The organism is Pseudomonas sp. NFX224, assembly GCF_048565165.1.
Lineage (GTDB): Bacteria > Pseudomonadota > Gammaproteobacteria > Pseudomonadales > Pseudomonadaceae > Aquipseudomonas.
Genome location: NZ_CP183416.1, coordinates 1262183 through 1318083 on the forward strand (window position 1 = coordinate 1262183; position 55901 = coordinate 1318083).

At 59.6% G+C, this 55901-nt stretch carries 60 protein-coding genes (2 of these 60 running past the window's edge); 12 read left to right on the forward strand and 48 right to left on the reverse strand.

Features of this window, described 5'->3' with window-relative positions:
* The 4 genes from ACNYC6_RS05510 to ACNYC6_RS05525 all read left to right on the forward strand — a co-directional run.
* Window positions 1-1386, forward strand: partial view of an N-acetylglutaminylglutamine amidotransferase gene (locus tag ACNYC6_RS05510; RefSeq protein ID WP_419711433.1) — the 3' portion only. Its footprint begins 387 nt before the window's first position; 1386 of the gene's 1773 nt are visible here — the last part of the coding sequence; its start codon lies beyond the left edge, outside the window; it ends in the stop codon at window positions 1384-1386.
* Window positions 1387-1389: 3 nt separating this feature from the next.
* Complete coding sequence (ngg, locus tag ACNYC6_RS05515; RefSeq protein ID WP_419711434.1) at window positions 1390-3141, forward strand: N-acetylglutaminylglutamine synthetase; 1752 nt, start codon at window positions 1390-1392, stop codon at window positions 3139-3141.
* A gap of 90 nt (window positions 3142-3231) precedes the next feature.
* Window positions 3232-4422 carry an osmoprotectant NAGGN system M42 family peptidase gene (locus tag ACNYC6_RS05520; protein ID WP_419711435.1) on the forward strand — a complete coding sequence of 397 codons (1191 nt, stop codon included), beginning with the start codon at window positions 3232-3234 and terminating at the stop codon, window positions 4420-4422.
* Window positions 4423-4499: 77 nt separating this feature from the next.
* The gene (locus tag ACNYC6_RS05525) at window positions 4500-4727 is read left to right on the forward strand and encodes a YheU family protein (protein ID WP_003199186.1); all 228 of its coding nucleotides are present in this window, start codon (window positions 4500-4502) and stop codon (window positions 4725-4727) included.
* Here the strand turns inward: ACNYC6_RS05525 and csrA are convergent.
* From csrA to ACNYC6_RS05540, 3 genes are all read right to left on the reverse strand, one after another.
* On the reverse strand, window positions 4716-4907 hold the full coding sequence (csrA, locus tag ACNYC6_RS05530) for a carbon storage regulator CsrA (RefSeq protein ID WP_419711436.1): 192 nt from the start codon (window positions 4905-4907) through the stop codon (window positions 4716-4718). The two genes, ACNYC6_RS05525 and csrA, sit on opposite strands and share 12 nt — an antisense overlap.
* A 152-nt stretch (window positions 4908-5059) precedes the next feature.
* On the reverse strand, window positions 5060-5392 hold the full coding sequence (locus ACNYC6_RS05535; protein WP_419711437.1) for a YnfA family protein: 333 nt from the start codon (window positions 5390-5392) through the stop codon (window positions 5060-5062).
* Window positions 5393-5456: 64 nt separating this feature from the next.
* Entirely contained in the window at window positions 5457-6272 is an 816-nt protein-coding gene (locus ACNYC6_RS05540) for an SDR family oxidoreductase (protein WP_419711438.1), read from the reverse strand.
* A 286-nt stretch (window positions 6273-6558) separates the two neighbouring features.
* Between ACNYC6_RS05540 and ACNYC6_RS05545 the strand changes: the two genes are divergently transcribed.
* Window positions 6559-6711, forward strand: a complete 153-nt coding sequence (locus tag ACNYC6_RS05545) for a DUF3309 family protein (RefSeq protein WP_008060837.1) — start codon at window positions 6559-6561, stop codon at window positions 6709-6711.
* A gap of 60 nt (window positions 6712-6771) precedes the next feature.
* Here ACNYC6_RS05545 and ACNYC6_RS05550 read toward each other — a convergent pair whose 3' ends face one another.
* From ACNYC6_RS05550 to ACNYC6_RS05595, 10 genes are all read right to left on the reverse strand, one after another.
* Window positions 6772-8871, reverse strand: coding sequence for an LTA synthase family protein (locus ACNYC6_RS05550; protein ID WP_419711439.1), 2100 nt, complete (start codon window positions 8869-8871; stop codon window positions 6772-6774).
* 366 nt (window positions 8872-9237) lie between these two features.
* The gene (locus ACNYC6_RS05555; RefSeq protein WP_419711440.1) at window positions 9238-9843 is read right to left on the reverse strand and encodes an START domain-containing protein; all 606 of its coding nucleotides are present in this window, start codon (window positions 9841-9843) and stop codon (window positions 9238-9240) included.
* Between the two features lie 96 nt (window positions 9844-9939).
* On the reverse strand, window positions 9940-10194 hold the full coding sequence (locus tag ACNYC6_RS05560) for a YkgJ family cysteine cluster protein (protein ID WP_419711441.1): 255 nt from the start codon (window positions 10192-10194) through the stop codon (window positions 9940-9942).
* Between the two features lie 165 nt (window positions 10195-10359).
* Window positions 10360-10827 (reverse strand): translation initiation factor 2, encoded by a 468-nt coding sequence (locus ACNYC6_RS05565; protein ID WP_419711442.1) that lies wholly within the window; start codon window positions 10825-10827, stop codon window positions 10360-10362.
* A gap of 99 nt (window positions 10828-10926) precedes the next feature.
* Window positions 10927-12366, reverse strand: coding sequence for a PLP-dependent aminotransferase family protein (locus tag ACNYC6_RS05570; protein ID WP_419711443.1), 1440 nt, complete (start codon window positions 12364-12366; stop codon window positions 10927-10929).
* Between the two features lie 201 nt (window positions 12367-12567).
* Entirely contained in the window at window positions 12568-13380 is an 813-nt protein-coding gene (locus tag ACNYC6_RS05575) for an OmpA family protein (RefSeq protein WP_419711444.1), read from the reverse strand.
* Window positions 13377-13733, reverse strand: a complete 357-nt coding sequence (locus ACNYC6_RS05580) for a DUF4398 domain-containing protein (protein WP_419711445.1) — start codon at window positions 13731-13733, stop codon at window positions 13377-13379. The genes ACNYC6_RS05575 and ACNYC6_RS05580 overlap by 4 nt, the downstream gene beginning before the upstream one ends.
* Window positions 13734-13742: 9 nt before the next feature.
* Window positions 13743-14558 carry a substrate-binding periplasmic protein gene (locus tag ACNYC6_RS05585; protein WP_419711446.1) on the reverse strand — a complete coding sequence of 272 codons (816 nt, stop codon included), beginning with the start codon at window positions 14556-14558 and terminating at the stop codon, window positions 13743-13745.
* Window positions 14559-15347: 789 nt separating this feature from the next.
* Complete coding sequence (locus ACNYC6_RS05590; RefSeq protein WP_419711447.1) at window positions 15348-16277, reverse strand: electron transfer flavoprotein subunit alpha/FixB family protein; 930 nt, start codon at window positions 16275-16277, stop codon at window positions 15348-15350.
* A complete protein-coding gene (locus ACNYC6_RS05595) occupies window positions 16278-17027 on the reverse strand; it encodes an electron transfer flavoprotein subunit beta/FixA family protein (protein ID WP_419711448.1) in 750 nt (249 codons plus the stop codon).
* Window positions 17028-17575: 548 nt separating this feature from the next.
* Between ACNYC6_RS05595 and ACNYC6_RS05600 the strand changes: the two genes are divergently transcribed.
* The gene (locus ACNYC6_RS05600; RefSeq protein WP_419711449.1) at window positions 17576-19240 is read left to right on the forward strand and encodes an electron transfer flavoprotein-ubiquinone oxidoreductase; all 1665 of its coding nucleotides are present in this window, start codon (window positions 17576-17578) and stop codon (window positions 19238-19240) included.
* Between the two features lie 81 nt (window positions 19241-19321).
* Here ACNYC6_RS05600 and ACNYC6_RS05605 read toward each other — a convergent pair whose 3' ends face one another.
* Window positions 19322-20212: an AraC family transcriptional regulator gene (locus tag ACNYC6_RS05605; protein WP_419711450.1), complete on the reverse strand. Its 891-nt coding sequence runs from the start codon at window positions 20210-20212 to the stop codon at window positions 19322-19324.
* 191 nt (window positions 20213-20403) lie between these two features.
* On the opposite strand from ACNYC6_RS05605, the gene ACNYC6_RS05610 reads away from it, so the two are divergent.
* Entirely contained in the window at window positions 20404-21456 is a 1053-nt protein-coding gene (locus ACNYC6_RS05610; protein WP_419711451.1) for an NAD(P)-dependent alcohol dehydrogenase, read from the forward strand.
* On the opposite strand, the gene ACNYC6_RS05615 is transcribed toward ACNYC6_RS05610, so the two are convergent.
* From ACNYC6_RS05615 to ACNYC6_RS05640, 6 genes are all read right to left on the reverse strand, one after another.
* The gene (locus ACNYC6_RS05615; RefSeq protein ID WP_419711452.1) at window positions 21453-22256 is read right to left on the reverse strand and encodes an IclR family transcriptional regulator; all 804 of its coding nucleotides are present in this window, start codon (window positions 22254-22256) and stop codon (window positions 21453-21455) included. The two genes, ACNYC6_RS05610 and ACNYC6_RS05615, sit on opposite strands and share 4 nt — an antisense overlap.
* Before the next feature lie 60 nt (window positions 22257-22316).
* The gene (locus tag ACNYC6_RS05620; protein ID WP_419711453.1) at window positions 22317-23627 is read right to left on the reverse strand and encodes an MFS transporter; all 1311 of its coding nucleotides are present in this window, start codon (window positions 23625-23627) and stop codon (window positions 22317-22319) included.
* Window positions 23628-23818: 191 nt separating this feature from the next.
* Window positions 23819-24967, reverse strand: a complete 1149-nt coding sequence (gene dgoD, locus ACNYC6_RS05625) for a galactonate dehydratase (protein WP_419711454.1) — start codon at window positions 24965-24967, stop codon at window positions 23819-23821.
* A 48-nt stretch (window positions 24968-25015) separates the two neighbouring features.
* Window positions 25016-25636: a 2-dehydro-3-deoxy-6-phosphogalactonate aldolase gene (locus tag ACNYC6_RS05630; protein ID WP_419711455.1), complete on the reverse strand. Its 621-nt coding sequence runs from the start codon at window positions 25634-25636 to the stop codon at window positions 25016-25018.
* Between the two features lie 19 nt (window positions 25637-25655).
* Complete coding sequence (locus tag ACNYC6_RS05635) at window positions 25656-26648, reverse strand: 2-dehydro-3-deoxygalactonokinase (protein WP_419711456.1); 993 nt, start codon at window positions 26646-26648, stop codon at window positions 25656-25658.
* Window positions 26649-26838: 190 nt separating this feature from the next.
* Window positions 26839-27321, reverse strand: coding sequence for an N-acetyltransferase family protein (locus ACNYC6_RS05640; protein WP_419711457.1), 483 nt, complete (start codon window positions 27319-27321; stop codon window positions 26839-26841).
* 237 nt (window positions 27322-27558) lie between these two features.
* Between ACNYC6_RS05640 and ACNYC6_RS05645 the strand changes: the two genes are divergently transcribed.
* From ACNYC6_RS05645 to ACNYC6_RS05660, 4 genes are all read left to right on the forward strand, one after another.
* Complete coding sequence (locus ACNYC6_RS05645) at window positions 27559-28764, forward strand: MFS transporter (RefSeq protein WP_419711458.1); 1206 nt, start codon at window positions 27559-27561, stop codon at window positions 28762-28764.
* Between the two features lie 84 nt (window positions 28765-28848).
* A complete protein-coding gene (locus ACNYC6_RS05650; RefSeq protein WP_419711459.1) occupies window positions 28849-29187 on the forward strand; it encodes a hypothetical protein in 339 nt (112 codons plus the stop codon).
* Between the two features lie 38 nt (window positions 29188-29225).
* Complete coding sequence (locus tag ACNYC6_RS05655; protein WP_419711460.1) at window positions 29226-29480, forward strand: hypothetical protein; 255 nt, start codon at window positions 29226-29228, stop codon at window positions 29478-29480.
* Between the two features lie 25 nt (window positions 29481-29505).
* Window positions 29506-29886: a Rho termination factor N-terminal domain-containing protein gene (locus tag ACNYC6_RS05660; RefSeq protein ID WP_419711461.1), complete on the forward strand. Its 381-nt coding sequence runs from the start codon at window positions 29506-29508 to the stop codon at window positions 29884-29886.
* Between the two features lie 111 nt (window positions 29887-29997).
* Here ACNYC6_RS05660 and ACNYC6_RS05665 read toward each other — a convergent pair whose 3' ends face one another.
* The 27 genes from ACNYC6_RS05665 to ACNYC6_RS05795 form a co-directional block, all read right to left on the reverse strand.
* On the reverse strand, window positions 29998-30927 hold the full coding sequence (locus ACNYC6_RS05665) for a PfkB family carbohydrate kinase (RefSeq protein WP_419711462.1): 930 nt from the start codon (window positions 30925-30927) through the stop codon (window positions 29998-30000).
* A complete protein-coding gene (locus tag ACNYC6_RS05670; RefSeq protein WP_419711463.1) occupies window positions 30920-32386 on the reverse strand; it encodes a purine-cytosine permease family protein in 1467 nt (488 codons plus the stop codon). The genes ACNYC6_RS05665 and ACNYC6_RS05670 overlap by 8 nt, the downstream gene beginning before the upstream one ends.
* Window positions 32387-32465: 79 nt before the next feature.
* Window positions 32466-33464 carry an ADP-ribosylglycohydrolase family protein gene (locus ACNYC6_RS05675; RefSeq protein ID WP_419711464.1) on the reverse strand — a complete coding sequence of 333 codons (999 nt, stop codon included), beginning with the start codon at window positions 33462-33464 and terminating at the stop codon, window positions 32466-32468.
* Window positions 33461-34174 carry a GntR family transcriptional regulator gene (locus ACNYC6_RS05680; protein WP_419711465.1) on the reverse strand — a complete coding sequence of 238 codons (714 nt, stop codon included), beginning with the start codon at window positions 34172-34174 and terminating at the stop codon, window positions 33461-33463. The genes ACNYC6_RS05675 and ACNYC6_RS05680 overlap by 4 nt, the downstream gene beginning before the upstream one ends.
* A gap of 197 nt (window positions 34175-34371) precedes the next feature.
* Window positions 34372-35340 carry an L-arabinose ABC transporter permease AraH gene (gene araH / locus ACNYC6_RS05685; protein WP_056856300.1) on the reverse strand — a complete coding sequence of 323 codons (969 nt, stop codon included), beginning with the start codon at window positions 35338-35340 and terminating at the stop codon, window positions 34372-34374.
* A 12-nt stretch (window positions 35341-35352) separates the two neighbouring features.
* On the reverse strand, window positions 35353-36897 hold the full coding sequence (gene araG, locus ACNYC6_RS05690; protein WP_419711466.1) for an L-arabinose ABC transporter ATP-binding protein AraG: 1545 nt from the start codon (window positions 36895-36897) through the stop codon (window positions 35353-35355).
* Window positions 36898-36961: 64 nt separating this feature from the next.
* Window positions 36962-37966 (reverse strand): substrate-binding domain-containing protein, encoded by a 1005-nt coding sequence (locus ACNYC6_RS05695; RefSeq protein WP_419711467.1) that lies wholly within the window; start codon window positions 37964-37966, stop codon window positions 36962-36964.
* Between the two features lie 129 nt (window positions 37967-38095).
* Window positions 38096-38914: an SDR family oxidoreductase gene (locus ACNYC6_RS05700; protein WP_419711468.1), complete on the reverse strand. Its 819-nt coding sequence runs from the start codon at window positions 38912-38914 to the stop codon at window positions 38096-38098.
* A 125-nt stretch (window positions 38915-39039) separates the two neighbouring features.
* Complete coding sequence (locus ACNYC6_RS05705; RefSeq protein WP_419711469.1) at window positions 39040-39915, reverse strand: SMP-30/gluconolactonase/LRE family protein; 876 nt, start codon at window positions 39913-39915, stop codon at window positions 39040-39042.
* A 45-nt stretch (window positions 39916-39960) separates the two neighbouring features.
* Window positions 39961-40677, reverse strand: a complete 717-nt coding sequence (locus ACNYC6_RS05710) for a FadR/GntR family transcriptional regulator (protein ID WP_419711470.1) — start codon at window positions 40675-40677, stop codon at window positions 39961-39963.
* An 82-nt stretch (window positions 40678-40759) separates the two neighbouring features.
* Window positions 40760-41320 carry a DUF1285 domain-containing protein gene (locus ACNYC6_RS05715; protein ID WP_419711471.1) on the reverse strand — a complete coding sequence of 187 codons (561 nt, stop codon included), beginning with the start codon at window positions 41318-41320 and terminating at the stop codon, window positions 40760-40762.
* 16 nt (window positions 41321-41336) lie between these two features.
* Window positions 41337-41945 carry a DUF4823 domain-containing protein gene (locus tag ACNYC6_RS05720; protein WP_419711472.1) on the reverse strand — a complete coding sequence of 203 codons (609 nt, stop codon included), beginning with the start codon at window positions 41943-41945 and terminating at the stop codon, window positions 41337-41339.
* 174 nt (window positions 41946-42119) lie between these two features.
* Complete coding sequence (locus ACNYC6_RS05725) at window positions 42120-43088, reverse strand: GTP 3',8-cyclase MoaA (RefSeq protein WP_419711473.1); 969 nt, start codon at window positions 43086-43088, stop codon at window positions 42120-42122.
* Between the two features lie 138 nt (window positions 43089-43226).
* Window positions 43227-43865: a TetR/AcrR family transcriptional regulator gene (locus ACNYC6_RS05730; protein WP_034149949.1), complete on the reverse strand. Its 639-nt coding sequence runs from the start codon at window positions 43863-43865 to the stop codon at window positions 43227-43229.
* A gap of 342 nt (window positions 43866-44207) precedes the next feature.
* Entirely contained in the window at window positions 44208-44993 is a 786-nt protein-coding gene (locus ACNYC6_RS05735; protein ID WP_419711474.1) for a TatD family hydrolase, read from the reverse strand.
* 15 nt (window positions 44994-45008) lie between these two features.
* On the reverse strand, window positions 45009-45365 hold the full coding sequence (locus ACNYC6_RS05740; protein ID WP_419711475.1) for a PilZ domain-containing protein: 357 nt from the start codon (window positions 45363-45365) through the stop codon (window positions 45009-45011).
* Window positions 45366-45407: 42 nt separating this feature from the next.
* Window positions 45408-46394 carry a DNA polymerase III subunit delta' gene (locus ACNYC6_RS05745; RefSeq protein WP_419711476.1) on the reverse strand — a complete coding sequence of 329 codons (987 nt, stop codon included), beginning with the start codon at window positions 46392-46394 and terminating at the stop codon, window positions 45408-45410.
* Window positions 46387-47019: a dTMP kinase gene (gene tmk, locus ACNYC6_RS05750; protein ID WP_419711477.1), complete on the reverse strand. Its 633-nt coding sequence runs from the start codon at window positions 47017-47019 to the stop codon at window positions 46387-46389. The genes ACNYC6_RS05745 and tmk overlap by 8 nt, the downstream gene beginning before the upstream one ends.
* Before the next feature lie 19 nt (window positions 47020-47038).
* Window positions 47039-48268: an endolytic transglycosylase MltG gene (gene mltG / locus ACNYC6_RS05755; RefSeq protein WP_419711478.1), complete on the reverse strand. Its 1230-nt coding sequence runs from the start codon at window positions 48266-48268 to the stop codon at window positions 47039-47041.
* Window positions 48265-49086, reverse strand: coding sequence for an aminodeoxychorismate lyase (gene pabC / locus ACNYC6_RS05760; RefSeq protein WP_419711479.1), 822 nt, complete (start codon window positions 49084-49086; stop codon window positions 48265-48267). The genes mltG and pabC overlap by 4 nt, the downstream gene beginning before the upstream one ends.
* Window positions 49086-50330 (reverse strand): beta-ketoacyl-ACP synthase II, encoded by a 1245-nt coding sequence (gene fabF, locus ACNYC6_RS05765; protein ID WP_419711480.1) that lies wholly within the window; start codon window positions 50328-50330, stop codon window positions 49086-49088. The genes pabC and fabF overlap by 1 nt, the downstream gene beginning before the upstream one ends.
* Before the next feature lie 109 nt (window positions 50331-50439).
* The gene (acpP, locus tag ACNYC6_RS05770) at window positions 50440-50676 is read right to left on the reverse strand and encodes an acyl carrier protein (protein WP_003175607.1); all 237 of its coding nucleotides are present in this window, start codon (window positions 50674-50676) and stop codon (window positions 50440-50442) included.
* Between the two features lie 191 nt (window positions 50677-50867).
* Complete coding sequence (fabG, locus tag ACNYC6_RS05775; protein WP_419711481.1) at window positions 50868-51611, reverse strand: 3-oxoacyl-ACP reductase FabG; 744 nt, start codon at window positions 51609-51611, stop codon at window positions 50868-50870.
* 16 nt (window positions 51612-51627) lie between these two features.
* The gene (gene fabD / locus ACNYC6_RS05780) at window positions 51628-52566 is read right to left on the reverse strand and encodes an ACP S-malonyltransferase (protein ID WP_419711482.1); all 939 of its coding nucleotides are present in this window, start codon (window positions 52564-52566) and stop codon (window positions 51628-51630) included.
* Window positions 52567-52691: 125 nt separating this feature from the next.
* The gene (gene plsX / locus ACNYC6_RS05785; RefSeq protein WP_419711483.1) at window positions 52692-53702 is read right to left on the reverse strand and encodes a phosphate acyltransferase PlsX; all 1011 of its coding nucleotides are present in this window, start codon (window positions 53700-53702) and stop codon (window positions 52692-52694) included.
* Between the two features lie 4 nt (window positions 53703-53706).
* Complete coding sequence (gene rpmF / locus ACNYC6_RS05790; protein ID WP_003179396.1) at window positions 53707-53889, reverse strand: 50S ribosomal protein L32; 183 nt, start codon at window positions 53887-53889, stop codon at window positions 53707-53709.
* Window positions 53890-53902: 13 nt separating this feature from the next.
* Window positions 53903-54430: a YceD family protein gene (locus ACNYC6_RS05795; protein ID WP_007942001.1), complete on the reverse strand. Its 528-nt coding sequence runs from the start codon at window positions 54428-54430 to the stop codon at window positions 53903-53905.
* Window positions 54431-54535: 105 nt separating this feature from the next.
* Here ACNYC6_RS05795 and ACNYC6_RS05800 point away from each other — a divergent pair, with 105 nt between their 5' ends.
* On the forward strand, window positions 54536-55114 hold the full coding sequence (locus tag ACNYC6_RS05800) for a Maf family protein (RefSeq protein ID WP_419711484.1): 579 nt from the start codon (window positions 54536-54538) through the stop codon (window positions 55112-55114).
* 59 nt (window positions 55115-55173) lie between these two features.
* Here ACNYC6_RS05800 and ACNYC6_RS05805 read toward each other — a convergent pair whose 3' ends face one another.
* A protein-coding gene (locus ACNYC6_RS05805; RefSeq protein WP_419711485.1) for a S49 family peptidase crosses the window boundary here: on the reverse strand, window positions 55174-55901 show its 3' portion. Its footprint extends 262 nt past the window's final position; 728 of the gene's 990 nt are visible here — the last part of the coding sequence; the start codon falls outside the window, past its right edge; its stop codon occupies window positions 55174-55176.

Sequence of the window (55901 nt, forward strand, 5' to 3'; positions counted from 1 at the left end):
CGTGATGCCCAGCGCCTGTTCATCGCCCGGGATCGTCTTGGCGTGAAACCGTTGTACCTGTCGCGCACCGGCCAACGCCTGCGCTTTGCCTCGGCGTTGCCGGCGTTGCTCAAGGGTGGCGACATCAACCCGATCCTTGATCCGGTGGCGCTCAACCATTATCTGAATTTCCATGCTGTGGTCCCCGCGCCGCGTACCTTGCTGGCCGGCATCGAAAAGCTGCCGCCCGCGACCTGGATGCGCATCGAAGCGGACGGCCGCACCGAGCAAAAAACCTGGTGGACCCTGCCCTACGGCCCACACGCCGATGAGCAGAATCTGACACTCGAAGACTGGCGCGACCGCGTGCTCGACAGCACCCGCGACGCGGTCGCGATCCGCCAACGTGCAGCGGTCGATGTCGGCGTACTGCTTTCGGGCGGTGTCGATTCGAGCATGCTGGTAGGTCTGTTGCGTGAAGTCGGCGTGGAAAACCTGTCGACCTTTTCCATCGGGTTTCAAGACGCCGGTGGCGAGCGCGGCGACGAGTTTCAGTATTCGGACTTGATCGCCAAACATTACGGCACCCAACATCACCAACTGCGCATCAACGAAAAAGAGATCATCGAACAACTGCCTGCCGCGTTCCGCGCGATGAGCGAGCCGATGGTCAGCCACGACTGCATCGCCTTCTACCTGCTCTCCCGGGAAGTGGCCAAGCATTGCAAAGTGGTGCAGAGCGGCCAGGGCGCCGACGAATTGTTTGCCGGGTATCACTGGTACCCGCAGGTCGACGGTGCCAGCGATCCCTATGCGGCCTATCGCGAAGCGTTTTTCGACCGCAGCTACGACGACTATGCCGCCACCGTGCAGCCGAAATGGCTGACGGCGAATGACGCTGCCGGTGACTTCGTGAAGGCACATTTCGCACAACCTGGTGCCGATGCCGCCGTGGACAAAGCCCTGCGCCTGGACAGCACGGTGATGCTGGTGGACGACCCGGTCAAACGCGTCGACAACATGACCATGGCCTGGGGCCTGGAAGCACGCACGCCGTTTCTCGACTATCGCCTGGTGGAATTGTCGGCGCGGGTGCCGGGCAAGTTCAAACTGCCCGACGGTGGCAAACAGGTGCTCAAGGAAGCGGCGCGGCTGGTGATCCCGAGTGAAGTGATCGACCGCAAGAAAGGCTACTTCCCGGTGCCGGGCCTCAAGCATTTGCAGGGTGACACGCTGGACTGGGTGCGCGAGTTGCTGCTCGATCCGAGCCAGGATCGCGGGCTGTTCAACCCCGCCATGCTCGACCGCTTATTGACTGACCCGCAAGGTCAACTGACGCCGTTGCGCGGCTCCAAGCTGTGGCAACTGGCGGCCCTGAACCTGTGGCTCAGTGAACAAGGAATCTGATCGATGAAACCTCACGCCACGGCTTTCAGCCAACGCTTGTTGCGCGGTCAGGCGCCCTCCTACGAACGTTTGCAGGCGCGCCTGGCCGAAGACGGCAGCGCACTGGGCGGCGAGCCGATTGCCCTGCATTGCGGTTGGGGCCGGTTGCTGATTGGGCATACCTTTGCCGATCCGGCCAGCCTCGCCAAGGAGTTGCTCAACGAGCAGCCCGGCGAACGCGATATTGCGCTGTACGTCGCCGCGCCCCAGCAAGTGCTGGGGCTGGAGCCGACCCAGTTGTTCCTCGATCCGTCCGACACCTTGCGCCTGTGGTTCAGCGACTACCGCCAGGCGACGCAGGTGTTTCGCGGCTTCCGTATCCGTCGCGCCCAGAGTGAAGCCGACTGGCAGGCGATCAATCAGCTGTATCAGGCGCGCAGCATGTTGCCGATCGACGCCACATTGCTGACTCCGCGACACTTGGGCGGCCCGGTGTACTGGCTGGCCGAAGACGAGGACAGCGGCGCGGTGATTGGCAGCGTCATGGGCCTCAATCATCGCAAGGCATTCAACGATCCGGAGAACGGCAGCAGCCTGTGGTGCCTGGCGGTCGATCCGCACTGTTCGCGGCCCGGCGTCGGTGAAGTGCTGGTGCGGCATTTGATCGAGCACTTCATGAGCCGCGGGCTGAGTTACCTCGACCTGTCGGTGCTGCACGACAATCGTCAGGCGAAAAGCCTCTACGCCAAGCTCGGATTTCGCAATCTGTCGACCTTCGCCATCAAGCGCAAGAACGGGATCAACCAACCGTTGTTTCTCGGGCCTGGGCCGGAAGCGGCGTTCAATCCCTATGCACGGATCATCGTCGAGGAAGCACACCGCCGTGGCATCGATGTGCAAGTGGATGACGCCGATACCGGGATGTTTACCCTCAGCCACGGGGGGCGTCGGGTGCGTTGCCGTGAATCCCTCTGCGACTTGACCAGTGCCATCAGCATGAGCCTGTGCCAGGACAAAAGCCTGACCCACAAAGTGCTCAAGACCGCTGGCTTGCACTTGCCGGCTCAGCAACTGGCGGGCAATGCCGATGACAACTTGGCGTTCCTCGACGAACACCATCGCGTGGTGGTCAAACCGCTGGACGGTGAACAAGGCCAGGGCGTGGCGGTGGACTTGCAAAGCATTGAAGAGGTCCAGCAAGCCATCGAATCAGCCCGTCAGTTCGACAGTCGCGTATTGCTGGAAAGCTTTCACGAGGGCCTCGATCTGCGCATTTTGGTCATAGGCTTTGAAGTGGTGGCGGCGGCTATTCGCAGGCCCGCAGAGGTGGTGGGTGATGGTCAGCATTCCATCGGCGCGCTGATCGAAGCCCAGAGCCGACGACGCCAGGCTGCCACTGACGGGGAAAGCAAAATCCCCCTCGACTCGGAAACCCAGCGTACGGTGCATGCCTCGGGTTACGACTACAGCAGCATTCTGCCGGCCGGCGAGCACCTGTTCGTGCGACGCACAGCGAACCTGCATACCGGCGGCATTCTTGAGGATGTCACCGCGATTCTGCACGCGACACTGGCGGACGCCGCCGTAAGGGCCGCTCGCGCGCTGGATATTCCAGTGGTTGGCCTGGACCTGATGGTGACCGCCGCCGATCAGCCTGAGTACGTGTTTATCGAAGCCAACGAACGCGCCGGGCTGGCCAACCATGAGCCGCAACCGACGGCCGAGCGCTTTGTGGATTTGTTGTTTCCGCATAGTCAGGCGCCTGCTTGTATTTAGGCGGTGCCTGGGCTGGCGCCTTCGCCAGCCCAGGCAACAAAAAACTCTCTCATCGAAACCATCGATGCGCTCAACTCATCAGGAGTTTCCATGACCATCAAATACCCAGAACCCGACCTGACCTACCTGCAAAAAGTCCTGCTGGAAATGCTCGCCATTCCCAGCCCGACCGGGTTCACCGACACCATCGTGCGCTACGTCGCCGAGCGCCTGGAAGAACTGGGCATTCCCTTCGAAATGACCCGTCGCGGCACCATCCGCGCCACGCTCAAAGGCAAGAAGAACAGCCCCGACCGCGCCGTTTCTGCGCACCTGGACACCATTGGTGCCGCCGTGCGCGCGATCAAGGATAACGGCCGCCTGACCCTGGCCCCGGTGGGCTGCTGGTCCAGCCGTTTCGCCGAAGGCAGCCGGGTGAGCCTCTTCACAGACAACGGCGTGATCCGCGGCAGCGTGCTGCCGTTGATGGCATCCGGGCACGCCTTCAACACCGCCGTGGATGAAATGCCGATCAGTTGGGACCACATTGAACTGCGCCTGGATGCCTACTGCGCGACCCGCGCCGATTGCGACTCGCTGGGTATCAGCGTCGGCGATTTCGTCGCCTTCGATCCGCTGCCGGAATTCACCGAAAGCGGCCACATCAGCGCCCGTCACCTCGACGACAAAGCCGGGGTCGCGGCGCTGCTGGCCGCGTTGAAAGCCATCGTCGACAGTGGCGAGGAGTTGCTGATCGACTGCCATCCGCTGTTCACCATTACCGAGGAAACCGGCAGTGGCGCGGCGGCGGCTTTGCCTTGGGACGTCAGTGAGTTCGTCGGTATCGATATTGCGCCGGTCGCCCCAGGCCAGCACTCCAGCGAACACGCTGTGAGCATTGCGATGCAGGACTCGGGCGGGCCGTACGACTATCACTTGTCGCGACACCTGCTACGCCTGGCCAGCGATAACGACTTGCCCGTACGCCGTGATTTGTTCCGGTATTACTTCAGCGATGCGCACTCTGCGGTGACCGCGGGTCATGACATTCGTACCGCCCTGCTCGCCTTCGGCTGCGACGCCACCCATGGCTACGAACGTACACACATCGACAGCCTCGCCGCCCTGAGCCGCCTGCTCGGTGCCTACATCCTCAGCCCGCCGGTCTTCGCCAGCGACGCCCAACCGGCAACCGGCTCACTGGACCGGTTCAGTCACCAGATCGAACACGACACCCAGATGGAAAGCGATACGCGGGTGCCGTCGGTGGATAGCCTGGTAGGGCAGCGAAACGATAGCTAAGCAACTACGGGCAGTTCCTGCTGGTGGTGCGGTCATATCCGCCGTAGCATCGCGCCATTGATTTGACCGAGGTGCCTATGCTGATCCCCCACGACCAACTTGAAGTCGACACCCTCACCCGCCTGATCGAGGATTTCGTGACCCGCGACGGCACCGACAATGGCGATGACACGCCGCTGGAAACCCGTGTTCTGCGGGTGCGCCAGGCACTGACCAAGGGCCAGGCATTGATCGTCTTCGACCCGGAAAGCGAGCAGTGCCAGTTGATGCTCAAGCACGATGTGCCCAAGCATCTATTCGACTGATTTTTTCTGGCGGGGCACCTTGCGCTTGATGCGGTCATAAATCTCCGCGCGGTGCACATTCACGTCCTGCGGCGCCTCGATGCCAAAACGCACGTTGTTGCCGTTGATGGCGACGACGCGGATGGAAATGTTGTCACCGATGGAAATCAATTCGCCCACTACGCGACTGAGTACAAGCATGGCCTTCGTCCTTCCAGGGTTACCGAACCTTGAAGATGCCCGGCGCAGGCCGGGCCTTCAAGACAGCAGCGGTAATCCAGACTGAACTTACAGCCATGGACCAACGCACTGACGGAAACGTCTGACAGAACCACTAAAAGTGCGGCCAATCTTCAGGAAGCGGAAAAACGCGGTCCGAACAAGATGATGCTGGCGCCGATCACGCACAACGCCACCCCGAGCCAGTCCGAGCCCAGCGGACGAATCCGCTCGACCACCGCCAGCCAGCCAATCGAGGCAATGATGTAAATGCCACCGTAAGCGGCATAGGCGCGACCGGCATAGGTCGATTCAATGCGGGTGAGCAACAGCGCGAACAACGTCAGGCTGAGCAGCGCCGGCACGACCCACCACACGCTCTTTCCCTGACGCAGCCACATCCAGAAGGCAAAGCAGCCGGCAATTTCAAACAGCGCGGCAAGGAAGAACCACAGGTAGTTGAGCATGCAAACGTCCCGCAAGAGTGACCGATGGCGGCCACCCTAACGACGCATTTACTCACGGGCAAGTTCAGCTTGCGGTTTGTTTGGCCTTGGCGCGCATCTTGTCGGCCATGATCGTCATCTCGTTGTAGAGCAATTGCGGGTTCTTCTGTTTCAACGCCCAGGCCATGCGGCCCTGCTCATGAGGCAAAATCATGAATTCTCCGGCAGCGACCTGCTGATAGATGTAGTCGGCGATGTCAGCGGCGCTGATCGGCGAACTTTCCAGTAACTTGCCAACCTGGGCTTTCATCGCCGGGGTCGGGCCACGGAAAGAGTCCAGCAAGTTGGTCTGGAAAAAAGACGGGCAAACCACATGCACGCCAACTTCCTGGTGCGCCAGTTCGATCAGCAGGCTTTCGGACAACGCCACCACACCGGCCTTGGCCACGTTGTAGTTGCTCATGGCCGGGCCTTGCATCAATGCCGCCATCGATGCGATGTTGATGATCTTGCCTTTGCTCTTTTCCAGAAGTGGCAGGAACGCTTTGCAGCCCTTGACCACGCCCATCAGGTTGATCGCGATCTGCCAGTCCCAGTCCTCCAGGGACAACTCGCTGAAGAACCCGCCCGACGCTACGCCCGCGTTGTTGACGATGACATCAATGCCACCGAGTTTCACTTCGCACGCCTGGGCGAATGCGGTCAATTGGCTGTAATCGCGGACGTCGCAACGCTGGATAAAACCGTCGCCGCCGGCTTCGCGCACAAGTTTCAGGGTTTCCTGCAGGCCGGGCTCACTGACGTCCGACAAGGCCAGTTGCCAGCCTTCACGCGCCCAGCGCAGCGCGATTTCGCGACCCAGGCCCGAGCCTGCGCCAGTGATCATCATGCGATTTTGCATAGCAAACAGCCTTGTTGTTCCGTGGAAGATGCGTCGAGTGTAGCGAAGGATATTGCGCCACCCACGCTCCATCAGATTGCTGAATGGCCCGAGCAAACCGCCGGAACGGCTGACGCAACTAATACAACATGATTTGGAATGGGCTCTGCATCAAAAAACATCAAAAAAACTTGGAATTTTCTTTCAGGCGCATGGGTCGGAATTTTTAAGCAGCTCGAATAAATGACATTCCCGCTGACTGATAACGGCAAAGTCATTCCTGAACTCTTACAGCAAGGAAACAGACATGGGCACAATTCTTCTCATCATTCTGATCCTGTTACTGATCGGTGGTCTGCCGGTCTTCCCGCACTCCAGAAGTTGGGGTTATGGCCCGTCCGGTATCATCGGCGTGGTGTTGGTGGTGATATTGATTCTGTTGTTACTCGGCAAGATATGACGATTTAACCGGCAAAAAAAAGAGGCCTTTTTAGGGGCCTCTTTTTTATTGCGTCGCTATTTAGTCCGGCGTGCCGTCGACCACACCGGCGGTGTTGTCGAGCAGGCTCTTGGTCGCCGTTTGCAGGAACGCTTCGAGCTTGGTTTTCAGCTCGGCGGTACGCGGAGCATCCGGTACCACTTCAGCGTGCGGCTTGGCACCCAGTTCATAGCGGTACATCTTCGGCGCCATGTCCTTGTCCCGTGGCAGCACCAGAATCTGGTCCGCCGTCACGATGGCCGTGGTCTGTTCACTGCCCGACGGCTTGATCACGCCAAAACCGGTATCGCCTTCAGGCAGGTTAAGCAGGTCGCGACCCCAGCACTGATGACGAACCTCGCCACCCAGACGCCCCATGATGGTCGGCACGATGTCGATCTGCGTGCCCACGGTGTGGTCAAGCTTGCCGAACTTCTCCTGGATGCCCGGTGCAATCAGCAGCATCGGCACGTTGAAACGACCCAGGTCCATTTCGGTGATCTGACGTTCGTTGCCGAAGCCATGGTCGCCGACGACGACAAACAGCGTTTCCTTGAAGTACGGCTCCTTGCGAGCCTTCTCGAAGAACTGACCCAACGCCCAGTCCGAGTAACGCATGGCGGTCAAGTGCTCGTTCAGACTGCCGCGATCGGTGACACGCTCGACCGGCAATGGCGTCGGCAAAGCATATGGCGTGTGGTTGGACAGGGTTTGCAGCAAGGCATAGAACGGTTTCTTGTCCTTGCCGTCGCGGGCTTTCAGTTCAACCAGACCACGGTCGAACATGTCCTGGTCGGACACACCCCAGGTCGGATCGGAGAACACCGGGTTAACGAAATCGTTACGCCCGATGAAATTGGTCATGCCCTGGTTGCTGAAGAAACCCGACTGGTTGTCCCAGGCGAAATCGCCGTTGTAGACATACACGTCGTCGTAGTCACGGGCACTGAGCAACTGCGGCAGGCCAGACAACTTGTGGCTGCCTTCCGGCGTCTGCATCAAGTATTCAAAACCTGGCAGGTTCGGGAAGCACGCCATGGTGGCGAACATGCCTTGGTGGGTGTGAGTACCGTTGGAGAAGAAGCGGTCGAACAGCAGGCCTTCCTTCGTCAGTTGATCGAGGTATGGCGTGATGTTGCCGGAAGCGCCCAATGCGCCCACCGAGTGACCCGCCATGCTTTCCATCAGGATCACAACGACGTTCTTGATCGGCAGGGTCTTGTCGGCCGGTGGCGTGTAGTCGCGGCGTACCGCGGCAGTTTCGCTATCCACCAGTTTGTCGTCCTTCATGACCAGCATGTCGCGCACGGTCTGCTGGGCCATAGGCTGTGGCAGCGTGGCTTTCCAGATGTTGTCGCGATCTTCGGACATCCGGCTCTTCGCCGCCGCCACCAGGGACAGCGTACCGTTGAGACCCAGTTGGTTGGCGAAGTTGGAGTCGGTGGTGTAGACATCACCCCAACGCATCGGCGGGCCCTGGCGAAGGGTGCCACGAGCCGCGACCACGCAGATCAGCAAGCAGACCACGAATACCACGGCACGCGTGTACCAAGGAGCAACCTGCCGGGTGCTGATGCTGCCGCCGCTGAACGGACCACGAGGACGGGTCGCACGGTCGGCGCCCTTGAACGCCAGGCTGAGGATCCAGGTGCCCACGGCCCAGGCCAGCAGATAGCGAACCACCGGGAAACCGTACCAGAGCATGCTCATCACGGTTTTCGGGTCTTCCTTCACATACTGGAAGACCAGGCCGTTCAGGCGCTGGTGGAACTCACGGTAGAAGTCCATCTCCATCAGGCCCAGGAACAACGCGATACTGGAGGCGATAGTCAGCCAGAGACGGAAGAACCCACGCGCCGCCATGGCACGGGCACTGAACAGTGCCAGCAGCAACGGGATGCTGAGGTACACCACCAGACGCAGGTCGAAACGCAGGCCGTTGGCGAACGCCTCGACAAAGGTCGAGGCCGGTGTATCGAGGATCATTTCGCGGTTGTAGACCAGCAGCGCGAGGCGCAGGGCGGAAAACATCACCATCATGACCAGAGCGCACAGCAGCGTGTAAGCCAGATGCGATTTGACGGTCGGTTGCAGCAAGCGACTAGAAGCTCGCTGCTGACTCAGGGCGTCCGGGATTGCCATGTCGTTTTAGGACCCATTGGAAGTTGAAGTTTCAAAAATATAGCGGCGCCTTGCCCTCTGTTGGCCAGTACTCGGCCCCGGGGTTTGCGCGGTGCGCAAATGTTGCACGATCAACCGCGGCATTGCCATTGATTACTGTTCTGTCATGCCGGCGCGGGCGAATTGTCTTGGAGGCTTTGTGAAAATTTTGTGCAACGCATATCTGGAAACAAAATAAAGGCTTCAGATCGAATTCAGGATCAAAAGATCGCAGCCTTCGGCAGCTCCTGCATTGGAACCCTTTCGTTGCAGGAACTGCGGAGTGCAACGATCTTTCCACCCGGCAGGGAGTGAACGCGCAGCAGAGGGAGGCGACGACCCCAGCGCTTACTTCTCAGCCCGGGCCTTGAGTGCTTTGAGGGTATTGAACGGCGCATCGACCACAAACTTGTTGGCAACCATCGAAGGAACGCTCCCACCCGGCTCAGTGTGAACCTGATAAATCACCTCAACCTGATCCCCCTTGGGCACGAACTTCCAGAAACCATCAACCTTGGCCACCCGCACAAAGCCCTTCTCTTCAGGAATGTACGTCGGCACGCCTTCAAGCTTGCGAGTCAAACTGCCATCGGCGCCTTCGACAGTGGTGACATGCAGCACCGAATCACGCGGCGTAACCGGCCACGGCGTATTGAATTGAGTGTAGGTCCAGCTCTGGTCACCTTCGTGCTTGAGCAACTTCTGGCTCTTGCATTCGTGAATCCATGTGCAGGCGCCCGCCACGTCGTCCTGCAACGCGCGCAATTTGGCCACGGTGGTTTTCATCAAAGTGACACCCTGATAGGCCTTGTAGTCGGAACCGGCCACTTCGCTCAGGGACACCTTGATGCCCTCTTCATTCTTGGCGACTTTCCAGTCTTCGGCCTGGGCGGCCGAAGTAGCCAGAACAGCAGTCAAACCACACAACACAGCCATACGATGCAGCGAACCCATAGTTTTATTCCTTATTGTTGAAATTCCGTTCGTTGGGATTGCACCTGCGATCACCTTCAGGTTTTTCGGAGGTGATCGCAGGTGCAATCCCACACATCACGCGGCGGTCATTTGCTCCCACCAGCCAATCAGCCGGATCGCTTCTTCGCTGCTGCTTCCACACACTTCAGGGTCGGCTTCAAATGCCGAGCACACCGCTGGACGCTCCGGTTGACCGAAAATGTTGCACAGGTTATCGGCAGACAATTGCAGGCAACGTTCCCCGGCGGCTTTGCCGTTGGGCATACCGGGAATGGGTGAACTGATGGATGGGGCAATGCAACAGGCGCCACAGCCTTCACGGCATTTCATGACGACGAGCTCCTCGCGACGGGCGATGTATTAAAGGACGGGGCACAGAGTAACCGCTAAAACAGTTGTTTTAAATTACCGCACCACGGGTTTTTACCTGCAAACGGCTGTGACCGGGCAGTCTCCAACAAAGCGCCTACCCAGCGGGTTGCGAATAGAGTCGACTTATCGCTTGAACTCAAACTCCAGTGCCGCACCCTCGACTTCATGGCGTTCTTCATTGCGTAACTGCAACTGCATTTCGTTGCTGATCAAACGACCGTTGAGCTGGAACTGGCTGCTTTTGTCACCGAACATCTGCGGCAACACGGGGTCGCGCTTGGGCAACGGCACAGTACCGACGGGGTCAAGCTCCTCAACCATATCCTTGGGCAGGCTCAGATCCAGGTCGGCGGAAGGGAGTTGGGTTTTCACCACTTCACTGGCCGGTTTCGACTTGGAGGCAATCGGCGGGCGCTTTTTCACCACAGCCGCTTTCTTTTTCACTGGTGCAGTTTTTTTCGCGGGCGCCGCTTTTTTCGATGGGGTGCTCGCTGTCGGTTTTTCTTGAGCAGAGGCGGCCAGAATGGATACCGGCTGAGCGCTGATGAACAGGCAGATCAACAGACAGGTGGCAGAAAAAATCGATTTCATGGATCCAACGGCGCATATCGCGCAATCGACAGCGGGGCCATATGCTCGCCTGTTGCAGGCGTCATGACAAGCGCGGGCAGGATTAACCTGCCCGCCCCTTCAAAAGCCGCCGGCCATCTCCTGGCAAAGCTGGGTGGCCAGCATGCCCAAGGTCATCAATGCCCGCTCAGCTTCACGATTCCACGGGATGCCGCAGTTCAACCGGATGCAGTGATTGAATTGCTCGGTGTTACTGAAAATCAGCCCCGGCGCAATGCTGATGCCCTGTTGCAGTGCGCGCACATGCAATTCCTGGGTATTGACCCTTCCCGGCAGGCTCACCCACAAAATGAAGCCACCGGTGGGTCGCGTCATTTGCGTGCCTTCGGGGAAATATTGCTGCACCGCCAACTGGAAGGCGCTGAGGTTCTTGCGGTATTCCTGACGGATGAATCGCAAATGCCGGTCGTAACCACCGTTTTCCAGATAGGCGGCAATGCCCATTTGCGTGACGCTGCAGGCCGAATGAGTACTGAAGGTCTGCAGGCGCTGGATTTCCTGCTGGTACTTGCCGGCAATCATCCAGCCAATGCGCACTCCCGGCGACAGGGTCTTGGAGAAACTCGAGCAATAGATCACCCGATCCAACCGATCGTAGGCCTTGAGCGCCTTGGTGCGGCCCTGCTCGAACATCAGTTCGCCGTAGATATCGTCCTCGACAACCTGGATGTCGAAATCCGACGCCAGCCGCAACAGTTGCTTCTGCCGCTCTTCGGGCATGGTGCCGCCCAATGGGTTGCTCAGACGCGTGGTCAGCACCAGCGCCTTGATCGACCACTGGTTGGCCGCCAGTTGCAGGGCTTCGAGGCTCATGCCCGTAGCAGGATCGCTGGGGATTTCGATGACCTTGAGCCCCAACAGATCGGCCAGTTGCAGCAGACCGTAATAGGTCGGCGATTCGGCCGCGATCAGATCACCCGGCCGGGTCAGCACCCGCAGAGACATCTGCAAGGCATCGACACAGCCATGGGTGATCACCACTTCCGACGGGTCGACCACCACGCCGGCATCACGCATGCGGATCGCCACTTGTCGGCGCAGCGGCTCGAAACCGGGGCTGAACATGTAGCTGAAGGCACGCGGGCTGTGGAAACGGGTGACTTTGGCCAACTGCTGGTGCAGCGCCCGCACCGGCAGATAGTCGACGCTCGGCACCGCAGCGCCCAACGGGAAAACACCTTCACGGCGGGACTCGACCAGAACCTGTTGAATGATGCTGCTGCGGGTGACCAGGCCCGGACGCTCAACCCGGGCGATATCCGGAGTCGGCGCAGTCAGTGCCGGGGTCTGGTGTACGTAGTAGCCCGACTGAGGCCGGGCACGGATCAGCCCTTGATCTTCAAGATTGGCATACGCCTGTAAAACCGTGGCATGGCTGACGTTGAGCTGCGAACTCATCTTGCGCACCGAGGGCACGCGCTCGCCCGGTTGATAGACACCACGGCGGATGTCTTCAGCCAGTTGCTGAGCAATACGTTGGTAAAGCAAGAGATTGGTCATGACGCAGCACTCGATTTCACGGGCATTTTATTCTTGTGTGAAACAATACCGGAACAGTTTAGAAGTGTACTGGGACAGTTGCCACAATAGTCGACAGTACAGTGCAGTGTCAGCAAAAACTGTACTGTTTTGTGCGGTAATCGGCAGGCATAAAAAAACCCGGCGCTGTCGGGCAGGCCGGGCTTTCCAGCGACGCAACCCTTAGCGGGCGGCGCCGAGCTGGCCTTTTTCGTCGGAGAACACAATTTCCACCCGGCGGTTCTGTGCGCGTCCACGCTCGGAAGCGTTGGCATCCACCGGGTATTCATCGCCGTAGCCTTCGACCTGAATGCGTTTGTCGTCGATCCCCAAGTCCATCAACACATCCGCCACTGACTGCGCACGGTCACGGGACAACTTGAGGTTTTCCTGTTTACCGCCGGTACTGTCGGCATAACCTTCGATACGCACCACACGCTTGGGGTTGAGCTGCAGGAACTGCACGATCTTCAGGACCACGCGGTTGGCCGAACTTTTCAGTTCCGCTTCACCGGTGTCAAACAGTACATCGCCCAAGGTCATCACCAGACCGCGGTCAGTCTGGGTGGTGGCCAGCGCCACAATCTGCTCTTCGATCCACTTGCCCTGCTGTTGCACGCTGAGCAGCTTGGATTCACGCAAGGCCAATTGCAGGCGCTGACGCTCCAGTTCGAGTTTCGCGGCGCGCTCCTCGTTGAGCACCTGATTGGTGTGCTCCCGGGCGATTTCGCTGTAGCGCTGACTCAGGTAAGCGTAATGCGCCACATCCGAACCGCTGCCCCAGTAGCTGGACAAACGATCGGCACGCGCCAGGGATTCACCGGCGCGAATCACGTCCTTGGGGGCGATACGCAATACGTTGGAGTCTTCCTTGACCTTCTGGAAGTCGGTACCGGCTTGTTGCAATGCGGTCTCGCTGCGTTGACCGGCACAGCCATAAAGACTCGCGCAGCCCATCAGGAGCAAACCACCGATGACTGTGGACTTGAGGCTCATTGGGCGTCTCCCAATTGCTTGCGCAGGCGGGCGATGCGGGTATTGAGCACGTTCAGCTGTTCCTCGCTCTTGAGGGTCAGGACCCGGGCTTCAGCCAGACGCGCATCCAGCTCGGCCTGCTCGGCCCGCATCCGCGCGTTCTTGTAAGACTGGTCAGCCATGCTGCCCTTGGCCCGGTTGTATTTGTCTTCTGCCAGTTTCATTTCCGGCACTTCATCGGCGGTAGCGCCAACAGCCTTGGCTTGCTCGACGGCCTGAGCGGTCAGGCGCATTTGTTCATTCGGCGCCGGATCGGCTGCACAACCCGCCAGAGCCAGAATGGCCAGGGCAGCGAAAAGAGGTCGAATACTCACAAAAAATCCCTACTGTTTTGGGGCACTGACAGGTTGCTTCTGCTGCGCGTTCCAACGCTCGATATTGCGTTGCAGTACAGCCTCCGTCAGTCCGGACGCGGGCAATTCTGTCATCTTTTTGGCCAACTGTCCGCGCAACCACGGATCGTTGCAGGCGGAGTTGTGGGAAAGCGCCAGAAACAACCCCGGCTTGTCGACCGGTTGCGCACGAGCGATCAAGTCATTGGCCATGCCCAGTGTCTGCGCCACTGCCATCCCCGAGTAGCGTCCGGCCAGGACAAATTCCACTTCGCCCAAGAGCAATTTCTGAAAGGCCTGGGTGAGATTGGGGGTACGGGTGAGGGACAATTGCTGATCGGCGAATGTGCCGAATGCTGGGGTCAATCGAGACTTTTCCGACAAGGCGCCGGGATGGCCGTGCAGGTCCTGCACGTCGTTGTAGACCAGTGGCGAGTCTTTACGGGTCCAGACCAGGTAATCGTTTTCCAGCAACGGTGGATGAATGTAGTCCAGGGACTCCAGCTCACTGACCGTCAAGCTGGCGTCGGCCAGCATATCCATGCGGCCACTGCGCACCTCGTCCAGGGCTTGGGAGCGTTTACCGGCGTAAAGCAGTTCGACCTTCAGCCCCAACTCCCCCGCTACTTGCTGCAACAGATCGGCACTGGCGCCGATCAAGTGCTTGGGACTTTGCGGGTCTTGCCATAGATACGGAGGTGCATCCGGGCTGCCGGTCACCACCAGGCGTTCGCATTTGCCCGCTGCGATAGACAACGTCGGCAACAGCGCCAATCCCAGCAAGCTCCAAGCAAGACGCAGATCCATGGCAATACACTCCCGTTAAGACCGTTTATGTCCTGCAGGCTTGCTCCTACAGGGAAAAAAAAGATCGAGTAGGAGGCGGGGTTGCCCCCGCCGTCCTCTCACACCACCGTACATACGGTTCCGTATACGGCGGTTCCTGCCTACTGACATACAACGTCAGCGAGCTTGGTTCCGTTGATGTGTCGCCTGTGGTATCTAAGCGCCCAGACCGGCCCTCGGAGCTTCCGGCTCCTACCTCCTGATGGTCTCGACCCCCGCTATGCGGTGTTTCTGCTTTACGCTCCAACAGAGATCACACCCGACTATCCACTCATGGCAGGTTCAGCCCTTCGTTACTCCGGTGTCGAGCAACTACTACGGCCTCTGCTGACTTCTGTCGCCCATCCCGTCATCTCGCGACGCCGGTAGCACATGGCAGGCTATACAGATCTCCCAGGGTAATTCGCGCGACCTTCCTGCTTATGCCTGTCGGATCTACGTCACAGCGTTCCGTGCAAGTATTGGGCTTTGAAGATATTGGCCTTCTTACCCCGCTGCACCGCCTAATCCGCTTCCTGTTCGTCAGGCCAGCATTTTGCCTCGGGCTTCCTTCAGATTCGCAGTCGCCCGCGACACCCTTGCCTCTGGCTAACACTTCCCCTTGCCGGGTGTGTAGAGGACTTTCACCTCCAAGTCACCAGCATGACCACCACAGCCAAGCTGGTTGCGCTTCGCGCAACGCGCCATGCCTGGCGCACCAAAAAAAAACCCGACCAAAAGGCCGGGCTCTTTATAAGTGAAGCAGCCGGATTAGACCAGCTTCTCCAGCTCAGGGATGGCTTCGAACAAGTCAGCCACCAGGCCGTAATCGGCCACCTGGAAGATCGGCGCTTCTTCGTCCTTGTTGATCGCAACGATCACTTTGGAGTCTTTCATGCCGGCCAGGTGCTGGATCGCGCCGGAGATACCGACGGCGATGTACAGCTGTGGCGCAACGATCTTGCCGGTCTGACCGACCTGCATGTCGTTCGGAACAAAACCTGCGTCGACCGCGGCGCGGGAAGCACCCACGGCTGCGCCCAGCTTGTCGGCCAGGGCGTACAGGTGTTTGAAGTTGTCGCCGTTCTGCATGCCGCGACCGCCGGAAACGACGATCTTGGCAGCGGTCAGTTCCGGACGATCGGACTTGGCCAGTTCTTCGCCGACGAAGCTGGAGATGCCAGCGTCGTGAGCAGCAGCAACGGCTTCAACCGAAGCGGAACCACCTTCAGCAGCAACCGGGTCGAAACCGGTGGCGCGCACGGTGATCACTTTCACTGCAGCGTTCGACTGAACGGTAGCGATGGCGTTACCGGCGTAGATCGGACGCTTGAAGGTGTCAGCGCTTTCTACCGAGATGATCTCGGAGATCTGGTCAACGTCCAGTGCAGCGGCAACGCGCGGCAGGATGTTTTTGCCGTTGGAAGTCGCGGCAGCCAGGATGTGGCTGTAGCCCTTGCCCAACTCTGCAACCAGAGGAGCGACGTTTTCCGGCAGCTGATGCGCGTAAGCGGCATTGTCAGCGTTCAGGACTTTGCTCACGCCAGCGATTTTCGCTGCGGCTTCAGCCACGGCGCCAGCGCCCTGGCCAGCAACCAGAACGTGGATGTCGCCACCGATTTTGGCAGCGGCAGCAACAGTGTTCAGCGTGGCCGGAGCCAGCACTTTGTTGTCGTGTTCAGCAATAACCAAGATAGTCATTTAGATTACCTTCGCTTCGTTTTTCAGTTTCTCGACCAGTTCAGCCACCGACTTGACCTTGATACCCGCGCTGCGTGCAGCAGGCGCTTCGACTTTCACGGTCTTGTTGGTGGAGGCGGTGGAAACGCCCAAAGCGTCCGGAGTCAGCACTTCGAGAGGCTTCTTCTTGGCTTTCATGATGTTTGGCAGAGACGCGTAGCGCGGCTCGTTCAAACGTAGGTCGGTGGTGACGATGGCCGGCAGTTTCAGGGAAACTGTCTGCGCGCCGCCGTCGATTTCGCGGGTTACAGCAACGCTGTCGCCGATGATTTCGACTTTCGAAGCGAACGTGCCCTGACCGTAGCCGCTCAATGCAGCGAGCATCTGGCCAGTCTGGTTGTTGTCGCTGTCGATGGCTTGTTTGCCAAGGATCACCAGCTGAGGCTGTTCCTTGTCGACAACAGCCTTCAACAGTTTGGCAACAGCCAGGGAAGTCAAATCTTCGGCGGATTCGACGAGGATGGCGCGGTCGGCACCCAGAGCCAGCGCGGTGCGCAGTTGCTCTTGAGCGGTGGACGGGCCGACGGAGACGACGACGATTTCAGTCGCAACACCTTTCTCTTTCAGGCGTACGGCTTCTTCCACTGCGATCTCGCAGAACGGGTTCATCGACATCTTGACGTTGGCAAGATCGACGCCGGAATTGTCCGCCTTGACGCGGACCTTGACGTTGTAATCCACAACGCGTTTGACAGCTACAAGAACCTTCATGGATTCCTCGTTACTCTCCGGTGAAAAGAAAGTCGCCTAGGCGAACCTGGCGGTTGATGCTCATCGGGCGCAAGGGCACCTCCAAAAACGCCGGCAAATGTGTCAAGTGAGCCTCGCTCATGATGCTGATGACCGTTCGTCAGGAGTGACTGACGAGTCATTCAATATCACGACGTGTAAACTGCGCGCCAAACCCGCGCGGCGCATCACTTTCTACTGCCATCGCCCTGTCTTTAGAGGTGCTCTTGAAACCAACAGTCAGCCTACGGCGAGCGCAAAACCGCCCGTATCTTGACCGGAACACCTATTCCGGTCAATACGGCAAAATAGCCGTTCATAAGCCGCGTGACTTTGATTTCTCTGGGTTTGAGCCAATTCAAACAAACGTTTGTATTGGACCTTGAGAGTGGTGTAGATATAATGCGCCACCCAAAGAGAAAGGTGGTTGATCGATTGTCCGCTCCCGACGTTGCGCTGGGATTCATGGATGCGACACCAAACCTCAAAAATTAGAAAAAAACTGTTGAGCCTTGAGTAGGAGATAACCTGTGGAACGCGAATACATGGAATTCGACGTGGTCATCGTCGGTGCCGGCCCCGCGGGTCTTTCCGCCGCCTGCCGCTTGAAGCAGAAGGCTGCTGAAGCCGGTAAGGAAATCAGCGTCTGCGTGGTCGAAAAAGGCTCCGAAGTCGGTGCTCACATCCTGTCCGGTGCCGTGTTCGAACCACGGGCCCTGAACGAACTGTTCCCGGACTGGAAAGAACTCGGCGCACCGCTGAATACGCCGGTCACGCGCGATGACATCTTCGTTCTGAAGAACGCTGAAAGCGCGCAGAAAATTCCTGATTTCTTTGTGCCCAAGACCATGCACAACGAAGGCAACTACATCATCTCCCTGGGCAACCTGTGCCGCTGGCTGGCTCAGCAGGCCGAAAACCTGGGTGTGGAAATCTACCCGGGCTTCGCCGCTCAGGAAGCGCTGTTCGACGAAAACGGCATCGTTCGCGGGATCATCACCGGTGATCTGGGCGTAGACCGCGAAGGCAATCCGAAAGAAGGCCTGTACACCCCGGGCATGGAACTGCGTGGCAAGTACACGCTGTTCGCCGAAGGTTGCCGTGGCCACATCGGCAAACAGCTGATCAAGCGCTTCAACCTCGACAACGATTCCGACGTGCAGCACTACGGCATCGGCCTGAAAGAAATCTGGGAAGTCGACCCGGCCAAGCACCAGCCAGGCCTGGTGGTCCACACCGCCGGTTGGCCGATGGACATCATGGGCACCGAGAACACCGGCGGCTCGTTCCTCTATCACCTGGAAAACAATCAGGTTGTCGTCGGCCTGATCGTCGATCTGTCCTACAGCAACACTTATCTGTCGCCGTTCGACGAGTTCCAGCGCCTCAAGCATCACCCGGTGCTTGCTCAGTACCTGGAAGGCGGCAAGCGCATCAGCTACGGCGCACGCGCCATCTGCAAGGGCGGCTTGAACTCACTGCCGAAAATGGTCTTCAAGGGCGGCGCGCTGATCGGTTGCGACCTCGGCACCCTGAACTTCGCCAAGATCAAAGGCAGCCACACGGCGATGAAGTCCGGCATGCTCGCCGCTGAATCCGTGGCTGACGCGCTGTTCGCTGACAAGGACGGTACTGAAGAACTGACCTCCTACGTCGACGCGTTCAAGAACAGCTGGCTGCACGAAGAACTGTTCGCCAGCCGTAACTTCGGCCCGGCGATCCACAAGTTCGGCGCTATCGTCGGCGGTGGTTTCAACTGGCTGGACCAGAACATCTTCGGCGGCAAACTGCCGTTCACCCTGCACGACACCAAGCCGGATTACGCTTGCCTGAAACTGGCGGCCGACTGCAAGAAGATCGACTACCCGAAACCGGACGGCAAGCTCAGCTTCGACAAACTGAGCTCGGTGTTCATCTCCGGGACCAACCACGAAGAAGAGCAGCCGTGCCACCTGAAGCTGACCGATCCAAGCATCCCGATCAGTAAGAACCTGCCGCTGTACGATGAGCCGGCCCAGCGTTACTGCCCGGCCGGCGTGTACGAAGTGGTCACCAGGGAAGACGGCGAGAAGCGCTTCCAGATCAACGCCCAGAACTGCGTTCACTGCAAGACCTGCGACATCAAGGACCCTGCACAGAACATCACCTGGGTGACGCCGGAAGGCGCCGGCGGCCCGACTTACCCGAACATGTAAGCCGAACGCCAGAACATCAAGGCTCCCGAAATGGGGGCCTTTTTGTTGCCCCGGATTCAACCCAAGGGGATTTTCGGTGGATCAGGCAGCGCGCTCCTCTCCGGGATTGCGCTCAAAGTAGCGTTTGTACTCGCGACTGAACTGCGACGTGCTCTGATACCCGACCCGATGCGCCACCTGCGCCACACCCAAACCCTCACCCACCAACAACTGCTGCGCCCGCAGCAAGCGCAAACGCTTCAAATACTGCACCGGTGACAGCAAGGTGCTGCGCTTGAAATGTTCGTGGAAGGTCGACGCACTCATGTTCGCGCAACTGGCCAGGGTCTCGACGTTCAGTGGCTCGGTGTAATGCGCATGCAGATGACTGAGGGAGGCCGCGATCCGCGCAAATTGCCCCTGCTGCTCAACCAGTGCCCGCAACACATCGGCTTGCGGGCCACGCAAGGCGACGAACAATAATTCCCGCAAACGCGCTTGCCCCATGATCTGGCATTCCAGCGGATCGTGCAGGCAACGCAGCAGCCGCTCGACACAACCACGCATAGCATCGTCGAGCACCGCTGAGGTCATGGACTCCGGCGTTTGTGCCGGAATATGCCGTCCCGGCGCTAACCCCATCGCCATCACCAGCTCTCCCAGCATCACCCGATCGATGGCCACGGAAACCCCTAACATCGGCCCGTCCGGTCCGGCAAAGGTTTCACATTCGAACGGCACCGGCAGCGCCTGAATCAGATAGTGCCCGGCGCCGTATTCCAGAGTACGAGGCCCGAGATACGCGAGTTTGCTGCCCTGGGCGATGATCACCAGGCTCGGTTCGTAAATCTGCGGTCCACGGGCCACATCACGCGTAGCTCGTAAAACCTGCACGCCTGGTAACGCCGTCGGGACGAAACCGTCGCGTGTCGACAAAGGTTCGATCAGCGAAACCAGCGTGGCATTGGCATCAAGGTGACGGGTCAACAACATCAGTGATCTTCACAAAAAAAGTCGCGGAAAAAGGGATGAAAGCATCATCGCAGATCCGCTGGCCAATACGACGGCTGACACCCGCATGCCGGAGGATTAGGCATGACACCCGGAGGAATCGTCATTTTCGGCGCAGGTTTCGGCGCCCAGAATGCGCCACCTCACCCGTCACCGCTCTTGCGAGGTTCACCATGTACACCGCCATCGGATATGCCGCCCAGTCGGCCAGCACTCCCCTCGCCCCTGTGAAATTCGAACGCCGCAGCCCACGACCCGACGATGTAGCGATCGAGATTCTCTACTGCGGCGTCTGCCATTCCGACATCCATCAGGCCCGCAACGAATGGGGCATCGCCGTTTACCCGCTGATGCCCGGCCATGAGATCGTCGGAAAAGTTACAGCCATTGGTGCGAACGTCACCCAACACAAAGTCGGCGATCTGGTCGGTGTTGGCTGCATGGTTGATTCGTGTCGCCACTGCGAAGCCTGCCAGGCCAACCTCGAGCAATATTGCCTCGAAGGTCCGACCATGACTTACGCCACCCCGGACCGCGTGGATGGCAGCAACACCATGGGCGGTTACTCCGACAGCATCGTGGTCAGCGAGCACTTTGTGGTGCGCATCCCCGAGAAACTCGATCTGGCCAGCGCCGCGCCCATTCTTTGCGCCGGCATCACCACCTACTCGCCGCTCAAACACTACGGCGTAAAGGCTGGTGACAAGGTCGGGATTCTCGGCATGGGTGGTTTGGGCCATATGGCCATCAAGTTCGCCAAAGCGATGGGTGCAGAAGTGACGCTGTTCACCCGTTCGGCGAGCAAGGCCGAGGAAGGCCGTCGTCAGGGCGCGGATCATGTCATTGTCTCCACCGATGCCGAACAGATGAAGGCAGCCGCGGGCCATTTCGACTTCCTGCTCGACACCATTCCGGTGCAGCACGACCTCAATCCCTACCTCGATACACTGCGTTTCGACGGCGTGCACATTCTGGTGGGTTTGATCGAGCCGGTAGAGCCACCGGTGCATGCCGGCAAATTGGTGTTGGGCCGCCGCGTGTTGGCAGGTTCACTGATTGGCGGCATCGCCGAAACCCAGGAAGTGCTGGATTTCTGCGCCGAACACAACATCACCTGCGACATCGAAATGCTCGACATCCGCCAGATCAACGAGGCTTACGCCCGCATGATTGCCGGTGACGTGAAGTACCGCTTCGTCATCGACATGGCGACCCTCAAGGTTTAAACCTTGAGGCCAAGCTCCGCCGACAGCCGGGCTGTGACCCCTTTGATCAGGGGAATCAGCTCGGCCATTTTTTCCAGCGGCATGTACGGCACGGTGCTGGCGATGCTGATGCCGGCGACGATGCGTTTGCTGGCATCACGGATCGGCGCCGCCACGCAACGGATCGACGGTTCGTTGTCTTCCAGATCGAAGGCATAGCCGCCGGCCACGTACTCGATCATGCGCTGCTGGAACTGCTCCCAGGATTGCTCCGGGTGCTGCGGCCAGAACTGATTTTTCCCACCCGCCGGCAGGCTGACTTCGTACAGCCGTTGCCACTCTTGCGGCGAGTCATCGAGCATCAGCGCCTTGCCGATCCCGGTGCGCGCCAACGGCATGCGATGGCCGACCCGCGAACGCATTTCCGGACCGTTGCGCCCGGGATTCTTGTGCAGGTACAGCACCTCATCGCCTTCACGGATCGCCAGGTGAATGGTGTCGCCTGTCAATGCCGACAGCTCGTCCAGGTATGGCCCGGCCAGGGTCACCAGCGGCAACTCTTCACGCGCCTGAAATCCCAGTTCGATCAACTTCGGCCCCAACAGATACCCCACTTGCGGCAACACCCGCAGGTAACGCTCGTCCACCAGACAACTGGCCAGACGATGGGTGGTGCTTCGCGTGGTGCCGATCAGCCGGGCGATTTCCTTGAGATCGCGGGCGCCGCTGGCCACCGCCTGAACCACACCCAAACCGCGAAGCAGTGTCTGGGTGCCGGTCGGGGCGGCGTCCTTGGCAACTTTTGGGGCGTCTTCCTGCATATCCAGCCTTTACCGTTGAGCGAGTGAACGGGCGGCATTATGGTCGCCCGCGTGCCACGACTACAACTTGATACGCTCGACCTTGCCCACCAGCAAGATGTAGGACAGCGCACCGATCAGCGCCAGTACCGAGATGTAGGTAATCGCCGGGGCAAAGGAATCACCGCTGGCGAGGAAGCCGATCACGATTGGCGTGGCGATGGCCGACAGGTTGCCGATGAAGTTGAACACGCCACCGGTCAGCCCGAGCAAACGTGCCGGAGCCAACGTCGAGACCAGCGACCAAGTGATCGAGGCCAACCCGTTACCGAAGAACGCCAGCGCGAGAAAGGCAATCACCAGCGGCGTCGATTCGACGAAGTTGGCGCCGATGATCGATGTGGAAATCAGCAACCCGCTGATGATCGGCAACTTGCGGGCAAACCCTACGGTGTAACCGCGACGGATCAGGAAGTCCGAGAAGAAACCGGAGCACAGCACGCCGACAAATGCCGCAAGAAACGGCAGCGATGCCAGCAAGCCAGACTTGATGAAGTCCATGCCGCGGTATTTCACCAGGTAGGTCGGGAACCACGTCAGGAAGAACCACAGCGTCGAGTTGAGGCAGAACTGGCCGAGGTAAATACCCCAGAGTTTGCGCTTGGTCAGGACAATGCCCAGGTCGGTCCAGCTGAATTTGGCTTTGACCTTGGCCTGCTCAGACTGGATATCCACCAGCCCGCCACCTTCGCGGATCAGATCGATTTCAGCCTCGTTGGCCCCCTTGAAATCCCGTGGCTCGCGATACACCGCGTACCAGATTGCCGCCCAAATGATCCCCACCGCGCCCGTGGCGACGAACACCATGTGCCAGCCGAATTCGTGCTGCAGCCAGGCCAGTACCGGCGTCAGGAACGCCAGGCCGACGAACTGCCCTGAGGTGTAGAAACCGATGGCCGTAGCGCGCTCTCGCTCAGGGAACCAGGTGGTGACCACGCGGCTGTTGATCGGATAGGCCGGTGCTTCGAGAGCACCGACGGCCATACGCAGGACGAACAGCGCGATGAAGCTGCCGGCGAAACCGAGCATCACCGTGGCGATCGACCACAGCAGTAGAGCCGCGGTGTAGAGGATGCGCGGCGGAACGCGGTCCACCAGCCAGCCACCGGGGATTTGCATGGCGGCGTAAGTCCAGCCGAACGCGGAGAAAATCAGGCCGACGTGAATCGGGTCGATACCCAGATCGCTGGTCAGCGCCGGCGCGGCTATCGACAGGTTGCTGCGGTCCAGGTAGTTGATCACCACGGTGATGAACAGCAGGACCATGATGAAAAAACGCTTGCGGCTCGGCGCCGCCAACGACGCCTGCCCGGTGAGGGTTTGCGGTTGCATAGAGGGTGCCTCTTTTTATGTTTATTGAGGTCGAAACCAAGTAACGCGGATCTCACTGCTCATGGAGATCAAAACTGTGGGAGCCAGCCTGCTGGCGATGGCGGAGTGTCAGTCACCATCAATGCTGGATGTACCGACCGAATCGCCAGCAGGCTGGCTCCCACAGGGATAGAGGGTGAATCAGGGAGCACTCACCACTCGGCAAAACTGCCATCGGCATGACGCCAGATCGGGTTGCGCCAGCGGTGGCCGACGGCGGCGCGTTCGATCACGTATTCCTCGTTGATCTCGATGCCCAGGCCCGGGCCGTTCGGGATCTTCACGAAACCTTTGTCGTAGTCGAACACCCGTGGGTCTTTGACGTAGTCGAGCAGGTCATTGCTCTCGTTGTAATGGATGCCCAGGCTCTGTTCCTGGATGAACGCGTTGTAGCAAGCCGCGTCCAGTTGAAGGCACGCGGCCAGCGCAATCGGACCCAGCGGGCAATGCAGCGCCAGTGCCACGTCGTAGGCTTCGGCCATGTTGGCGATCTTGCGGGTTTCGGTGATGCCGCCGGCGTGGGACGCATCCGGCTGGATGATGTCGACGTAGCCTTCACTGAGCACACGCTTGAAATCCCAGCGCGAGAACAAACGCTCGCCCAAGGCGATCGGTGTGCTGGTCAGCGGCGCCAACTCCTTCAGCGCTTCGTAGTTTTCGCTGAGCACCGGCTCTTCGATGAACATCAGTTTGTACGGGTCGAGTTCCTTCATCAGCACCTTGGCCATCGGCTTGTGCACCCGGCCATGGAAGTCCACGCCGATGCCGATGTTCGGCCCGACCGCGTCACGCACGGCGGCAACGTTAGCCAGGGCCAGGTCGACTTTTTCGAAGGTGTCGAGGAATTGCAGCTCTTCGGTGCCGTTCATTTTCACGGCGGTGAAACCACGACTGACCGCTTCTTTCGCTGCCCGAGCGGTGTCCGCCGGACGGTCGCCACCGATCCACGAATAGACGCGGATCTTGTCCCGCACCTGACCACCCAACAGGTCACTGACCGACACGCCCAGCGCCTTGCCCTTGATGTCCCACAACGCCTGGTCGATACCGGCCAGGGCGCTCATATGGATCGCGCCGCCACGGTAGAAACCGCCGCGATAGAGCACGGTCCAGATGTCTTCAATGTTGCGTGGGTCTTTGCCGATCAGGTAGTCGGACAACTCTTCAACGGCAGCGGCGACAGTGTGGGCGCGGCCTTCGACCACGGGCTCGCCCCAACCGGTCACGCCCTCGTCGGTTTCGACCTTGAGGAAGCACCAGCGCGGCGGAACGATAAAGGTGGTCAGCTTGGTGATTTTCATCTGTTTGTCTCTCTTGTTAGATGCAGCGCTCGCAGCGCCAAAAAAGTCTTAGCGAAGGGCTTTCCAGGCAGCGACGTAGGCCTTGGCATTGGCCGCCACTTGCTCCGGTGTCATGCCCGGCTTGAACAGGCCCGAGCCGAGGCCGAAGCCTTTGACGCCGGCGTCGATGAAGACCTGCATGTTGTCCGGCGTGATTCCGCCGACCGGCGCCAGGATCGTTCCGGCCGGCAACACCGCAAGCCAGGCTTTGACGACTGCTGGACCCATCTGCTCGGCCGGAAACATCTTCAGTGCGTCCGCACCTTCGGCCAGTGCCGCGAAGGCTTCGGTCGGCGTGGCGACACCCGGTGACAGATACAGCCCCGCCGCTTTCGCTGCGCGCAGGACCTTCGGATCGCTATGGGGCATGACGATCACCTGACCGCCTGCCTCTTTCACCTGCTCGACCTGCTCCGGGGTCAGCACCGTTCCCGCGCCGATCAGGCAATCGGCGGGCAAGGTATCGCGCAGAATGCGGATACTTTCGTACGGCAAAGGAGAGTTGAGCGGTACTTCGATGACGCGAAACCCTGCCGCGTACAGGACTTCTCCAATGGCGGCGGCTTCTTTCGGCTGCAGGCCACGCAGGATCGCGATCAGACCGTTTTGCGCCAGTGCTTGTTTGAGCATGTCAGGACTCCAGTCAGGTTTAACGGGACGAATGGGGCGAGATCAGGCCGGCGGCCAGCGCCAGTTGCCACAACCCGCGTTCGGTGGCCTGCTCGGCCAGGGTCACTCGAGCAAAGCCGCAAGCGTCGAGGGCGCGGCTGTATCGCGTGCAGAGTTGGGAATTGCCAATGAGAATGACCGACGGCAGATGAACGCTGTTGCGTCGCCGACGCTGAACGTTGGCCAGGGCCGACAGTTCATGGCCGATCAGCAGGCCGGACAGGTAGTCCGGTTGCGCAGCGCCGCTCAGTTCGCCGGTCAACCCCAGGCTGCGGGCGCTGAACAGGGTCGACAGCACGCCGATTTCGCCGTCCGCCGACAACGCCACTTGCACGCCGCGATCAAAGGCTTCGCCGTCGAAAGAGCCGCCGCGTTGCTGGGTACGTCCCAGGATGCTGTGTTCGCTGAGTACGGCGAAGACTTCGCCGGTCATGAAGGTATCGAAATGCACGATGCAGCCGTCGGCCACTTCCACCCATTTCGAATGACTGCCCGGCAGGCCGATCAGCACATCAGCGCCCGCCTCGCCTTTCAGGTTTTGCAGAACACCGAGCACCTGGGTTTCTTCGCCGCGCATCACGTTCGGCAAGCGCGAACGTTGAATAACACCCGGCACGATGTACACATCGACGCCACGCAGACTGCGCACGGTTTGCAGGGAAGTTCCGAGGTTCGCGACGTTTGCCGGGGTGTCGCAGTAGGCCGCTTCGCGCCAGCCCTGGGCGCTGCCGACCATGCCGCAGGCAATCACTGGCAGGTCGGGCTGAGCGTCGAGCCAATCACCGCAAGCCTCGTCGAAAGCCAGTTCAAAACCGTCGGTGCATTCGCGACCGTTGATGATTCGCGGCGCCTTGGGCAACTGCATGATCCCCGACGACAGCGAACGCTGTTCGAGCACCTGGCCACCTTCGGCAAGTTTGTAAGCACGTAATGAGGTTGTCCCCCAATCGAGCGCGATCAATTGCGCCAGCATCGCTTCACCTGTTTTGGTTTTTGGCAGTGAGTGAGCCGGACTATAAACCCTCGCGCATGAAAATCTCAATATATAAATATCAATCCCATATTATGAGACAAGGTAAAAAAATCGCAGGCTTCGACAGCGTCTACAGGGTGTAAGTCATTCCTTGTAGGTGCTGCCGAAGGCTGCGATCTTTTAACGAAACTCAGTTACCCGCAGCGAAATCCCGCAGCACGGCGCCATCCATGCGATACCGTACCCACTCCTCCTGCGGCTGCGCGCCCAGGGATTTGTAGAACTCGATGGCCGGGGTATTCCACTCCAGCACGCTCCACTCAAAACGCCCGCAGTCATTGGCGCAAGCGATTTTCGCCAGATGACGCAGCAAGGTTTTACCCGCGCCGCCGCCGCGTTGTTCCGGGGTGATGTAGAGGTCTTCGAGGTACAGGCAGTTGCTGCCCAGCCACGTCGAATAACTGAAGAAGAACACCGCAAAGCCGATCGGCAAGCCATCGCGCAGGCAGATCAGGCCATGGGCCGTGGCGCCCTCGCTAAACAGGCTGCGCTCGATGTCGGTGACACTGGCAATGACTTCATGGCGGGCACGTTCGTAGTCGGCCAGTTCAGTGATGAACGCGAGAATTTGCGGCGCGTCACTGGGGGTTGCCGGGCGGATGTCGATCGTCATGGACGTGCCTTGTCAGAGGTTGAAAACGCCATACTAAGTCGGCACAGGGTTTTCGTCATACGGAATATGTAGCAGCTGGCGAAGCCTGCGTTCGGCTGCTACAGGGTGTTCCCACCAAGATCTGATCGCGTTACTCCGGTGGCTACTGATCCTGGCATCGATAACCTCGGACCTAACATCAAGGCCTCGCGTGGTTAGATGGATAGCCGCTCATTTATCCGGTCAAGGAACCGCGTCATGTCTACCGCAACACCTCCCGTTTCAAGCAAGTTGTTCGGCCTGTTTTGTCTCGCCAGCTATTTGTTGTCGCTGTCCTACGGCTCGACGTTTTTGCTGTCGCTGTTGATCGGTTCACGGGGCGGCAACGAACACGATGCCGGCAGCGTGATTTCAGCGGCGATGCTCAGCACGTTTGCGGCGGTGATCGTGTCGGGTCACTTGTCCGACTTGCTCGGTGCGGCGCGATCGGTGGCGCTGTTCGGCATATTGCTGGTAGCTGCCAGCCTGGGCTTCGCGCTGACTCCGGGCTTCGGCCATCTGCTGTTGCTTTTCGGGTTGCTGCTGGGGTTGGGCTGGGGCGTGTTCTACACCTTGGGGCCGATCATCGTTGCAAGCCTGGTGACACCTGCCCAACGGGCCAAATACTTTGCGCTGCTGTCGGGCAGCATGATGACCGGCATTGGCAGTGGTCCTTTGCTGGGCCGCGCCGCGAGTGCGTTGGGTTATCCGGTGACGGCGGCGTTTTACCTGGCCGCGCTGGCGAGTTTGATTGGTGTGCTGTTGTTCTGGCGACTGGATCGGCAACTGAAAACGGCCTCGGTGCAGTCGACAGCGGTGTCGCGGATTTCCTGGCACGCAACAGCGCAAGTGCTGTCGTCCCGTGCGGTGTTGCCGATCATCATGGTCGGTTTGGGCGGCTGTGTTTTCGGTGGGCTGTCGAGCTTCCAGACCAGTTACGCCGCAGCACGCTCACTCGACTATTCGCTGTTCTTCCTCGGCTTCATGAGTGCCGCGATCAGCAGTCGAATGTTGATTGCCGGCATCGTGGTCAAGCGCGATCCGCTGCGGGCATCCTGCCTGCTGTCCGGGTTGATGATGGCCTCGATTGTGATGTTCGGTTTCGTGGTCGATGACGGTTTCAGCTACGTTCTTGCAGCGGTGATGCTCGGCGTCGGTTACGGGCTGACTTATTCGGTGATCAACGGCCTGGCCGCCAACGAAGCGCCGAGCGGCACCACCGCGCAAGCCTTGCTGCTGTTCAGCCTGTCGTACTTCATCGGCGTGTTTGGTTTTCCGTTGCTCGCCGGGAAAATCATCGTCGAACACGGGATGGCCACTTTGTTGCTGACCGTGCTGGCGGTCGCCGCGCTCAACTGGCTGATTACCGTGGGTCGCTTGATCTGGCGTCGAGCAGCCAAGGCCAGGGCCTTGCAGCAGGCCTGAACCGTTCGTCGTTCATCAGGCACCAATTCGAATCGGGGGCGGACCAACATCAGGTAAGGACTCTAAATCAATGGAGACACCACCATGATCTCGTCCAGGTTGACCGCCCTCGCTTTCGCTGCCCTGCTGTGCCCTCTCGCCATCGCTGCGACCACCGCGTCCGGCACCGGCCCGACCAATCCGGTCGAATCCCCCAAAGCCCCCGCCATCCAGAGTGCCCCCGGCATGAACACCAATGGCACCGGCGTCGACAGCAGCCTGCCGCCGTCAACCGGCACTGACCCACGGACCCAGGGCAATGACATGGGCCGCCAGGGCGGTTTTAACATGCCGGACACCAAAGCACCCGACAACGCCGGACCCGGCATGGGCTCCAAGACCACCACCGGTGGTTCGGGGTCCGAAGGTGGTGTGAGCCAATAGTTCGCCAAGACCTACTCATCGCAATGAAAGAGGTAACCATGAACGTCGATAAAAACCTGGAAAAAGAAGTCCTGACCCGCCTGCTGCACGCCCACCCAAGTGGCTTGGGCAAGGAGGTCCTGGACAATTACCGGGGGGAGAAAGTCGTGGCCAGCACCCTCGCCACGCTCCAGGAGCGCGGGCTGATCCAGCACGGCAATGTGCAGTGCAACGACGCGGGCGAACACTCGCTGAACCTGCCGATCAAGCTCAGCGCCGCGGGTGTTGAGGCCGCACGCAAGCTGGACGCCTGAACCAACTGAAGCCAGGAGAAATCCCATGCCTCGTGGAAGCAAAGACAAATACACCGCCGAGCAGAAACGCAAAGCCGAACACATTGAAGACAGCTACGAAAAGAAAGGCGTGTCCAAGGATGAGGCCCAAGCCCGTGCCTGGGCGACGGTGAACAAGCAGTCCGGCGGTGGCGAGAAATCGGGCGGTTCCGGGCGTAAGAAACCGGCCAGTGCCAAGACCGCAGATCGCAAGGAATCGGCGCGTCGCGCGGTGGCGAGCCGTGAAGGAAAGCCACGTAGCAGCAAGGCTTCGCGAGATACGCAGACAGTCGACAGTTTGATGAAAGAGGCTCGCGCGAAGGATATTCCGGGACGGTCGTCGATGCGCAAGCAGGAGTTGATTGAGGCGTTGCGCAAGGCTGGCTAAGGCTGGTTTATGTGTTGAATTTGAAGGCCCTATCGCTAGCAGGCTAGCTCCCACACTGGATCTGTGAACGACACAAATCCCCTGTGGGAGCCTGCTAGCGATAGCGGTACATCATGCGCCGAAGGTCTTGCTGATTAACGCATCAACTTCAGCAGTGCCGGGCGAAGTGGCCGGCCCCCAGCGGGTCACCGCCAGCGCCGCCGCCGCATTGGCCCGACGCGCCGCATCAAACGCCGATAACCCTTGCGCCAACCCGGCCACGAACACACCGGCATGAGCATCACCGGCACCGTTACTGTCCACGGCTTCAACCTTGAATCCCGGCACATGCCTGCACTTTGAACCCTGGCTGATCCAGCAGCCTTGCGGCCCATCGCGCACGACCATCAGCACATCGTGTGGCAGATACCCGACCAGTCGATCCAGTGCCTGAGCGATGTCAGTCGCACTGGTAATCTTCAGCGCTTCGACGCTGTTGCTGGTCCACACATCGATGCGCGGCAGCAGCGCCTGCATCAGCGGCGCATCCGGCGAATCCACCAACGGCCCCGGATCGAACACCACGTTGACGCCGTCCGGCAGCGTCAACACCCAGTCCACCAGCGCCTGCGCCTTGCCGACATGCAGCAGGCTGTAGCCGCTGACGTAGACAAAATCACCCGCCTCGGCCGCGACACTGGCCAGATCCTCGGCGGTCAAATCACCCTCGGCGCCGATGTAGGACACGAAGCTGCGCTCGGCCGAAGCGTCCGTGATCGCGACGCACAAACCGGTATCGCGTTCGGCGCGATCAGCGATGCCGATGCGGATGCCTTCCGCGTTCATCGCGTCGCGAGCCAGATCGCCGAAGCGCCCGGTGCCATGGCGACCGAGGTACACCACCGGCAAACCGTTGCGCTGCGCGGCGGCCATCACATTGAAGCCGCCGCCCGCCTCGAAACTGGCGGATTGCGCCAGCACGTCGCCCCCGGCGTGCGGCAGTTTATCCACGGCCATGACCAGGTCGATGATGACCTGGCCGGTGTGCAACATCTTAGGCATGAGCATTCTCGTTCAGCGCAGCACGACGATCCTTCGCCCCGCCGAGTACCCAATAAATCCCGCCAGCCACCACGAACGTCACGATCCAGCCGAGGCCGTTATGCCCCAGCCACGAGTCGGACAGGAAGCCCTTGAACCAGACGTTTTGCGCCGTGGTGCCGATGGTGGTGAAGCTGAAACCCAACACGATGGCGATGGCCCAGGCGCCCAATGCGCGCCACTCCACGCCGCCGCGATACCAGTAGGCGCTGCTCGGGCTGACGTCCAGCAGATCCTTGGGGCTGTAGTAATGACGGTGCATCAGGTCGACCACGAAGATCCCGACCCACGCGGTGATCGGCACCGCCAGCAGGGAAATGAACGTGATGAACGGACCGTAGAAACTGTCAGCGATCAGCATGAAGTAAATCGAACCGGCGAAGATCGCGACGATGTCGACCACTACGGCGTAGACGCGCTTGACCTTCAAACCGAGCGTCAACGTGGTCAATCCGGCGGAGTACACCGACAGGTTGTTCGACAGCAGCAAACCACCGAACGCGGTGATCAGGTACGGCACGGCCATCCAGGTCGGCAGCATGTCGCGGATCGCAATGATCGGGTCCGTGGCTTGGGCGAGATCGTTGTTGCCCACCGACAGCAAGCCGCCGAGGGTGATCAGCAACACCAGCGGAATCCCCGCACCGAACGCCGCCGACGCCACCAGGCGCACGGCTTTGACGCTGCGATGCTGATAGCGTGACATGTCCGCACCGGCGTTGGCCCAACCGATCCCGGTGCCGGCCGCCATGGTACCGATGCCGATGATCATCGCGCTCATCGGCGCAGGCGTGGCGTTGAACACCGCGCTCCAGTCAATGGTGGCGCAGAGGAAGCCGCCGACCAGAATGTTCAGCGCGCCGAACACGTAGGTCGCCCACTTCTGGATGACCAGCAATGTAGCGTGACCGAGGCCGGAGACCGACAAGGTCAACAGCACGAAAATCGCGATGAACACCAGGGTCAGCAGCGGCGCGCTTTTCGCTTCCACTGGCGAGCCGAACAGGATCGAGCACAACGACAGCAGCACGAACGCGGCGGTGGTGGTGTTGACGGTTTCCCAACCCAGGCGTGACATCAGCGACACCAGCGTCGGGCCGATATTGCCGCGTACGCCGAAGATGGCTCGCGACAGCGTCAGGCTGGGTGCACGACCACGTCGACCGGCGATCGAGATGATCCCGACCACCGCGAAAGAGCCGGCGGCACCGAGGATCGCGACGATGATTGCCTGCCAGATCGCCAACCCGCGAAAGGCTACGAGGGTCGCGCCCAGCGGCAGGCCGAGGATGGAAATGTTGGCGGCGAACCAGACCCAGAACAGCTGCAACGGATGACCATTGCACTCGGATTCCGGCACTGGCTCGATGCCGCGGGTTTCCAGTTGCCCGGCGTTCTGCCCGGCGTTCGATGAACTCATGAAAAATGCTCCTGTTGCCATTTTTGTGATTGTGGGCAAGGTAGGCGCTGCCGAAGGCTGCACAGGTTGTATCCGTGTTTCAGCGCAGGTCGAGAAGTCCTGTCACCAACGGTTCCAGCTCCAGATCATTGACAGCCTTGACCGTGTCGATCATTTCCACAGGCCAACTCTCAAGGCCCAGACAGGCCCCGAGCATGGCGCCGAGAATCGCCGCGATGGTGTCGGTGTCGCCGCCAAGGCTGGCGGCCATGCACAGCGCGTCGAAGGCATTCATTTCGCCGATGGCCACCTGCTGGGCCAGGGCAAACGACACCACCACCGACTCCTGCGATGCCACCGAGGTGCCGATCACGTCGTACAGCAGATCCGCCAGCAAACCGTTGTCACGGTCGACGCTGATGCTTCTTGCCCAACTGATGCGCGAGGCAATGCGTCCACCGGCAACCCAGTGGCCATGACTTTCCGCATGCTGGGCCATTTGCTGGCCGAGGTTCAACGCCTCGCCCAGGTCCATGCCGTTGATCCCGGCGGACACCACCGCCGCCACCGCCGCCGCACTGGAGATTCCCAGCGTGGTGTTATGGGTGACCTGGCAGGCTTGCACGACCGCTTCAATGAAACGCTGCGGATCGGCGACATCCGCCGCAATCCCGACCGGCGTGATGCGCATCGCCGCGCCGTTGGTAGTGCCGTAGCGCCCCGCTTCTTCCGGCGAATGGCCGGCGAGGATCATCTCGATTGCCCGCTTGGTCGAAGGGCCGAGCAGGTCCTGCGAGCCCTTGGCCTGCATCACCGCTTCCCATTCGATCAAACGCTGTGCGAGTACCGAGGGTTCGATCTTGCCCTTACCGTCAATCAACAACTGGCCGACCAGAATCGCCTGCTCAGTGTCGTCGGTGATCGAGCCCTTGGGCATGTTGGCGGCGATCGGCTGATCGGGGCCGGCGTCTTCAAGGGATGTGATTTCGCCAAAGCGAACCTGGATTTCAGCGCGACTTAAAGACTGGGTCGGCATGCCCAGCGCATCGCCCAAAGCCAGGCCATAGAACGCGCCCAAGGCACGATTGAGCGCAGTCATTTCGAATTACCAATCTGCAGGTGCAGGCGAAAATGCACAGGGTCCAGCAGGCTTTCCACCTGTTCCATGAAACGGTTCTGCCGGTCGTAGGTGGTGCGCAAAGCCTTGAGGAATACCGTGCCGACCGGGCGGCCCAGCAGTTCGGCGTCCTGTTCGTTCAGGGGTTCGGCGCCGATCCATTGATCGCCGCGCTCACCGATATAACCGTAGGCCGCCAGGGTAATGGTCAGTGAATTGTCGATCAGACCAACCCGCGGCAGGCTTTCCAGGCCTCCGGTGGCGGGCATCAATGAGCGTTCAAGGGAGACCAGCGAGCCGTCGTTGGAACGGCGGCGACGGTCGAGGGTGATGAACTGGTCGGTGCCGAATCGCGACAGCAGGTCCGGACGGGTCACCGCCTCCAGCCGCAGCACTTCGGTATTGACCAGCGCGCCGCTGTCGGCCAGGGCCTGCGCCCAGCCATTGCGCTGGTCGAGCACCACACCGTCGAACGTGACGATGGAGCCCACCCCGCTTTGCGTCGCGATGTAGTTGCGCCGTTTCAATTCGGCCAGAGCTTCACGCAAAGTTCCTCGGCTGACTTTGAATTCTTGAGCCAACTGATGCTCGCCCGGCAACTGAAAGCCGTCCTCCAGGAGGCCGCTTTCAATGCGCCGGATGAGTTCGTCGACCACCCGTTGTTTCTTGTCAAATCGTACCTGTCTAATCATGTACAACGTGATAACCGATACGGGTTGGAGCGGGCAAGGGATTTTTAAGGGAGTTGACGGAAGGAGGAGTCACTGTGGCGAGGGAGCTTGCTCCCGCTCGAGTGCGCAGCACTCGCAAATTCCTCGATCAGAACAGAGGTTTTGGGGCCGCTTCGCAGCCCAACGGGAGCAAGCTCCCTCGCCACAGAGGTGGGGTGTCAGCGCTGTTTCAGTCGATCGATCACCACCGCCAGCAACAAAATCGAACCCCGAATCACATACTGATAAAACGTATCGATGTTCTTCAGGTTCATCGCATTTTCGATGATCGCCAGAATCAGCACCCCGGCAATCACGTGCCGGATCATGCCGATCCCGCCGCTCAATGACACCCCGCCCAGCACGCAAGCCGAGATCACCGTCAATTCAAAACCCTGGCCGATCATTGGCTGGCCCGAGGTCATGCGCGAAGCGAGGATCACCCCGGCCAACGCACCGATCACACCGTGCACGGCGAAGATGATGATCTTGGTCCGGTCGACGTTCACACCGGCCAGCAACGCCGCTTCCTGGTTACCGCCAATGGCCATGGTGTTGCGACCGTAGGTGGTGTAATTCAGCAGCCAGCCGAAGAACAGGAAGCAGACGATGGTGATCAGGATCGGCACCGGCACGCCGAACAACTGGCCGTTGCCGAAGACGAAGAACGATTCCTGCGACACCCCCACCGCTTTACCGTTGGCGAATATGTACGCCAGACCACGCACGATCTGCATGGTCGCCAGCGTGGTGATCAACGCATTGACCCGCAGCTTGGCGATCACGATGCCATTGATCAGGCCGACGATCAGCCCCATCACCAATGCCGCACCGACGCCGAGCAGCACACTGTCGGTATCGCGCATCACCACCGCCGCAACCACGCCCGCGCAGGCAATCACCGAACCCACCGACAAGTCGAAATGCCCGGACGCCAGGCAATACAACATGGTGCACGCCGCGATCCCGGTAGTGGAAATCGCCAGGCCGAGGCCGCGCATGTTCAGTGGCGAAAGGAAGTTGTCGATCAGCAAAGTGCAAAGTACGAAGATCCCGACGGCCGCCAGCAACATCACCCAGTCATCGAGAAAGCGCCGCAGGTCCAGAGGTTTGCGTGCAGTCGGCAGGGTTTCATTTTGGGTTGTCATCATAGTCACCTCTCAGTTCGCCACGCCGTCAGCGCGTTGGCGCGGCAAAGCCAGTTGCAGCAGGTTGGATTCATTGGCCTGTTCGCGGCTCAGTTCGCCGCGCAATGCGCCTTCACACAGCACCAGGATGCGGTCGGAAATGCCCATCACTTCCATCAGGTCGCTGGACACCACGATCACCGAGATGCCATCCGCCGCCAGGTTGTGGATGATCTGGTAGATCTCGGCCTTGGCGCCGATGTCGATGCCGCGGGTCGGTTCATCGAGCAACAGGACTTTCATCGGCATCGACAGCCAGCGGCCAAGAATGGCCTTCTGCTGGTTACCGCCGGACAGAAATTTGATCTGTTGGCCGGCGTGCGGCGTTTTCACTTTCAACGCCTTGATCTGTTTGTCGGCGTTGCCCTTTTCCCACAGCCCGCGCAACAGGCAACCGAAAGTGGAATGCGCACCACGGGCGCTGATATTGATGTTCTCGGCAACGCTCGCCAGCGGCAGGATGCCCTCCTTCTTGCGGTCTTCCGGACAGAGCAGAATCCCCGCCGAAATCGCATCACGTGGCGAGCGCAGTTTCAGTTCATGGCCGCGCAATTCCAAACGCCCTGCGCTGTTGCGCTCCAGGCCGCTGAGCAGGCGAAACAGTTCCGTGCGCCCCGCTCCCACCAATCCGAACAACCCGAGAATCTCACCCTTGTGCGCTTCGAAACTCACCGGTTCGCGCAGTCCTGGCCCAAGCAGGCCATCGACCTTCAACGCCACCGCACCCCGCGGGCGCGAGCGATAGTCGTAGATGTCCTGGATGTCACGACCGACCATGCACGTGACCAATTGATCGTGGGTCAGCTCACTCATGTCTTCGAAGGTGCGTACGTAGCGACCGTCCTTGAACACCGTCACCGCGTTGCAGATGCGGAATACTTCTTCCATGCGATGGGAGACGTACAGCACCACTTTGCCCTCGTCGCGCAGGCGACCGATGATCGCCATCAAGCGATCGATCTCCCGCGCCGAAAGGCTGCTGGTGGGTTCATCGAAAGCAATCACATGGGCGCCACGGGACAAGGCCTTGGCGATTTCCACCAGTTGCCGCTGACCGAGGGACAGGCGCCCGACCTTCTCCTGCGGATCAATTTCGTCGGCCAGGCCCTTGAGGCAGGCCAGTGCCTGCTGGCGCAACGTGCTGCGATTGATCAGGCCGAAACTGGCTGGCAAGTGCCCGAGAAAGAGGTTTTCCGCCACGGTCATTTCCGGCACCAGATGCAGTTCCTGGTGGATCACCGCGACGCCACTGCCGATACTGTCGGCGGTGGATCTGAAGGCCATCGTCTGCTCGCCGATCTGCAGGTCGCCGCTGCTCGGGATGTAGGCGCCGCCGAGGATTTTCAGCAGCGTCGATTTGCCGGCGCCGTTCTCGCCCATCAACGCATGAACCTGCCCCGGGTGGGCGACGAAGCTGATACCGTCCAAAGCCTTCACGCCGGGAAAGGTCTTGCCGATCCCGTTGAAGCGCAAGCTGCCGCCGGCATTGTGTTGTTGTACTTGTGTTTGCGCGTGCATAACCACCTCATCACACGGATCAGGCAACCCCGTTGCCGGGGTTGCCGATGAAATCAACCGGCCTTCAGTTCCACAGGCCGATCTTTTCCAGTTCCTGCTTGAAGTTGTCGCGGGTGATCAGCGTCACGTCGTCCATGGCGGTGTACTTCGCCGGTTCTTTGCCGGTAGTGACCCACTCGTACATCATGCTGGCAGTGTTGTAGCCCTCGATGTGCGGGCTCGGCAGCATCGAGCCGTAGAAACCGCTGTTGGGCTTTTTCAGCTCGCCGATGGCGTCGGTGCCGTTGATGCCGATGCCGATCACGTTCGCCGCAGCGAAGCCGGCCGCTTCCGTGGCACGCACGCCGCCCAGTACGGTGTTGTCGTTCATGCCGCCGATGATCAGGTTTTTCGCCGCGCCCGGCAGTTTCACCAGCGCCGAGTTGGTGGCGTCCATGCTGCCCGGCACGTCGAGGGTTTTCAGGGCGGCGAAGAGGATGTGGTCTTTCGGCATGCCGGCGTCCTCGAGGGATTTCACCGAGCCGTCGGTGCGTTTCTTGCCGGTGTCGAGTTCGTTGTAGGTGTTAATCACCGCGTAGGTGTCTTTCCAGTCCCAGCCACGTTTTTTCGCTTCGGTGGCCATGGCGCTGCCTTGTTTCTGGCCAACTTCGAACGCGGCCATGCCGAGGTACGGCACGTCCTCCATGAACTTGCCGCTGGCGTCGACAAAACGGTCATCGACAGCAATCACTTTCAACCCGTTGAGCTTGGCCTTGGCCATGATCGCCGGACCGAGGGATACGTCCGGCGGGCAGATCACGAAGCCCTTGGCGCCGTTCGCCGCCAGGCTATCGATGGCCGACAGGGTTTTCTCGCCATCCGGCACGGCGATCTTGATCAGGGTGAAGCCCTTCTCCTTGCCGGCTTTTTCGGCGAACGCCCATTCGGTCTGGAACCAGGGTTCTTCCGCTTGCTTGACTAGAAAACCGATTTTCACTTCCTCGGCCGCCAGCAGCGTGCTGCTGAGGTTGACCGCCGAAACCGCCAGGGCGGCACAGCACAGGGTACGGATGGCACGACGACGATTCATAAGCTGACTCCTTGTTGTTCTTGTTGAGTGTTCTTTGAAAATCATGGAGCGGTGTAGCCATACTGCCAATAGTCATATCGTATGATGATTGGATTTCAGTCGTAGCAAGACGCCCGAAATCCCGGGCACTCAGTCGTGGTACATCACCGAGCGCCCACCATCGATGGTGATGCATGAGGCATTGATGAATGGCGCTTCATCACTGGCCAGGAACACGGCGGTCATGGCCACTTCGATCGGCTGGCCGATGCGCTTGGGCGGATGCAGGTCAAGGGCACGCTGACGCTCGGCGTGAGGGTCGGCAAAGCCGTTCCAGTAGTCGACGTTCAGTTGGGTTTCGATGTAGCCCGGTGCGATGGCGTTGACGCGAATGCCCTTGGGCGCGTACTCGATACCCAAGGCGCGGGTCAGGCCGAGCAAACCGTGCTTGGCCACCGGGTACGGAAAGCAACCCGCAATGATGTGGGAAGAATGGGTGGAAGCGATGTTGATGATGCTGCCGATGCCCTGCTCGATCATCTGCGGCAATACAGCCTTGCAGCCGTACCAGGCACCATCGAGGTCGATGGCGAAGCAACGGCGCCAGTCATCCTCGGTCATTTCCAGCGGATCACGGAACACGTTGACGCCGGCGCAGTTGACCAGCACGTCAATCCGCCCGTAACGCTCGACCGCCAATTTGGCCATCGCATGCAAATCCTGCTGACGCGAAACGTCGGCCTTGATCGCCACGACATCGGCGCCTTTGTCCCGCCAATGCACCGCAACCTTTTCGACTTTTTCCGCCTGGATGTCACTGATGATCAGCTTGGCTTGCTGGGACGCAAAGGTCGCGACAATCGCCTCGCCGATGCCTTGGGCGGCGCCGGTCAGCAGCACCACTTTGTTTTTCAGGCGCTCGCCCTTGGGCGGATTGGGCGCCTCTGGCAAAGAAAGGGGTTCAGCCATGGATCGTTGCATCACTTCACCTGTTTTGTTTTTTTAAGTGTGAGTGCGTGTAACTGATGGAGCCGACTATAAACCCGGCCCGCAGAAAATCTCAATATATATATTTACATCCCACATTTAGGGATTTACCCGGCGAATCGAGTACACAGCGTTCCAGGCACGTCGACGCGAATCGCCAACACTGCGCCGTCCAGTGGATGCCCGAGCGGGCTCGCGGCACTGGTGATGTACAAGGTTTTCAAGTCAGCATCGCCGAATACAGAACTGGTTGGACGGCTGACGGGAAGTTCGAGCACCCGGTCGACTTTGCCCTCCGGTGACAGCCGGAGCAGGCAACTGCCGTCCCAGCGAGCGTTCCAGACAAACCCTTCGGCATCCATCGCCGAGCCATCCGGGCCGCCGCGCGAGTGAGGCCCCAACCAGGCCTGAGCCGGTTCAAGGTTGCCGTCGGTTCGGATGAAGTGTCGATACAACGTGCCGTCGAGGCTGTCGCCGAAATACACGGTGGTGGCGTCATCGCTCCATAGCAACGTATTGGGAATGCCCAGTCCTCGCAGCAGCGGTGTCACCCGCGCATCGCGATCAATGCGGAACAACCCACCGGAACGCTGCTTGATAGGCAAGTCTTCGCCCTGCTCACCAATGTTGTTTTGCATGGTGCCGAGCCAGAGTCGGCCCTGGTTGTCGCAACGGGCCTCGTTGGCGCGATTGCCCGGCTGCGGATCGGCGACACAGAACAAAGTCAGTCGTGGCTCCAGGCCAGGGGAATCCAGATCAAGCCGATACACGCCGCTGCTCAACGTCACCAGCGCATCGCCGCTTGCGCAGGGGATGAACGCCGACACGTGCTCCGGCATCTGCCAGATCTGCACATTGGCGCCGATCAACCGCAGCGCTTGCTTGCCGGCGATGTCCACCCAATACAGCGCCTGGGTCGGCGCATCCCAGAACGGACCTTCGCCCAGCTGTGCCCGGTGTTCGGTAACCGCGGTCAACGTCATGAAACCTCCTGCATTGTTCTTGTTTTTATCTGTGGTTCTTTTCTATCAGCCAGCTTTTTTATCGGCCATGACTTGCGGGTAATAGCGCTTGATGGCCAGGTCGGCGTTGTCGATCAGGGTCATGCAGGCCCAGACACCCCGAGCAGCGTCGCGGGCGGCGATGGCGTCGGCCATGTCTTTGTGAATCGGCAAGGTTCGACGCAATTCCTCTGGGTCGGCAGCGGAGACTTCAAAGCACACCGCCAGCAACGCGCCGAGGGCCGGGACCATTTGTTCGATGAATTGATTGTGGCTGGCGGCGAGTATGCATTCGTGGAAGAGCTGGTCGGCACGGTTGTAGTCGATGCCGCTGTCCACCGCCCGCGCCAGGGCGTTGTAAGCGAGCAGAATGGCCTCAACCTGCGGGACAGTCGCGCGTTCGCAAGCCCAGCGTACGGCCATGGGCTCGATGGTGCGACGCAGGTCGAGCAAATCGTCGACGAAGTTTTCCGGCAAACCGCTGCGCGACAACCAACCCACGACTTGCGGATCGAAGAGGTTCCAGCGCCGCACCGGCAACACCCGCGTACCGACCTTCGGCCCGACTTCGAGCATGCCTTTGGCAACCAGGGTCTTGATGGCTTCGCGAATGACCGTGCGACTGACACCGAGTTGTTCGCCGAGATCGGCTTCGACCTTGAGCGCTTCACCGGGCTTGACCTGCCCGGTGGCGATCCAGCAACCCAGCCAATCGACTGTCGACGCATGAAAGCTGCTGGACATGGACACCTCAATGCCGTTCGCGATGGAGGCCAACGCTAATCATCATATGATTGGGTGTCAATTTTTATCTTACGATCAGCCGCTAGGGCTCAAGCCCGATCGGGAAAAACTCACCACCGCTCCACACGCCCAGCCAGCGCTGGCCATCGATCTCGCGAGTGACCGCCAACGCCACCAACTGATAGAAAACATTGCGATGGATCAGCGCCTCGAGATTGGTGCGTACATGCACGTAGGGCGCCGGTTCCTGGGTATCCGGATCGATCACCACGCGAATGGGATGCTCGACGCCCGCTTCAGCGGTCTCATCAACGTTGGTGGTGAAACGCAAGACCTGCGCCTCGCCCTCGCCTTCCACGTCCACGGCAATCGCCACGAACGGTGCGTCGTCGACCTTGATGCCGACCTTCTCGACTGGGGTGATGAGGAAATAATCATCGCCGTCGCGGCGAATGATGGTGGAGAACAGCTTGACCATCGGCTTGCGCCCAATCGGCGTGCCCAGGTAATACCAGGTGCCGTCGCGGGCGATGCGCATGTCGATGTCGCCGCAGAAGTCGGGGTTCCACAAGTGGACCGGTGGCAAGCCTTTGGTCTTGGGGATTTGCCCCAGCAGGTCGTTGGCTTTTTGCGGGCCACTCATGGCGTTCTCCTTGAAATTACTGGTCGCTGAGCCCCAACAGGCTGCGAGCATATTGCTCCAGCGGCGGGCCCATCAGGTCTTCTGGCTTCTCATCGTGGAACGTCAGTAATCCGCCACGACTCTTGATGCGTGCAGTATCAATCAAATACTGGGTGCTGGTCTCTATCAACATGATCTGAATCACGCCGGTATCGACACCCAAACGATCCAGGGCTTCTTGATCCAGCCATTCGTCCGAGTTACCGATGCGGTCATCGGACTTGGCGAAACGTGTGTAGAGCAGGTAATGAGCGCCGACGGCGCGGGCTTCACTCATGGCCTGATCAAGGCCTTCCGGCACGCGAGCGCGGCGAACCATCGGGAAGTACTCGATAAAACCGTCGAACGCGACTTCGGCAATCACGTTTGGCCTCGGGTAAACGGCACTGCCCGGCGGCATAAACGCGCCCTGAGCGATGTAGACGAACGAGTCCGGCTGAATGCGCAGGTTATTCACGCGGCGGCTGTCGCTGTGATCCAGCAAGCCCGCATCGCTCATATGGTAGCGAGTCCCTTCGGCCATATCGCTGACATTCATGCAGCCACCAAGCGCCATAACGGCCAGCAGCAAAACCAGGCTACGCATCCTATCCTCCAGAGGCCGGTGACGGAAATCCGGCGAATGGCCGTGGGATGCAGCTTTTGCGCCAGTTCTAGCTCATCGCGAGCAGGCTCGCTCCACAGTTGTTCTGTGGTGAACACAAGTTATGTGATCGATGCAAATTAGTGTGGGAGCGAGCCTGCTCGCGATGAGGCCGGTTCAGCCGCCAATGATTTTCATGACAGTTGCGCCACCGGAGAACGCCACTTCCTGTTTGTCGCCCAAGGCTTTCACCAGCAGTCGTTGCAAGGCGGGCAGTGCCTGATGACGCGGCTTGTCGAGCAGGTCGCCGACATAGTGCCGGTTACTCGACGACAGGCAGCCATGCAGCCAGCCCGTGGAAGAAAGGCGCAGCCGTGAACAGGTACGACAGAACGGTACGCTTTCGTTGGCGATCACGCCGAAATGCCCAAGCCCCGGGATCTCGTAGCGCACCGCCGTGGCATCAACCGGCGCATCAGCTTGCAGATACTCGTAGCGCTCGCCGATCAGACTCAGCAACTGCTGGAGGCTGACGAACTGTTGCAGGAAGGCATTGGAGTCGCTGGCCAGATGGCCCATGCGCATCAGCTCGATGAAACGCAGTTCATAACCACGCTCCAGGCAGTAATCGAGCAGCGGCATCACCTGATCGAGGTTCTGACCGCGCAACGGCACCATGTTGACCTTAATCTTCATGCCGGCCGCACGGGCCTGCTCCATGCCGTCGAGCACCGTCGCCAGATCACCGCCACGGGCGATGCCGCGGAAGGCACTGGCGTCGAGGGTATCGAGGGAAACGTTGATGCGCCGAATGCCGGCTTCCACCAGCAGCGGTAGCTTTTTCGCCAGCAATTGACCATTGGTGGTCAGGCTGATGTCTTGCAGACCCATACGCCCTACCGCAGTCATGAAGGTTTCGAGTTTTGGACTCACCAGCGGTTCGCCGCCGGTGATGCGCAGGCGCTCGATGCCCGCGGCTTCGATCAGATAAGCCACACCGCGTGCCATGGCCTCGGCCGACAACTCATCCTGCGCAGCCACCAGCCGCTTGCCGTTGGGCACGCAGTAGGTACACGCGTAATTGCAGGCTGAGGTCAGGCTGACTCGCAAATTGCGAAAACGCCTGCCTTGACGGTCAACGATCATGGTCACTCCGGCGGAAGAATATTCGGACCGCTAAAACTTGACTCACAAATCAAGTTTTAGCAAGTCCCTTGCCTGAGTATATTCCTGCGGTACTGCGCCATGTAGCGAAATAATGGCGCAATCAGGCGGCTGAATGGCTCAGCTGCTCGGGGTGTCGGTGTCACGCTTGCGCTTGTTGCCCATGCGCACGCCGATGTCCATCAGGAACTGGAAGAAACCTTCCTGATCTTCCAGCACATTGCTCCAGAACGGCGAGTGGTACAGCGCCACGGCACCGTGCACCAGCGCCCAGGACGCGCAGTAATGGAAGTATGGCGGCACGTCTTCAAGCTTGCCTTCGCTGATCCGGCCCTTGATCAGCAGGGTCAGACGCTCGAAATTCGAGGCACGGATCTTGTGCAGCTCCTCGATCATCTCCGGCACCTGGTTGCCCTTGACCACCTTTTCTTCCAGGCGATCGAACAAGCGATAGCGTTGCGGATCGCGCATGCGGAATTCGAAGTAGGCGCGGGATAGGGCTTCCTTGTCCTTGTCGACGTCGGCCGAGTGCAACAGCTCGTTCAAATCGCGCTCGTAGTCGAGCATCAGGCGCAGGTAAATCTCGGCCTTGGACTTGAAGTGCTTGTAGATCGTGCCTTTGCCGATACCGACGGCATCAGCAATCATCTCGACGGTGACACTGTCTTCACCTTGTTCGAGGAACAGCTTGAGCGCGGTATCGAGAATTTCTTGCTCGCGGCGACGAAACTCACGGACCTTACGAGGTTCTTTATGCATAAGAAAAGGTCTGTAGGGGTCAAAATTCGAAGCCGCGTATTATGCCTAACTTGCGCCAAAATGCACGGATCATCCGACCATATCTGTGTTTTCTGGTCATTTCGCGCACGCAAACCGGTTGATGAGAACTCTTCCGAAGCGCCCGTATTCCAAATTTGTTTAAAAACCGCGGCCGACAAACTGGACTCGGCGAAATACTGATCAATACTTGAACTGTCGGCGAGACATCTCCCCCAAGTGTCGCGCCGATATTGGTACCAACGGACCGCGTACCATTGTTTTACTCCTAATGGTCTTAACCCGGATTCACCCCCCAGAACCCGGGTTTTTTTTGCCTGCGATTTAACCTTTCACATGGGCCAGCGGGAACAACCGCTTGAAGTTTTCGGTGGTCTGCCCGGCAAACCGCTCGTAGGACTCACCACGCAACATTGCCAGAAATTCCGCTACTTCGCGTACGTACTGCGGCAGGTTCGGTTTGCCTCGGTGCGGGATCGGTGCCAAGTACGGCGAATCGGTTTCCACCAGCAAGCGGTCAGCCGGCACCTTGCTCGCCACATCGCGCAACGCGTCGGCATTGCGGAAAGTGACAATCCCGGACAGGGAGATGTAATAACCCATGTCCAGCGCGGCTTTCGCCATGTCCCAGTCCTCGGTAAAGCAATGCAGCACGCCGGCCTGGGGCAACGCCGCGTCACGCAGCAGATTCAGGGTATCGGCGCGGGCGCCACGGGTGTGGATGATCACCGGTTTGCCTGTCTGCTGCGCCGCTTGCAGGTGCAACCTGAAGGAATCTTGCTGCAACTCTGCCGCTTCCGGCTCGTAGTGGTAATCCAGGCCGGTTTCACCGATGGCTACTACACGCGGGTGATTGAGTTCGTGCAACAGCCAGTCCAGCGCGGGCGCCGCGCCCGGCTGTACATCCAGCGGATGCACGCCGACCGAACAGTCTACGTCGTCATACTTTTCGGCGAGAGCCTTAACGTCGGCGGCATTGTCGGCGCTGACACCAATACACAAAAAGTGCCCCACTCCGCGCTGGCGGGCCGCGTCGAGGGCGGCATCCAGGGAGCCGTCATGGGCGGCGAGGTCGAGGCGATCAAGGTGACAATGGGAATCTACGAGCATAAAAATGGCTGCAACTTACATCGTATAAGTGGGACGGTCGGACTTAAGCGCTCCGGCCAGATGGGTTTCGATTCGACTGCGCGCGGTATTGTCGCCTTCGTTGAACTGTACGCCGACCCCGCCGGCGCGGTTACCCTGGGCGCCTTTGGGGGTGACCCAGGTGACCTTGCCGGCCACCGGGATCTTTTCCGCCTCGTCAAACAAGTGCAGCAGCATGAATACCTCGTCGCCCAACTTGTAGCTCTTGTTGGTCGGGATAAACAGGCCGCCGTTCTTGATGAACGGCATGTAGGCCGCGTAAAGCACGGACTTGTCCTTGATGGTCAGGGACAAAATGCCGTTGCGCGGGCCGGGGCTGACGGGTTCATTCATGCTGACCTCCACTGCTGATGAACAGAGTCTAGGCGCAGACGATCACCTCTGGGTAGGCAAGGACGCCCATTGCACCAGCAGGGCCTCCAGCAACAACACCCGATTGAGGTTGGCTTTGCTCAACACTTTCTGGCGCTGGGCGAGGATCCAGTCCTGGATATTCAGGACTTTGTCCTGAGCGGTTTTCTGCGCCAGGTATTGAATAACCTTGCGCATGTCCGTCAATCCGAGCCCCTCTTCGTCCTGGGTCAGCTGATAGCGCAGGATCAGGCTCGACCAGTCGCAGAACCAATCAAACAACAGTAACAACGGGATCGCATTCCAGCCTTCCGCCAGCTGTGTCGGCGATTGCTGCTGCTTGAGCAACTTCTTCACGCCTTCGACCACCTGCGCGCGTTGATCACGCACACCTTGGGCGTGCAGATTGACTGCGGCCAATGGCGAACCCGCCGCCAAGGTCAGAAGCTCGACACGCTCCTCCTGCGAGCAGTCCGGCAGCGCCTGGGCCAGCCACGCCAGGCTCATGGCCTCGCTCGGCAGCGGACAGGCCTGTTGCACGCAACGACTCTTGATGGTCGGCAACAGGCGGCTGGTCTGGTGGCTGACCAGCAGCAACACTGTATTGCCGGACGGCTCTTCCAGACTTTTGAGCAAGGCGTTGGCAGCGTTGATGTTCATCGACTCGACCGGCTCGATCAGCACCACTTTGCGCCCGCCCAGTTGCGCGGTCTGCACCACGAAGCTGACCAGATCCCGAACCTGATCGACCTTGATCGCCTTGTCGGCCTCTTCAGGCTCCAGGATGTAGTTATCGGGGTGGCTGCCGGCCTTGAGCAGCAGGCAGGATTTGCATTCGCCACAAGCATTTTGCGCGGTTGGACGCTGGCACAGCAGGCTGGCCATCAAGCGCTCGGCCAGCGCCCGCTTACCGATCCCGGCCGGGCCATGCAGCAAATAGGCATGGGCGTGTTGCGCACGCCCGGCCAGTTGCTGCCAGAGACTGTCCTGCCACGGATAGGCTTCAGCCACGGGTCAACTCCAGCAGACGTGGCAACAAGGTATCCAGCGATTGCTGAACCTGCGCCAGCGGCTGCGCGGCGTCGATCAGCACGTATCGCGCCGGTTCCGCCGCAGCGCGCTTGAGGAAAGCACTGCGCACGGCATCGAAAAAGGTCCGGCCTTCCAGTTCGAAACGATCAAGGCGTCCGCGGGCACTGGCGCGGGCCAGGCCGACTTCTACCGGCAGATCGAAAATCAGCGTCAGGTCGGGATGCAGATCGCCCTGCACAAAGGTTTCCAGTGCCGCGATACGCTCCAGCGACAAACCGCGGCCGCCCCCCTGATAGGCATAGGTCGAATCGGTGAAACGATCACACAAGACCACCGCACCACGGGCCAACGCCGGGCGAATCACCTCGGCCAGATGCTGGGCACGCGCAGCGAACACCAGCAGCAACTCGGTGTCCGGATTCATAACCTCATCGACCGGTGCCAGCAGCACTTCACGAATGCGCTCGGCCAACGGTGTACCGCCCGGTTCGCGGGTCAGCACCACTTCGATACCCGCCGCGCGCAAGCACTCGGCCAGGTATTCACGATTGGTGCTTTTACCGGCGCCTTCCGGGCCTTCCAGCGTAATAAACAAGCCAGTCACAGGCAGTCCTTAGTCAGAGTCATTGCGAGTTTTGCGGCGCGGCTGCATCCGGTGTGGGTGTTGGTTCGGGCTCAGGCTCTTGTGGCGGCACTTGCGGCACTGTCTCGGGAGCGGTGTCCGGTGATGCGGCCGGGATCGGGGCCTGGCCCTGCTCAGCCTGAGGTTCCACAGCCTGAGATTGTTCAACCGGAGCTTGCGGCGTTTCCGGCGCAGTAACAGGTGCCGGGCTGGAGCGGTAATCGGCGCGCCGCTTCAGTTGATACTCTCGCACAGCGTTGTTGTGGGCATCCAGATCGTCGGAGAACACATGACTGCCGTCACCGCGAGCCACGAAGTAAAGACTACTGCCCTCCACCGGATTCAGCGCCGCGTGGATGGCTTCGCGGCCGACCATGGCAATCGGGGTCGGCGGCAAGCCGGAAATCATGTAAGTGTTGTAAGGGGTCGCTTCCTTGAGGTGGGCTCGGGTCAGCTTGCCGCTGTAGCGATCCCCCAGGCCATAGATCACCGTCGGGTCGGTCTGCAACAGCATGCCAATCGCCATGCGTCGCACGAACACGCCGGCAATCTGCCCGCGCTCCTGTGGCACGCCGGTTTCTTTCTCGACCAGCGAGGCCATTATCAGCGCTTGATAAGGTCCGCTATACGGCAAATCGGTTGCACGCTGATTCCACTCCTTGGCAAGGACCTCATCGAGACGATCGTAAGCCGTCTTCAACAGCTCGACGTCACTCATCCCCCGCACGAAGCGGTAGGTGTCAGGGAAGAATCGCCCCTCAGGGAAAATCCCGGCATGACCGAGCTTGTCCATGACCTGGCTATCGCTCAGACCGTTGAGGGTCTGTTCGATTTTTTCCTCTTTGGCCAGCGCAGCTCGGACTTGATGGAAATTCCAGCCTTCGACCAGGGTCAGGCTGTATTGCACCATTTCCCCGCGCTTCCACAGGTCGATCAGACCTTCGACAGTCATGCCGGGTGTCATGCGGTATTCGCCACTGTGCAGCGGCTGTTTCGGCAGGTTGAAGCGCCAATAGACGCGCAGCCAGAACGCGTCCTTGATGACGCCATCGGCTTCCATTCGCAAAAGGGTGCGGTTCGGTGTGGTGCCCTTCGGCACCTCCAGCAGTTCTTCCTGCGTGATATTCAGCGGTTGCACCAGTGCCGAATGAATTTTCCAGGCAGAAGCACCCAACATCAGCCCTGCCAGAACCAGTCCGGTTTCCAGCAGCAGCAAGAGTTTACGTCTCACGTATCAAGATCCAGTAGCGCGCGGGCAATGGTTTGGAGTTTACGGGTGAGCGGCCCAACCGGCCAGCTCAGTGCGGCATAGGCATGCACCGGCCAGACGCCATACACGCTGTTGCAGACAAAGACCTCATCGGCCGATTGCAGCTGTTCCAGAGGGATGTCGGTGATTTGCACGGGAATGCCAAGTGACTCGGCTTGAAACAATAATTCGGCACGCATCACGCCTTCCACACCGCAGCGTGTGAGATCGGCCGTGATCAACACGCCATCGCGCACCAGGAACAGGTTGCTGAACACACCCTCAATGACCCGATCAGCATGATCGAGCATCAAGCCCTCGGCATGGTCGGAATCTTGCCATTCGGAACGGGCGATGACCTGCTCCAGACGATTGAGGTGCTTGAGGCCGGCGAGTAGCGGTTGGCTGGAGAGCCGAGTTGCGCAAGGGAACAGGCGAATGCCCCGCTCACTATGTACAGCAGGATAAGCAGCAGGAGGATTGCCTTGCAGAATACGTCGCGCCTGGGCCGCAGGATCAGCTGCATAGCCGCGAAGACCGTCGCCGCGAGTGAGGATGAGCTTGAGTACCCCGTCACCCAATGCAGCGGCGTAGGCCAACACTTCATTCCGAATCAGCTCGTGATCGGTGGCAATGCGCAATCGCGAACAACCACCCGCCAAACGCGATAGATGTCGGTCCAGCAACAGCGGCTGTCCGTTGCAGACAGCGATGGTCTCGAACAGACCATCGCCGTAAGCCAGGCCGCGATCCTTCAGCGACAGCGCGTCAGCCGGTTGACCGTCGACCCAGCAGTCCATCAGCCTGCGAACCGGCGGAACACCAGCGAGCCGTTGGTGCCGCCAAAACCGAAGGAGTTGGACAGGACCACATCGATATCCATGTTGCGCGCAGTGTGCGGCACGAAATCGAGGTCGCAGCCTTCGTCCGGCTCATCGAGGTTGATGGTCGGTGGCGCCACCTGGCTGTTGATCGCCAGCACGCTGAAGATCGCTTCAACCGCGCCGGCCGCGCCCAGCAGGTGACCGGTCATGGACTTGGTCGAACTGACGGCCAGGTTGTAGGCGTGCTGGCCAAACACCGATTTGATCGCATTGACTTCCGCGAGGTCGCCTGCAGGCGTCGACGTGCCGTGGGCGTTGATGTACTGCACTTGATCGCCATTGATCTTGGCATCGCGCAGCGCATTGGTGATGCAGCGGGCAGCACCGGCGCCATCGGCGGGTGGCGAGGTCATGTGGTAAGCGTCACCGCTGGTGCCAAAGCCGATCAGTTCGGCGTAGATGGTCGCGCCGCGGGCCTTGGCGTGCTCCAACTCTTCCAGGACCAGTGCACCGGCGCCGTTGGACAGTACGAAGCCATCACGGCCCTTGTCCCATGGACGGCTGGCGCGGGTCGGCTCGTCGTTGCGGGTCGACAAGGCGCGGGAAGCACCGAAGCCGCCCATGCCCAAGCCACAGGCCGCCATTTCGGCGCCGCCGGCGATCATCACGTCGGCTTCGTCGTACATGATGTTGCGTGCAGCCATGCCGATGCAGTGCGTACCGGTGGTACACGCCGTGGCGATGGCATAGTTAGGCCCCTGTGCACCCAGGTGGATGGACAGGAAACCGGAAATCATATTGATGATCGAGCCAGGCACGAAGAACGGAGAAATACGTCGTGGGCCGGTCTCATGCAGGGTGCGGCTGGTTTCTTCGATATTGGTCAGTCCACCAATACCCGAACCCATGGCCACGCCAATGCGCTCACGGTTGGCGTCGGTGACTTCCAGACCGGCATTGCGCACTGCCTGAAAACCTGCGGCCAGACCGTACTGAATGAACAGGTCGAGCTTGCGTGCTTCTTTGAGCGACAGGTATTCCTCGACATTGAAGCCCTTTACCGAGCCGCCAAAACGGGTGGAATAGGCAGAAAGGTCGGTGTGTTCGATCAGACCAATGCCACTGCGGCCAGCCAGAATGCCCTGCCAGCTGCTCGGCACATCCGTGCCCAGTGGCGACAACATACCCATACCGGTGACTACGACGCGTCTACGCGACACAGCACTCTCCTTTTTTCAAATGACGACTTTGCATCAGGCCTAAAGAAAAAACCGCACGCCATGATGGCAGTGCGGTTTTTCCATGACAGCAAGCAACGATTACAAACTATTACGCCTGGTGGCTAGTAACGTAGTCGATTGCAGCTTGTACAGTAGTGATCTTCTCAGCTTCTTCGTCAGGGATTTCGGTCTCGAATTCCTCTTCCAGAGCCATCACCAGCTCAACGGTGTCAAGGGAGTCAGCACCCAGGTCTTCAACGAAGGAAGCAGTGTTGACCACTTCTTCTTCTTTAACGCCCAGTTGCTCGGCAACGATTTTCTTGACGCGCTCTTCGATGGTGCTCATACCTTGTTTTCACTCCTAATGGACAAATTCAGGCAGCTGGCCAGTGGGTAAGTGTATAGAAAGACTTTTCAGCTTTTCAACTGAAAGCTTCACTCCTCAAACCCGGTGACCCTCTGCCTATAAATAGATTGCAGCTTTATAACGGATTTTAGACAGCTCGTATGACATTTTTTTGAAGCAATCCGTCACATTTAACTCATGTACATCCCGCCGTTCACCGGGATTGTAGCCCCAGTAACGTAAGCCGCACCGTCAGAGGCAAGAAAAGCGACCACAGACGCGATCTCTTGAGCTTGTCCCAGACGACCCAGCGGAATCTGCGTCTGCAAGGCTTCACGCTGTGCCTCGGGCAGTTCGCGGGTCATATCGGTGTCGATGAACCCTGGGGCCACCGAGTTGACCGTAATCGAACGCGAACCGACTTCACGCGCCAGTGCACGGCTGAAACCTTCCAGACCGGCCTTGGCGGCAGCGTAGTTTACTTGGCCTGCGTTGCCCATGGCACCCACAACCGAGCCAATACTGATAATTCGTCCCCAACGGGCTTTGGTCATACCGCGCAAAACGCCCTTGGACAGGCGGAACAGACTGTTCAGGTTGGTATCGACAACATCATGCCACTCGTCGTCTTTCATGCGCATCATCAGGTTATCGCGTGTGATGCCGGCATTGTTGACCAGGATCGCCGGCGCACCGAACTGCTCCTGAATGCTCGCCAGGACTGCCGCTACGGACTCATCGCTGGTGACATTGAGTTCCAGGCCTGTGCCCTGAACACCGTTTTCCTTCAGGGTGGCGGCAATGCGCTCAGCGCCCGAAGCGGAAGTCGCGGTGCCCACGACGATGGCGCCCTGACGACCCAGTTCCAGGGCGATAGCCTGGCCGATGCCACGGCTTGCACCGGTGACCAGTGCAACTTTACCTTGCAGACTCATGCAAGTTTCTCCTGATTCAGGCCTGCGCTGCACGGGCGGCAGCGAAGGCGTCTGGGGTATTGAGGTTGGAAGTCGATACGCCTTCGGCGCAACGTTTGTTCAGACCGGCCAGCACTTTGCCCGGGCCGCATTCAACCAGATTGGTCGCGCCCTTGGCCGCCAGTGCCTGGACTGATTCGACCCAGCGTACAGGCTTGTAAAGCTGCTCAAGCAGATCGCGCTTGAGGGTTTCCAGATCGGCAGGCACGGCGGCACTGACGTTCTGCACTACAGGAATCTGCGGTGCCTGCCAGTCGATCGTGGCGATCGATTCGGCGAAACGCTCGGCTGCCGGACGCATCAGCTCGCAGTGCGAAGGCACGCTGACCGGCAACGGCATGGCACGCTTGGCGCCACGCGCCTTGCAGCCTTCGATGGCACGCTCGACCGCAGCCTTGGCACCGGCGATAACCACCTGACCCGGGGAGTTGAAGTTGACGGCACTGACCACTTCGCCTTGCGCCGCTTCGGCACAGGCCGCCAGCACGTCGGCATCGTCCAGGCCCAGAATCGCAGCCATGCCGCCCTGCCCGGCCGGAACGGCTTCCTGCATCAACTGGCCACGACGCTCGACCAGTTTCACTGCATCGCCCAGGCTCAGACTGCCAGCGGCAACCAGTGCGCTGTATTCACCCAGGCTGTGACCGGCAACATAAGCCGGGCGCGCGCCGCCTTCCGCCAGCCACAGACGCCACAGGGCGATCGATGCGGTCAGAATGGCCGGCTGGGTTTTATCGGTTTGATTGAGCAGCTCTTCCGGCCCTTGCTGGGTCAGCGCCCACAGGTCGTAACCCAGAGCTTCGGAAGCTTCTTTAAATGTTTCGAGGACAACCGGATGTTGCGCGCCCAACTCGGCCAGCATGCCGAGGGACTGCGAACCCTGTCCTGGAAAGACGAATGCGAGGGAAGCAGACATGTAACAAGCCCCTAATGATCTTGTCGTCGAAGAATTAGTGTCCCGCTTTGGGGACGCAAGAAACTGACAGTTGGATGGCCAATTGAACTGAGCGGTCACATTTAAGCATTGTCCGACGAAAACGCCTAAAGCAACAAATCCTCCAGACGACCGTGAATGCGCTCCGGCAGATTTTCCTGAATCTCGATCAAGGCTCGGGAAATTGCACTCTGGAAACCCTGAACCCCAGCCGAACCATGGCTTTTCACCACAATGCCCTGCAACCCGAGGAAGCTTGCCCCGTTATGCCGCGCCGGCGCCAAGTCGGCTTGCAAGCGCTTCATCAGCGGCAAAGCCAATGCGCCGACCATGCGTGACGGCAGGCTTTTCTTGAACAACGCCTCGATACGCCCGGCAATCATCGTGGCCAGGCCTTCGCTGGACTTGAGCAGGATATTGCCGACAAAACCGTCACATACCACCACATCCGCTTCGCCACGGTACAAACCATCACCTTCGACAAAGCCGATGTAGTTGATACCACGGGCACTTTGCAACAAGGTTGCAGCCAGCTTGACCTGCTGATTGCCCTTGATGTCTTCGGTGCCGATATTCAGCAACGCCACGCGTGGGCGGACGATTCCGAGGGTTTCCGCTGCAACCGACCCCATCACCGCGAACTGCAACAGATGCTCGGCACTGCAATCGACATTGGCGCCCAGATCCAGCAACTGGCAATAGCCTTTCTGCGTCGGAATCGCCGCGACCATGGCTGGCCGATCGATGCCTGGCAAGGTCTTGAGTACGAAACGCGACAACGCCATCAGCGCTCCGGTATTACCGGCACTGACACACGCCTGGACCTTGCCGTCACGCAACAGCTCAAGCGCCACGCGCATTGAGGAGTCAGGCTTGCCGCGCAGGGCCTGGGCAGGTTTTTCGTCCATGGTGATGACTTCGGACGCCGGAGCAATCGTCAGGCGCGCACGATCCACAGCCGTTTGGCCAGCGATCAATTCTTCAAGGAGGGAGGGGTGACCGACGAGGGTCAGGTGCAGCGAGGGTGTAGCAGACAGGCAAGCAACGCTGGCCTGAACAATGCTGCGGGGACCGAAGTCCCCGCCCATTGCGTCAATCGCGATGACTTGAGCGGACAAGTGATTACTCGTCAGCGCCCTTGTCGATCACTTTACGGCCACGGTATACGCCTTCTGGCGATACGTGGTGACGCAGGTGAACTTCACCGGTGGTTTTTTCTACAGACAGGGTGCTAGCCTCGAGAGCGTCGTGCGAACGGCGCATGTCACGGGCAGAGCGGGATTTTTTGTTCTGCTGAACAGCCATAATTGATTAACTCCTAAACGTTTGGGTCACGCTTTAACTGCGCCAATACACTGAACGGGTTGGACCGCGTTACCTCGTCCTCGCTCGGTTCGGGCTCATCTGCTCCCGCCGGCTGCTGGCATTCTTCCGGATGATGAGCAGGCACAATGGGCAAGGCGAGCAGAAGCTCCTCCTCGATCAGTGACTGCAGATCCAATGGATCTTCGCCCAGTTCCAGCACGTCATAACCTTTCGGCAACGACTGGGTATTCGCACCCTCCTTCACCACAGCATAACTGCATTCGCTATGGATCGGCAGGGTGACCAGCTCAAGACAACGCTGGCAAACCATTTTGACTTCAGTGTCGATAAAGCTGTGAATTACCACAGATTTACGTTCATCTCGTTCAAAAACGAATTTAGCCTGCACCGTACCGACATTGTCGGAAAGCGGGTCGCAGAGTCTCTCCAAATCAGCCAGCAGCATTTCACCTTGAAGGGTGGTGCCACGATCAGCCAATTTGCGCGGGTCAACGTGAGGTGGAATCGGGTCATTCAACATAGGCGCAGCATTATAGGGATGCACCCGCCCATGTCAAAGGAAATTCAGCCCTGTCCGTCACTTGGAAGCCTCGCTAGAATTCGTGCCTGTCATTTGGAGTTGCGCATGCTGCCTTTATTACTCGCTTCCAGCTCGGCTTATCGCCGGGAATTACTGGCCCGCCTGCGGCTGCCATTCACTTGCAGCTCACCGGATATCGACGAAAGCCATCGTCCGGGCGAGTCTGCCGTTGATCTGGTAAAACGCCTCGCCGAGGAAAAAGCACGGGCGCTGGCCGGCACTCACCCTGCCCATCTGATCATCGGTTCCGACCAGGTCGCCGTGCTCGGCGACAGGATCATCGGCAAACCCCACACCTTCGAAAACGCCCGTGAACAACTGCTGGCCTCCAGCGGCGCCAGCGTAACCTTCCTGACTGGCCTGGCATTGTTCAATAGCGAATCTGGCCATTGCCAGGTCGACTGCGTGCCCTTCACCGTCCATATGCGCACGCTGGGCGCTGCACGCATCGGACGCTACCTGCACGCCGAACAGCCCTACGACTGCGCCGGCAGCTTCAAGGCCGAAGGCTTGGGGGTGAGCCTATTTCAAAGCACCGAAGGCCCTGACGCCACCAGCCTCGTCGGCCTGCCACTGATTCGCTTGACCGACATGCTGCTCGCGGAAAACGTACAGATACCCTGAAAGCAAAAAATCGCAGCCCTTGGCAAAAGGCTGCGATCTTTTTGATCCATCCAGCAGATTTAGCGCAACGACGGACCGTTAAACCCCATCCACATCGCCAGATGCTCAGCCACGCTGGCACCCAGCTTTTTCGAAAAGCGATCAAATGGCGACTCCTGAACAGTGAAATCCACCAGTTCTTTTTCGCCAATCACATCTCGCGCAACCGAACTGGCATTACCCAAGCCATCGATCAGCCCCAGCGGCAGCGCTTGCTCACCCGACCAGACCAACCCGGAGAACAGCTCCGGATGCTCCTTGTCCTTCAACCGATCGCCACGGCCCTGCTTGACGCTATTGATGAACTGCTTGTGCGTGGTATCGAGCACGCCTTGCCAGAAGGCAGTCTCTTCTGGCTTCTGTGGCTGGAACGGATCAAGGAACGACTTGTGCTCGCCCGAGGTGTAGGTGCGACGCTCCACACCCAGCTTCTCCATGGTGCCGACAAAACCGTAACCGGCCGCCGTCACGCCAATGGAGCCCACCAGGCTCGCCTTGTCGGCATAGATCTGATCAGCCGCGCTGGCGATGTAATAAGCGCCGGAAGCCCCCAGATCGGAAATCACCGCATAGAGCTTGATGTCAGGGTGCAAGCCACGCAGGCGACGGATCTCGTCATAGACATAACCCGACTGCACCGGACTGCCGCCCGGACTGTTGATACGCAGGATGACGCCCTTGACCTTTTTATCTTCAAAAGCCGCGCGCAGGCTGCCGACGATATTGTCAGCGCTGGCCGGCTCCTTGT

Bases quoted from the DNA above. Each gene is read 5' to 3' on its own strand.
- ngg (WP_419711434.1), top strand. From the start codon at position 1,390: ATGAAACCTCACGCCACGGCTTTCAGCCAACGCTTGTTGCGCGGTCAG.
- ACNYC6_RS05520 (WP_419711435.1), top strand. From the start codon at position 3,232: ATGACCATCAAATACCCAGAACCCGACCTGACCTACCTGCAAAAAGTC.
- ACNYC6_RS05525 (WP_003199186.1), top strand. From the start codon at position 4,500: ATGCTGATCCCCCACGACCAACTTGAAGTCGACACCCTCACCCGCCTG.
- csrA (WP_419711436.1), bottom strand. From the start codon at position 4,907: ATGCTTGTACTCAGTCGCGTAGTGGGCGAATTGATTTCCATCGGTGAC.
- ACNYC6_RS05535 (WP_419711437.1), bottom strand. From the start codon at position 5,392: ATGCTCAACTACCTGTGGTTCTTCCTTGCCGCGCTGTTTGAAATTGCC.
- ACNYC6_RS05540 (WP_419711438.1), bottom strand. From the start codon at position 6,272: ATGCAAAATCGCATGATGATCACTGGCGCAGGCTCGGGCCTGGGTCGC.
- ACNYC6_RS05545 (WP_008060837.1), top strand. From the start codon at position 6,559: ATGGGCACAATTCTTCTCATCATTCTGATCCTGTTACTGATCGGTGGT.
- ACNYC6_RS05550 (WP_419711439.1), bottom strand. From the start codon at position 8,871: ATGGCAATCCCGGACGCCCTGAGTCAGCAGCGAGCTTCTAGTCGCTTG.
- ACNYC6_RS05555 (WP_419711440.1), bottom strand. From the start codon at position 9,843: ATGGGTTCGCTGCATCGTATGGCTGTGTTGTGTGGTTTGACTGCTGTT.
- ACNYC6_RS05560 (WP_419711441.1), bottom strand. From the start codon at position 10,194: ATGAAATGCCGTGAAGGCTGTGGCGCCTGTTGCATTGCCCCATCCATC.
- ACNYC6_RS05565 (WP_419711442.1), bottom strand. From the start codon at position 10,827: ATGAAATCGATTTTTTCTGCCACCTGTCTGTTGATCTGCCTGTTCATC.
- ACNYC6_RS05570 (WP_419711443.1), bottom strand. From the start codon at position 12,366: ATGACCAATCTCTTGCTTTACCAACGTATTGCTCAGCAACTGGCTGAA.
- ACNYC6_RS05575 (WP_419711444.1), bottom strand. From the start codon at position 13,380: ATGAGCCTCAAGTCCACAGTCATCGGTGGTTTGCTCCTGATGGGCTGC.
- ACNYC6_RS05585 (WP_419711446.1), bottom strand. From the start codon at position 14,558: ATGGATCTGCGTCTTGCTTGGAGCTTGCTGGGATTGGCGCTGTTGCCG.
- ACNYC6_RS05590 (WP_419711447.1), bottom strand. From the start codon at position 16,277: ATGACTATCTTGGTTATTGCTGAACACGACAACAAAGTGCTGGCTCCG.
- ACNYC6_RS05595 (WP_419711448.1), bottom strand. From the start codon at position 17,027: ATGAAGGTTCTTGTAGCTGTCAAACGCGTTGTGGATTACAACGTCAAG.
- ACNYC6_RS05605 (WP_419711450.1), bottom strand. From the start codon at position 20,212: ATGTTGTTGACCCGTCACCTTGATGCCAATGCCACGCTGGTTTCGCTG.
- ACNYC6_RS05610 (WP_419711451.1), top strand. From the start codon at position 20,404: ATGTACACCGCCATCGGATATGCCGCCCAGTCGGCCAGCACTCCCCTC.
- ACNYC6_RS05615 (WP_419711452.1), bottom strand. From the start codon at position 22,256: ATGCAGGAAGACGCCCCAAAAGTTGCCAAGGACGCCGCCCCGACCGGC.
- ACNYC6_RS05620 (WP_419711453.1), bottom strand. From the start codon at position 23,627: ATGCAACCGCAAACCCTCACCGGGCAGGCGTCGTTGGCGGCGCCGAGC.
- dgoD (WP_419711454.1), bottom strand. From the start codon at position 24,967: ATGAAAATCACCAAGCTGACCACCTTTATCGTTCCGCCGCGCTGGTGC.
- ACNYC6_RS05630 (WP_419711455.1), bottom strand. From the start codon at position 25,636: ATGCTCAAACAAGCACTGGCGCAAAACGGTCTGATCGCGATCCTGCGT.
- ACNYC6_RS05635 (WP_419711456.1), bottom strand. From the start codon at position 26,648: ATGCTGGCGCAATTGATCGCGCTCGATTGGGGGACAACCTCATTACGT.
- ACNYC6_RS05640 (WP_419711457.1), bottom strand. From the start codon at position 27,321: ATGACGATCGACATCCGCCCGGCAACCCCCAGTGACGCGCCGCAAATT.
- ACNYC6_RS05645 (WP_419711458.1), top strand. From the start codon at position 27,559: ATGTCTACCGCAACACCTCCCGTTTCAAGCAAGTTGTTCGGCCTGTTT.
- ACNYC6_RS05650 (WP_419711459.1), top strand. From the start codon at position 28,849: ATGATCTCGTCCAGGTTGACCGCCCTCGCTTTCGCTGCCCTGCTGTGC.
- ACNYC6_RS05655 (WP_419711460.1), top strand. From the start codon at position 29,226: ATGAACGTCGATAAAAACCTGGAAAAAGAAGTCCTGACCCGCCTGCTG.
- ACNYC6_RS05660 (WP_419711461.1), top strand. From the start codon at position 29,506: ATGCCTCGTGGAAGCAAAGACAAATACACCGCCGAGCAGAAACGCAAA.
- ACNYC6_RS05665 (WP_419711462.1), bottom strand. From the start codon at position 30,927: ATGCCTAAGATGTTGCACACCGGCCAGGTCATCATCGACCTGGTCATG.
- ACNYC6_RS05670 (WP_419711463.1), bottom strand. From the start codon at position 32,386: ATGAGTTCATCGAACGCCGGGCAGAACGCCGGGCAACTGGAAACCCGC.
- ACNYC6_RS05675 (WP_419711464.1), bottom strand. From the start codon at position 33,464: ATGACTGCGCTCAATCGTGCCTTGGGCGCGTTCTATGGCCTGGCTTTG.
- ACNYC6_RS05680 (WP_419711465.1), bottom strand. From the start codon at position 34,174: ATGATTAGACAGGTACGATTTGACAAGAAACAACGGGTGGTCGACGAA.
- araH (WP_056856300.1), bottom strand. From the start codon at position 35,340: ATGACAACCCAAAATGAAACCCTGCCGACTGCACGCAAACCTCTGGAC.
- araG (WP_419711466.1), bottom strand. From the start codon at position 36,897: ATGCACGCGCAAACACAAGTACAACAACACAATGCCGGCGGCAGCTTG.
- ACNYC6_RS05695 (WP_419711467.1), bottom strand. From the start codon at position 37,966: ATGAATCGTCGTCGTGCCATCCGTACCCTGTGCTGTGCCGCCCTGGCG.
- ACNYC6_RS05700 (WP_419711468.1), bottom strand. From the start codon at position 38,914: ATGGCTGAACCCCTTTCTTTGCCAGAGGCGCCCAATCCGCCCAAGGGC.
- ACNYC6_RS05705 (WP_419711469.1), bottom strand. From the start codon at position 39,915: ATGACGTTGACCGCGGTTACCGAACACCGGGCACAGCTGGGCGAAGGT.
- ACNYC6_RS05710 (WP_419711470.1), bottom strand. From the start codon at position 40,677: ATGTCCAGCAGCTTTCATGCGTCGACAGTCGATTGGCTGGGTTGCTGG.
- ACNYC6_RS05715 (WP_419711471.1), bottom strand. From the start codon at position 41,320: ATGAGTGGCCCGCAAAAAGCCAACGACCTGCTGGGGCAAATCCCCAAG.
- ACNYC6_RS05720 (WP_419711472.1), bottom strand. From the start codon at position 41,945: ATGCGTAGCCTGGTTTTGCTGCTGGCCGTTATGGCGCTTGGTGGCTGC.
- ACNYC6_RS05725 (WP_419711473.1), bottom strand. From the start codon at position 43,088: ATGATCGTTGACCGTCAAGGCAGGCGTTTTCGCAATTTGCGAGTCAGC.
- ACNYC6_RS05730 (WP_034149949.1), bottom strand. From the start codon at position 43,865: ATGCATAAAGAACCTCGTAAGGTCCGTGAGTTTCGTCGCCGCGAGCAA.
- ACNYC6_RS05735 (WP_419711474.1), bottom strand. From the start codon at position 44,993: ATGCTCGTAGATTCCCATTGTCACCTTGATCGCCTCGACCTCGCCGCC.
- ACNYC6_RS05740 (WP_419711475.1), bottom strand. From the start codon at position 45,365: ATGAATGAACCCGTCAGCCCCGGCCCGCGCAACGGCATTTTGTCCCTG.
- pabC (WP_419711479.1), bottom strand. From the start codon at position 49,086: ATGGACTGCTGGGTCGACGGTCAACCGGCTGACGCGCTGTCGCTGAAG.
- acpP (WP_003175607.1), bottom strand. From the start codon at position 50,676: ATGAGCACCATCGAAGAGCGCGTCAAGAAAATCGTTGCCGAGCAACTG.
- fabG (WP_419711481.1), bottom strand. From the start codon at position 51,611: ATGAGTCTGCAAGGTAAAGTTGCACTGGTCACCGGTGCAAGCCGTGGC.
- fabD (WP_419711482.1), bottom strand. From the start codon at position 52,566: ATGTCTGCTTCCCTCGCATTCGTCTTTCCAGGACAGGGTTCGCAGTCC.
- rpmF (WP_003179396.1), bottom strand. From the start codon at position 53,889: ATGGCTGTTCAGCAGAACAAAAAATCCCGCTCTGCCCGTGACATGCGC.
- ACNYC6_RS05795 (WP_007942001.1), bottom strand. From the start codon at position 54,430: ATGTTGAATGACCCGATTCCACCTCACGTTGACCCGCGCAAATTGGCT.
- ACNYC6_RS05800 (WP_419711484.1), top strand. From the start codon at position 54,536: ATGCTGCCTTTATTACTCGCTTCCAGCTCGGCTTATCGCCGGGAATTA.